Below are 57671 nucleotides of genomic sequence, written 5' to 3'. Positions count from 1 at the left end.
GCTTGAGCCGCTGCGTCTCCGCGGCTACTTCTGCACGCATCGCGTTCTTGCGGTAATCCGATGACGTGTCTTTTTTGGGGTTGGGCCGAACCGCCATAGCTGCCTCCCACTAGATGTTGTTGTAGTACCTAGACTACCGACTTTCCGCGGGCCTTGAGGCATCGATGCAGATGGGAGCGCCTTCGTGACATGATCGACTGTTGTGGATACCCCTTTGCAGAAGGCCGGAACCGAGCTCCCGCGCGCCCGCACCCGCGGCCGCCGGAGGGCCGCAGCGCGGCGGGTTGTGTTGTTCCTCGCACTGGGTTCGGTGGTGCTCAGCTTCGGCCTGATAGCCGGGAAAGGCGACGCCGCCGATCACACCCGGTCCTTCTCGCAGATTGCCTCCGCCCAGGCCCGCAGCGAAGCACGCGCCCTCGCGGCCGAGGCACAGGCCTTGGCCGGCGGGGCGCCGGACGGTACCGCTGCCGAATTCCAGCTCCACGCCGAGGGACTGCGCACGCAGGCCGCGTTGCTGGCGGGCACGGGACGGGAACCGGCAGCGGCGCCCACGCGGCACAGTTACGTGGAAACCCTCTCCACGTCCCGGCCGGAAGCCGGGCCGGGCGGGGAACCCGGGTCGGACACCGAACGGCAGCAGCGGAACACTGAACGCTATCTTCAGGCGCTGTGGGATTCAGCCGAGGCGAACCTGCATGCGGCTTGGCGGGCCGATGCAGGCACTGCCCGCCTCCTGGCCGCCACCGGCAGCGCGCAGCAGATCTGGGCCCTGCGGCTCGCTGACCTGTCCGGCGTCGAACTGCCCGCCGGGCCCGATGCAGCAGGCACGGACGCCGCCGGCACCGGCGGCTCCGCCCACTGCCCCGGCGGCAAGACCGGGGACCGCCCCGAAACGGCAGCGGCGACAGCCGCGCCCGGGGACCGCCCCGATGCGGCCGCTGCCCTCAAGACAGTCATTGATGCCGAACTGGGCACGGCCTATGCCTATGAGGTGGCCCTGGCCCAAGCCGAGCCGTCGCCGGAAATGGCCGGGGCGTGGCGCAAGCAGGTGACCGGCCACAAGGCAACCGGCACGGACGCGGTGGCGCATCTGTCCGACCTCTGCCTCCCGGCCGTGGCACCGGTGGCGGCATACCGGCTGGATCCGGATTTCCTCCGGGACCCCGCGGCGTCGCTGCCCGCTATGGAAGAGCAGTTCCCCGCCGTCTACGCTGACCTGGTGGCGCTGTCCGACGGCAACCTGCGCGGCTGGGCCATCGAGCGCCTGACCGCCGTCTCCACGGAGCGCTACCGCACGGCGGACACTGTCCCGGCGGCTCCGGGGCTGGACGCCGTTCCGGACGACCTCCCGTGGAACTGAGTCCCCCTGTCCCCCACTGCATCGGAGGTCCCCATGGCACCCGCCGTCGTTGTTCCTGACGGGCTGCGCCGCCGCTACCTCGGCAGCCGGGACGGGCGCAGCTGGCTGGAAGGCCTGCCGGCCCTGGCAGAGCGCAGCATGGCCGGTTTCGGCGCAACAGCGCATTTAAGCGCCGCGGGCCAGCCGTGGCACGGCCACGGCGCCATGGTCCTCCCCGTACGCCTGGCGGACGGGACGCCGGCCGTGCTGAAGTTCCCTTTTCCGCATCCGGAAGCCGCCGCTGAGGCCGCTGCCCTGGAACTGTGGGACGGGCAGGGTGCGGTACGCCTGCTAAACCGTGACGCTGCCGGAACATGCCTCGTCCTTGAACGCCTGGATCCGGACAATTCCCTGCTGGACGTGCAGATGGCCGACGCCGTGCGGATCTGGGGCTCGCTGGTCCGCCGGCTGTCCCGGCCCGCGTCTGATGCTCCTCAGTGGGCGGCCGTCCCCGCCCTTGCCGAGCATGCCGAACAGCTGTCCGATGAGCTCCCCGCGGAGTGGGAGGCGCTGGGCCGGCCGTTTGAACGCTGGCTGCTCGAGGCCGCCCTGCAGGTATGCCAGACCCGTGGCGCTGTGGGCAGGCGTTCCTCCCGCGACGTTCTGGTGCACGGGGACCTGCACTACGCCAACGTGCTGGCCCGCCCGGGAAAGCCGGGCGAATACGCCGCCATTGATCCGCAGGCTGTTTTCGGCGAGCCGGAGTATGCCGTGGCGCCCATGCTGTGGAACAGGCTGCAGGACCTGGACGCGCAGGCGCCAGAAACGGCGCTGCTGGCCCGTCTGGACGCGCTCTGCAGTGCCGCCGGGCTGGACCGCAGTGCCGCCCTGGACTGGAGTGTCCTGCGCGAGGTCGCCAATGCCGTGGACTATGTGCGGCTGGGCCGGCACGGGGATGCACAGCGTTCCATGTGGGTGGCCTCCGCCCTGACCGGCCGGCGCCATCCGGGGGTCCCGCCCGTGAGCGAGCTGCCGGCAGCCTAGGCCCGCCCTAGCCGCGGATGTTCTCCACCCAGACGTCGTGGCCGAGTTTGACGATCAGTGCAGCCACCACCACCAGGAACACAATCCGGATGAACTTGCTGCCCTGCTTTACCGCCATGCGCGCGCCCAGGTATCCGCCCACCATGTTGGCGAAACCGAGCACCAGGCCCAGCCCCCAGAGCAGGGACCCGTGCGGCAGGAAGAAGGCCAGGGCGCCGAGGTTGGTGGCCATGTTCACGATCTTGGCCTTGGCGCTGGCGGCGAGGAAGTTGTAGCCGAGCATGGTCACCATGGCGATGATCAGGAACGAGCCGGTACCCGGACCGATCAGTCCGTCATAGAAGCCAATGACCAGGCCAATGCCTACGGCGGTGCCGTAATGCCGGCGTCCGGTGTGGCGGAGTTTCGTCAGCTCCCCCACCGTTGGCTTCGTCGCCGTGAAGACGGCTACGGCGACCAGCGCCGCCACAATCACGGGTTTGAAGACCGAGGACGGGAGCGACGCCGCCAGCACGGCCCCGCCGAAACTTCCGGCCAGCGCCACGCCGGCCATGGGCAGGGCTGTCCGCAGGTCCGGATGGGCCCGCCGGTAATACGTGATGGCACTGGTGGTGGTGCCGAAGATCGACCCCAACTTGTTGGTTGCCAGGGCCTGAACCGGTGAAATACCGGGCACGAGGAGCATCGCAGGAAGCTGGATCAGTCCACCGCCGCCCACAACGGCATCAACCCAGCCAGCGGCCAGGCCCGCCACCACCACTAGGGCGATGGTGGCAAACGTGACCTCCTCGAGACCGGAGACCACGCCGGCTAGAGGGCGGCTGCGCGGCGCACGTACTCCACCGCTTCGGCTACCGGAACGTTTTCTGCCGTACCGGTGGCGCGGTCCTTGATTTCCACTACGCCGTCGGCCAGGCCGCGGCCTACCACCAGGATGGTGGGAACACCGATCAGTTCGGCGTCACCGAACTTCACGCCCGGGGACACCTTGGGCCGGTCGTCGTAGATGACTTCCAGACCGGCTGCTTCGAGTTCTTCGGAGAGCTTCGCAGCGGCGTCGAAGATTTCCTCGCCGCGGCCGGTGGCCACCACATGCACGTCGGCCGGGGCCACGGCCCGGGGCCAGATGATTCCCTTGTCGTCGTGGTGGGATTCAGCGAGGGCGGCGACCGCGCGGGTCACGCCTACTCCGTAGGAGCCCATGGTCACGGTGGCCAGCTTGCCGTTGCGGTCCAGGACCTTCAGGCCCAGGGCATCGGCGTATTTGCGGCCGAGCTGGAAGATGTGGCCCATTTCGATGCCGCGTGCGGCCTCCAGGGGGCCGGAACCGTCCGGCGCTTCGTCACCTTCGCGGACCTCGACGGCTTCGATGGTGCCGTCCCAGGTGAAGTCACGGCCGGCAATGAGGCCGAGGACGTGTTTGCCGGGCTCGTTGGCTCCGGTGATCCAGCTGGTGCCAGTGACCACGCGGGGATCCACGAGGTAGAGCAGGCCGGTGGCGGATTCCTCACCCAGCACGGGTTCTTCCACGGACAGTCCCGGGCCGATGTAGCCCTTGACCAGGCCGGGGTGCTTCTTGAGGTCCTCGTCCGTAGCGGCGTCGACGGCAAGTTCGCCGCCCATTCCCACGTGGGAGCTGATGTTGGCTTCGATGCGCTTGAGGTCGACGGCGCGGTCTCCCGGCACGCCGACGACGACGATGCGGCGTTCGCCGGTGGGCAGGGTGACGGCCAGGACCACGTTCTTCAGGGTGTCCGCAGCAGTCCATTCGCCCGTTTCACGCGGGAAGCGGGCGTTGACGTCAGTCACCAGGGTGTCGATGGTGGGCGTGTCGGGGGTGTCCACCACGCGGGCTGCGGGAGCTCCGGTGTAGTCGATCTCTGCCGGGACAACGGTGGTGACGGCTTCGACGTTGGCCGCGTAGCCGCCGGCGGAACGCACGTAGGTGTCTTCACCGACCGCCATCGGGTGCAGGAATTCTTCGCTCTTGGACCCACCCATGGCGCCGGATACAGCCGAAACGACGACGATTTCCAGGCCCAGGCGCTCGAAGATGCGCAGGTACGCCTCACGGTGCGCCTGGTAGCTGGCGTCCAGTCCTTCGTCGTCCATGTCGAAGGAGTAGGAGTCCTTCATGATGAATTCGCGGCCGCGGAGCAGGCCGGCGCGCGGCCGTGCCTCGTCGCGGTACTTGGTCTGGATCTGGAACAGGGACACGGGGAGGTCCTTGTAGGAGTTGTACAGATCCTTGACCAGGAGGGTGAACATTTCCTCGTGGGTGGGGGCCAGCAGGTAATCCGCCCCCTTGCGGTCCTGCAGCCGGAACAGGTTCTCGCCGTATTCGGTCCAGCGGTTGGAGGTCTCGTACGGCTCACGCGGCAGCAGCGCCGGGAAGTGGACTTCCTGGGCGCCGATGGCAGCCATTTCCTCGCGGATGATGGTCTCGACCTTGCCCAGCACCCGCAGTCCAAGCGGCAGCCAGGAGTAGATGCCCGGAGCGGCGCGGCGGATGTAGCCCGCGCGGACCAGGAGCCGGTGGCTGGCGACGTCGGCGTCGGCCGGGTCTTCGCGCAGGGTGCGCAGGAAAAGGGTGGAGAGTCGAAGGACCACGCTGGGAATCCGTTTCTGCAGCCGCAGGGCTGCATTCAAGCTGGGACAAAGGGAGTAATGCTCCCCTCTAATCTAGCGCGTACCGCCGGTTCGGCCCGACAAGCGCTGCGACGACGGCGGGGCCGGCCCTGACCTGCAGGACCGGCCCCGCCGGGGCGTACAGCTGGGGCTTACTGCTTTTCCAGCTCGGCGAGTACCGCGTTGATGAGTTCCTCGGCCTCGGCCACGGCTGCCTCGGGATCTTCCGGAGCCTGCACGCTCATGTTGACGCGGGTGGTTCCGGAGATGCCGGATACCTGAAGGGTGGTATCCATGGTGCCGGTGCTGGTCACCGTGGTGACGAAGGCCTGTGTTACATCGGCATCCGTAGACGCGTCAAGACCCACATTGGTGGCCGTAGCCACGGCGCCAGCTGCGTCCATCTGGAACGTTGCGCACTCGTCCAGCAGTTTGCTGTCATTCTCCACCTGGGTTTCCAGCACCGCCGCATCGGGGTGGCTGACCACGGTGAGGGCCGACGTGGGGGAAAGCATCATCATGGCAATTTTTGCGTTGTCCAGCAGCTCGCCGATATCGGTCGAGGCGAAGGCGGCGCACTGCTCGGGGGTGATAACCACGCCCGCCAGCGCATCGCCGGCTCCGGTCATCTCCGGACGCAGCTGCTCGTCATTGATGACCTTGGCGCCGAGTGCCTGGTCCGAGTTCACGGCGAGCAGCGCGTCTTCGAGCTGATCCTCCATGTACTGCTCCTCGCCCACCGGACGGGTGGTGGGGGTGGCCGATTCCGACGGCGACGAGGAGGCCGACGGGGCGGAGTCCTTGCCTTCGGCGGAGCTTCCGCAGCCGGTCAGGGCTAGGACACCGGCTACTAGCAGCGCACCGGCGGTTGTGGTCTTCTTCATGGTTCCCCCAATTTTGTCCCGCTTGCGGATTGCGCAGCGGCAGTGTGATGGTTGCAGCTTTCCGTAAATGGAAAGTTCACTGAGCATCCTAACCGCGTGATCCACCTCACCCAAAAATCCCCGATTATGGCCGGTGCCGCGCTCCGGGCCTAGCCTTCCAACCGGTTCAGCACTTCCTCGAGGACCGGAGCTGTGTAGCGGATGGCTTCCCGCGGATCGCCTGCTTCATTGAGGGTGATCTGGACCGAGTTGGTACCGGACCAGGCGGTCAGGATCAGCGTGGTTTCCGTGACTCCGTTGGCCGTGGACCGGGTCTGGTAAGCCTGCGATGCCTCCCCAACCGGTGGCATGTCAGCCTCTTCGGTAACCGAGGAAATGGTCTGGCCGTTAACCGTCAGCGTGAACTGCGGGCAGGCAGAGAGCTGGCGTTTGCTGGTTTCGATTTCTGCGTCCACCGGTTCTTCCCCGGGCCAACTGATGACCGAGATGGAGTCGGGTTTCCCCGGGGCATTTCCGTCAATGGCCAGGGCCGCCATGCTGGCTTCCTCGCTGGCCTTTGCCAGGTCCGTATCCTCGGTCGGGTTGCAGGGGGAATACTCGGCGCCGCGCATGGCTTCGACGGCCTGCATATTGGCCCGCTTGAGATCGGATTCCTCCACCACGGTGCCGCCAATGTCCAGGTCCGTGTTCATCTCATCCAGAAGTGCGGCCAGGTTCGCCCCGCTGATACTGCCGCCGGTGCCGGGCCCTGCAGCGGATCTCGAAGGCTGGGAGGACTGGGCGGGCTTGGCGGACTTCTCCGACGCGGATGCTGCAGGCTTGGACCGTTCTTCCGCGTCGTCCCCGTCGCCGCATCCGGTCAGCGCGAAGGCAAGCGTTACCCCCAGTCCTGCGGCGGCGGCACGGAAAGTTCCGGCACGGAAAGCTCCGACACGGAACCCTCCGGCACGGAACCCTCCGGCACGCGTGAAACCGGCATAACGGGTCCTTGTCTTATCCATCTGGTTCCCCCATTTGTCGTAGGTGACGGGCAGCCAGGGCAGCCCGTGCGTGTGCCAGAGCCTACGGCGCAGCCGGAATCAGGCCGTGAAAACGGGGGGCTAAAACAGGACGGTGGCGAAGGTGCCCACCTGCTCAAAGCCGACGGCCTCGTACGTGGCGCGGGCGGGCGCGTTGTAGGAGTTCACGTACAGGCTGGTGATGGGGGCAATGTCCAGCGCGGCGGCGACGACGGCGGACATGTAGGAGCGGCTCAGGCCCCGTCCGCGGTACGCCGGGTTCATCCAGACCCCCTGGACCTGCACGGCCTGGCTGGACACTGTGCCCAGTTCCGCCTTGAAGACCACTTGCCCGGCGGCGTCGAGATCCATCAGGGAATGCCTGCGGTCAATGAGGTTCTTCACCCGCTGCCGGTAATGCCGGTCTCCGTTGGAGACGGGCGAATACCCCACCTCTTCCTCGAACATGGCCGTACACGCCGGCAGCAGCACATCCAGGTCACCGGGACGTGCGGCGCGCAGCCCGGGTGCCGGGGCGACGCCGGATTCCGCCGTCATCTGCAGCAGAGGCTGATCGGGGCGGACATCAAAAGGCTCCGGGGAGGACTGCCGCAGCTGGGACCAGATGGAGAGCACGGCCTCCGACGGGCCGAAGACGGAGGAGAAGCGGTTCCGGGACCGGGCAAGGTAGCTGCCAACCTCCGGCCCGGTATCGGCGTCCAGGCCCACGGGGACCACGTTGACGCCCGCCCAGCAGGCACCGATGAGGGTGCCGCCGTCGAACACCCCCACAATGCGGCCCCCTGCCGAGGTGGGCGCGGCGGTACGGGTGGTCTCCAAGTGCGAGAGCATAAAAATATTGGCCACCGGATCGGCGGCGGCCAAGTCCCACAGCGCTACGGTGTCTTCGTCGCGCAGGATCCGCAGCGCCGCACTCGTGGCGGCGCTGCGGACCGTGTTCGCCGGCTTAGCTGACGGTAACCATGGGGCCACCCGTCCCAGCATCCTCACCCTCGGGTTCCCCCATCTCTTCCGCGATCCTCATCGCTTCTTCGATAAGGGTTTCCACAATCTGGTCCTCGGGGACGGTCTTGATGACTTCGCCCTTGACAAAAATCTGTCCCTTGCCGTTACCGGAGGCTACACCCAGATCAGCCTCGCGTGCTTCACCGGGACCGTTTACTACGCAGCCCATTACGGCTACGCGCAGCGGAATGGTCATGCCTTCCAGTCCGGCGGTGACCTGCTCGGCCAGGGTGTAGACATCCACCTGGGCGCGGCCGCAGGACGGGCAGGACACGATTTCGAGCTTGCGCGGGCGCAGGTTCAGCGACTGCAGGATCTGGTTGCCCACCTTGACTTCCTCCACCGGCGGAGCGGAGAGGGAGACGCGGATGGTGTCACCGATGCCCTTGGACAGCAGCGCACCGAACGCGGTGGCGGACTTGATGGTGCCCTGGAACGCGGGGCCGGCTTCGGTCACGCCCAGGTGCAGGGGCCAGTCGCCGCGTTCGGCCAGCAGTTCGTAGGCCCGCACCATGACCACAGGGTCATTGTGCTTCACGGAGATCTTGAAGTCGTGGAAGTCGTGTTCCTCGAACAGGGACGCTTCCCACACGGCGGATTCCACCAGGGCCTCCGGCGTGGCCTTGCCGTACTTGGCCAGCAGCCGGGGATCCAGCGAACCGGCGTTGACACCGATGCGGATGGAGACGCCGGCGTCCTTGGCGGCATTGGCGATCTGCTTGACCTGGTCGTCAAACTTGCGGATGTTGCCGGGGTTCACGCGAACCGCTGCACAGCCGGCGTCGATGGCCGCAAAGACGTACTTCGGCTGGAAGTGGATGTCCGCGATCACGGGAATCTGTGACTTCTTCGCGATGATCGGCAGGGCGGCTGCGTCGTCGGCGCTGGGGCAGGCGACGCGGACAATGTCGCAGCCCGACGCCGTCAGCTCGGCGATCTGCTGCAGCGTGCCGTTGATGTCCGTGGTGGGGGTGGTGGTCATGGACTGGACGCTGATGGGCGAGTCCGAGCCGACTCCGACGGAGCCCACTTTGATCTGACGGGTTTTGCGTCGCGGCGCAAGCGTGGGCGGCGGTGCAGCTGGCATTCCAAGGTTGACCGAGGTCAAAACGTCCTCCATGTGCCGAAACGGCAGGTATTAGGCTGTGAAACGCGCGTATGACAACGCGCCCTTCCTATTATCACCCCGGCCCGGACCTGTTCGGTGGCACCGGGGCGGATATCACTCAGGGCTTAGAGCGCCCGGATCAGGAAAGGTCCGTGAAAGCGCCGATGGCGGGCTTCCACGCGGTGGTCTTCATCCCCGAGATGGCGCCCGCAACGGCGAACGGATCCTGTTTCAGGAGGTTGAGCAGATCACTTTCCTCTTCGGCCACCATCAGCAGCAGGGCTCCGGCGCCGTCGGCAAACGCTCCGGCGGACAGTACCCTGCCCTCGTCCGCCAGCTGCTGCAGCCACCCGCGGTGCGCGGGGCGGTGCTCGTTGCGGAGTTCATCCGAACCGGCTTCGTAGACATACTCAACTGCAAAAATACTCATGGGCTCAAGCCTACGGGATGCCCCGATACCGAACCGCAGGAGTGACGCAGGCTACAGCAGGAACAACCGGATCGGCATGGCCACGGCTGCGGCCCAGAGCATGGAAGTCAGCGTCCCGATGATGAAGCGTTCGGCGGCTGCCGGGGTTTCCTTAAGTTCGGCGTAGCGGCCCAGGCCCTTGACCGCCACCACATAGGCAATCGCCACGGGTTCGTCCGCGAGGACGGCGGCGGCCACGGCCAGGCGTTCCAGCATTCCGATGGCCAGTCCGCCGCGAAGGACCGCAGGCGGCGGGGGCGGCGGGTTGCCGACGTCACGGGCAAGCCGGAGCACGCCGGCGGTCACCGGCCAGCCGAGCAGTGCTGCAGCCAGCAGTCCAAGCGCAACCCACAGGACAGCCACTACCGGTCCCCCTTCATATCTGTTCCATCCCTGCCGGATCTGTTCCGTCCCTGCCGGCCCCGCCCGCACCCGGAGGTACGGCGAGGTCATCCGCGCGCCGCAGCAGCACGGCGGCCGCCGGCCGGGCAGCCCATTCCTCCTGCCACCCCGCCCTCGCTACGGCCTTACTCACTGCCTGGGAGCTGATGCCGAGCATACGGGCGGCACCTGTCTGGGCTCCCCATTTGCCGGGTTCGACGTGTTGCAGGATCCGCCATTCCGACTCTGTCCGCTCGGCGATCAAGCGGCCCAGCAGTACGAGTACTGCCTCCGCCTCGGCGGCGCCGGGCGATCCTTCGACCGCCACCGCGGGCCGGTCGCCGGTTTTCTTGGCCCGGTCGACGGCTCGGCGGGCGGCAACGAAGGCCGGCCCGCCGGCCTCCCGCGGGCTGCGCGGCAAGGGTTCATGGACCGGTCCGACGCCGATTCCCACGTACCAGTTCCCGTTCCTGAGGACCTGGAGAGCGGCGTCGACGGCGGTCTCGGCACTTGCGCAGACCCCTTGTACCTCATCCCCAACGGAGCGTTCGAAGGGCAGCACCATGGGCAGCTCAGCGAGGGCAGCCAGGAGCCCCGGAACACGGTCTCCGCTCCCCTGGCTGTTCCTTTGGTCAATGGTCAGGACGAACATTCTGCAACCGTAAACGTATGCAAATCAAATTGCAACCAATAAAGGGTTCATTTCCGATTGCAACCACCAGTGAGGCCAGGCCGGAGACCCTTGTGCGGGGACACTGTTTCTGTGCTTAGCGCCCACGCCTGGCGGATTGTCCCTGCTCGTCCGAAGGGGTAGCGGCGCCTCCGTTTCGGGAAAGGTCGACCGGTTTGGGAAATCCCTCGCGGCGAAACCCTGCGGTTTGTGGCATTCCCCGCGCTGCGCAGCGCGGGGAATGCCACAAACCGCGGGGATCCGGACAAACCGAAGCGAAGTGCCGGGATCGGACGGCGACGCGCGCAGGCACCCGAGCACACCGCTAGTTGAACAGGCTGACCGGCTTCACAATGTCGGCGTAGATCAGCAGCGCGCCCATACCCATCAGCAGCACCGCCACCGCATACGTCAAGGGCAGCATCTTGGCCATGTCGAAGGGCCCCGGATCCGGCCGGCGGAACAGCTTGGCCACACGGCGGCGCAGCCCCTCCCACAGGGCGCCGGCCACGTGCCCGCCGTCCAGCGGCAGCAGCGGAATCAGGTTGAACACAAACAGGGCCAGGTTGACGCTGGCGACCAGCCCGATGAGCGTGGCTACCCGGCTTTGGAGCGGGATGGCGTCCTGGGAAGAAATTTCCCCGGCGATCCTGCCTACGCCCACCACGCTCATGGGTCCGTTCGGGTCACGCGGCTCGGAGGAGAAGGCGGCCTGCGCCACGTCCACTACGCGCTGGGGCAGGTTCACCACCACGCTGGCAATGTTGGCCAGGTTCTCCCCCACCGTGGGCAGCACCGCCCCGGCAGACTGCCGGACGAGGGCCTGCTCGGCACCGACGCCGATGAAGCCCACTTCCTGTGTGACGTAGTTGCCCTGGTCATCGGTCTCTGCGGCACCGTCGTCGCCCACCACCGGACGTTCGGTGAGCAGCGGGGTGATGGTGGTCTGCTGCTCGACGCCGTCGCGCTCGTAGGTCAGCGGAACACTGCGGCCCGCGGTCTCGCGGATCCAGCCGGAGAGCTCCTCCCAGGAGGACACCTGCTTGCCGTCAAAGACCGTGATGGTGTCCCCCGGAAGCAGTCCGGCCTCATACGCCGGCGCCGCGGGGTCCTCGGCGGTGCAGTCGGTCTGGCCGGTGGCCGCCTGCTGCTCGGCGCTGATAACGCACTTGTTGACCTCCGCCAGCGTGGTGGTGGTCTGCGCGGTGCCGAAGCCCATCAGCAGTACGGCGTAGAGCACCACGCCGATCAGCAGGTTCATCAACGGCCCGCCGAGCATAATGATGATCCGCTTGTAGATGGGCAGCTTGTAGAAGACCCGGTTTTCGTCGCCCTCCACCAGGCGGTCGGTCTCGGCCTGCCGTGCTTCGGTAGCCAACTGCTGGAACATTCCGGTGCTGGAGCGGCGGACCTCGCCGTCGTGCTCCTTGTTGGGCGGGAACATGCCCACCATGGACACGTAGCCGCCCAGGGGCAGCGCCTTGAACCCGTACTCCGTTTCACCCTTGGTGCGGGAGAAAACCGTGGGCCCGAACCCGATCATGTACTGGGTCACCCGGACCTTGAACGCCTTGGCGGGCAGCAAGTGCCCCACCTCATGCAGCGCAATGGACGCCGCGATGCCCAGCGCCACAAAAAGCACGCCCAGGATGAAAAGCAGAATGGTCAACGGGCTTCCTTCATTTCAACGTCACAACTGATCATCTTCCACAACGCTTCCGCGCCGCTTCGCGTGCCCACCGCTCCGCTGCAAGCAGCGAGTCCAGGGTGAGCGGGCCGTCGTCGGGAGCTTCCCCAAGTACGGCGGCGATCGTATCAACGATGTCTGTGAAACCAATCAACCCGTCATGGAAGGCATCCACGGCTTCCTCGTTGGCGGCGTTGTAGACGGCCATTTTCGTGCCGCCGGCGGCTGCGGCGCGCTTGGCCAGGGCGACGGCGGGGAACGCTTCCTCATCCAGCGGTTCGAAGGTCCACTCGGTGGCCCGGGTCCAGTCGCACGGCCTGGCGGCACCGGGTACGCGGTGCGGCCAGCCCATCCCCAGGGCAATGGGCAGGCGCATGTCCGGCGGGGAGGCCTGGGCAATGGTGGACCCGTCCACAAACTGCACCATGGAATGCACCACCGACTGCGGGTGGACCACTACGTCGATCCGTTCCAGCGGGATGTCGAAGAGCAGGTGCGCCTCGATGACTTCCAGGGCCTTGTTCACCATGGTGGCGGAATTGGTGGTGACCATGCGGCCCATTTTCCAGGTGGGGTGCGCCAACGCCTGTTCGGGAGTCACATCGGCCAGATCTGCCCGCTTGAGCCCGCGGAACGGCCCGCCCGACGCCGTGACCACCAGACGGTCCACTTCCTCGTGGGTGCCGGAACGGAGGGCCTGGGCCAGGGCGGAGTGCTCGGAGTCCACGGGAACCAGCTGTCCCGGTGCGGCGGCCCGCTTCACCAGCTCGCCGCCCACAATCAGGGACTCCTTGTTGGCCAGCGCCAGCATGTGTCCGGCCGCCAGCGCAGCCAGCGTGGGTTCCAGGCCAATGGACCCGGTGATGCCGTTCAGCACGACGTCGGCTTCCGGCCAGGCGGCGACGGCGGTGGCCGCGGTGGGGCCTGCAAACAGTTCCGGATCGTAGCCGGTGACGCCGGCGGAGGCTGCGGCCGCATCGATATGCCGGCGCAGCGTTGCCACGTCCACGGCAGCACATCCCACTGCTTCGGCCCGGGTGTGCACGGCCTGCTGCGCGAGCAGGTCCAGGTTCGAGCCGCCGGCCGCCAGCGCCACAATGCGGAACCGCTCCGGGGCGCCGTCGGCCACGTCGATGGCCTGCGTACCGATGGATCCCGTGGATCCCAGCAGGACCACGCGGCGGGGCAAGTGGTTCGAACCGGGCCGGCGGGAACGGACGTAGTCGTGGTCGGAGGACATCGATTCGGAAGGCTGCATGCCTCCAGTATCCCGCACCCTACCGTCCGGGCTGCAGTGCCTGCACAGCATCGGCGATGGGCGTGGTGCCGGTGATCAGCCCCAGCGCCTGGTGGACGCCGTCGCCGGTCTTCAGCAATTCGGCCAGGACGGCGGCGACGTCGGAGCGCGGGATGGTGTCCCGGGGTACGTCCGGGGCCAGCTCCACGACTCCCAGAGGTGCGTCGTTGGTGAGGATGCCCGGGCGCAGGATGGTCCAGTCCAGCTGGCTGCGCGCCATGAGGTCCTCTTCGGCGGCGAGCTTGGCCACGAGGTAGGCGTACATCACCTCATCCAGGCCCTGCGGGCGGTTACCATCCCGGACTGCGTCCAGCCCGCCGGAGGAGACCTGGAGGAAACGCCCGGCCCCGGCCTGCTCGGCGGCTTCGGCCAGCAGCACCGCGGCGGCGCGGTCCACCGTGTCCTTGCGGGCGGCTCCGCTTCCCGGCCCGGCACCGGCGGCGAACACCGCGGCGTCGGCGCCGGTGAGCACCTGCACCACGTCTTCGAGGGTGCTGTTCTCCAGGTCCAGGACCACCGGAGCCACGCCGTCGCCTTCCAGGTCCGCTGCCTGCTCCGGGTTGCGGATCAACCCGGCGACGTCGTGGCCGTCCGCGGCCAGCAGGCGACCGAGTTCGCGGGCAATTCTTCCGTGGGCTCCAGCTATCACTATGCGCATGACAGCTAAACGGCTCCCGTCCGCGGATGATTCCCACCCGGCAACAGCTTTACGTCCGATTCAGTGCCGGAGGCGTGCCCGCCCTGCCGGTCCCAGCTCCGGCATTGCGGAGCAGATAAACCGCTGCCGCGGCACAGATGAGGAAAACCATCCCGCCCGCGGCTACCGGGAGGGCAACGTTTACCACGGCGAGGGCTCCGCCGGCTGCGGAACCCAGGGCCAGGCCCAGCAGCCCCAGCACGCGGGATGCGGCATTGACACGCCCGCGGAGTCCGTCCGGAACCAGGCGCTGCCTCAGCGATGTTGCGCAGATCCCCCACACAACAGCGTGGAAGATGTACGCCGCCAGAAGCAGTGCCGCCGCTGAGGCGTTGTGTGTGACGGCGAGGACGAGGAGGGAGCCGGCGCCGATGGCGAGGGCGGCGGAAATGGTCCAGCGGTAGCCGAACCATGCACTCATACGGGGCGTTGCATACGAGGCGATCAGGCCGCCGGCGGCTGACACGGCGAGGATGATGCCGTACCCGGCGCCGTCGACGCCCAGTTGCTGCTGCGCGAACAGCACCAGAATCGAGAAGGCCAGCATGTAGCCCGTGCTGGCGAGGGCGCCAATAAGCGCAAGCCCGCCGACCAGCCGGTGCCGCACCAGCCAGTGCGCACCGGCCATGGCATCCCGCCATACCGTGCTGCCGGGTACGGCGATACGGTCCGGGGCGGCAGTGCGGTCCGGTCCGGCGGTACTGTCCGGGGCGGCGCGCGGCGGCAAGGCCAAGGCCAGCACCCCTGCCACGGCCCACAACCCGCCCATCGCAAAGAGGGGTGCCGATGCAGCCAGGGCGAAGAGAAGCCCACCCAACGGCGGCCCTGCGAATTCATCCGCGACAAGCTGCGACGCCGAGATCCGGCTGTTCGCCCGGTCCAGGTCCCCAGGGCCTACGAGGCCCGGGACGAGGGAAACCGCGGCATTGTCGGCAGCGCTTTCAAGCGTTCCGACGACCGCGAACGCGGCATACACCAGAAGCAGTCCACCGATTCCGAAGTGGACACACAGCGCTAGGGTGGCCACCGCTGTGCCCCGCAGCAGATTAGCTGACACGAGCACGAGCCGGCGGTCGGCCCGATCCACCCACACCCCGACGGGCAGGGCTGCGAGCAGGCGTACAAGTGCATAAACCGTAGCGAGCCCGGCAACCCACCGCGGGTCGTCCGTCAGGGATGCGGCCAGCAGCGGCATCGACACGAAAGCCAGCCCGTCCGCGAGGTTCGACGCGGAATTCGCACCCCACAGGGCATTGAACGCACAGCCAAGGGACATGGCGATGAGCCTACCCTCCGGCCCCTGCGGGGCTACGCTCCGGCGCGGCGCAGGGTCTGCTCGGCCTGCAGCAGCAGCGGCCCGTCAATCATCTGGCCGCGGAAGCTGAACACTCCCCCGTGGTTCTTCGCCTCGGCGAGGACCTGCTCGGCGTAGGTGACATCCGCGGGGTTCGGTGCGTAGGCTGCGCGCACTGCCGCGACCTGGTCGGGATGGATGCAGGCCTTGGCAGCAAAACCGGAGGCAACTGCATCGCGGGCTTCCTGCTCCAGCCCGGCGATGTCCGGGATGTTGCCGTAAATGGAGTCAATGGCGCCCTTGCCAAACGCTCCGGCAGCCAGCAGCACGGTGCACCGGGCCTGGACGGCCACGCTGCGGTAGGAACCGTCGTCGCGGCGGCTGGACTCCCCGCCGAGGGAGGCGAGCAGGTCCTCGGCACCCCACATGAGGGCTGCCACGGTGGGCACCGCGGCAATCTCGGCGGCACGCACCACGCCCAGGGCGGTTTCCAGCAGGGCAACGACCGTGAAGCCTGCGAGCGCCTGCCCGATAGCGGCCGGGTCTTCGGCCTTGGCCAGCATCACCGTGCGGTAAGGGGTGTCCCACAGGGCGGCAAGGTCACGCTCAAACTCGTCGCTGCCCAGCGGATTGACCCGCACAATGGTGGACGCCGGATCCAGTTCCGCGGACCGGAGGTTCTTCCGGGCAGCGTCCTTGTCCCTGGGTGCCACGGCATCTTCCAGGTCCAGGATGACGGCGTCCGCCCGTTCGGCTGCCTTGCCGAAACGGTCGGGCCGGTCTCCCGGGCAGAAAAGCAGGGCGGGTCCCATGGGGAAGGTGGTCATGCGCTGGACTCCTCGGTCTTTACGGTGATGCTTATCGCTCCAACCTATCGCGTGGCCGCAGCCTGTTCCTGCGCTGCGTATCCGTCCGCTGTCCACATCAGGGCCGTCCGGGTACACCGGCCGACGACGTCGCCGTTCTGGTTCCGGCCGGTGTGGGCCAGCGTGACAATCCCCTGGCCCGGCCGGGAGGAGGACAGCCGCATATCCAGCACTTCGGTTTCGGTATAGAGGGTGTCGCCTTGGAACAGCGGGTGCGGGAAGCTGATCTCCCCCAGCCCCAGCTGCGCCACCAGGGTGCCCTGCGTCAGCTGCGCGACCGACTGTCCCACCATCGTGGCCAGGGTGAACATGGAGTTCACCAGCCGCTGCCCGAACGGCTGCCCCTGGCTGTAGGCGGCGTCCAGGTGCAGGCCCTGGGTGTTCATGGTCAGGGTGGTGAACAGGACATTGTCCGCTTCGGTGACCGTGCGGCCGGGCCGGTGCCGGTACACCGTTCCCGGCTCGAATTCCCCGTACCAGAGGCCGCGCTGCTCAACCACCCGGGGCGCCATGGCCGTCTTCTCGGTGCCGGCGTCCGGCTCCTCATACGTCAAGGGACACCTCCAGCGGAGCACCTGTTCCGGCCAGGACCTCTTCCACGGTGACACCGGGCGCCGTTTCGCGCAGCACCAGCCCCTCCGGTCCCACCTCGATGACGGCCAGGTCCGTGACGATCAGGTCCACGCATCCCTTTCCGGTCAGCGGCAGGGAGCACTCGGCCACGATCTTGGGCCGGCCGGCCCGGTCCAGGTGCTCCATCATCACAATGACGCGTTTCGCGCCGAAGACCAGGTCCATGGCCCCGCCCATGCCCTTGACCATCTTTCCCGGCACCATCCAGTTGGCCAGGTCGCCGTTGGCCGCCACTTCCATGGCGCCCAGCACGGCCACGTCCACGTGCCCGCCGCGCACCATGCCGAAGGACGCCCCGGAATCGAAGAAGGAGGCCCCGCTGTTCACGGTAACCGTTTCCTTCCCGGCGTTGATCAGGTCCGGGTCCAGCCGGTCCTCGGCGGGATAGGGTCCGACGCCGAGGATTCCGTTCTCGGAGTGCAGCACCACTTCCACGCCCTCCGGGATGTAGTTCGGGATCAGGGTGGGCATACCGATGCCCAGGTTCACGTATTCGCCGTCGTGCAGCTCCCGGGCCACCCGGGCGGCCAGCTCATGCCGGGTCAGTGCCATCTCAGGCCTCCTTCATTTCGGCAGCGGCTTCGGCAGCCGACGGCGCGGCGCTGACGGTGCGTTTTTCAATCCGTTTTTCCACGTCCGGTGCCAGCACCACCCGCTGCACGAAGATACCGGGCACGTGCACCTGGCCCGGATCCAGCTCACCCGGTTCCACCAGTTCCTCCACCTCGGCAATGGTGATCCGGCCGGCGGCGGCGCAAAGCGGGTTGAAGTTCATGGCTGTGGCGTGGAAGACCAGGTTGCCGTGCCGGTCTCCCTTGGCGGCATGGACCAGGGCGAAGTCCGGGGTCAGGGACTCCTCCAGCACATAGTCGGCGCCGTTGAAGCTGCGGACTTCCTTGGGTTCGGAGGCTACGGCCACCAACCCCTCGGCGTCGTACTTCTGCGGCAGCCCGCCCTCGGAGACCTGCGTTCCCACCCCTGCCGGAGTGTAGAAGGCCGGGATGCCGGCGCCGCCGGCACGCAGCTTCTCCGCCAAGGTGCCCTGCGGGGTCAGGACCACTTCCAGTTCCCCGGAGAGGAACTGGCGGGCAAATTCCTTGTTCTCGCCCACATAGGAGCTGATGGTGCGGCGGATCCGGTGGTCCGCCAGCAGCCGGCCCAGCCCCCAGTCATCCACGCCGCAGTTGTTGCTCACCGTCTCCAGGTCCGTGGTGCCCTGGGCATGCAGGGCATCGATCAAGGCCACAGGGATGCCGCAGAGGCCGAAGCCGCCCACAGCCAGGGAAGCCCCGTCCGGGATGTCGGCGACGGCTTCCGCCGCGCCGGGATACACCTTGTTGATCATCGCTTTATCCGTTTCTGCTCGGTTCGCACGCCGCCGGTTCCGGTTACAGGCCCATACTGCGGGCAATAAGCATCAACTGCACCTCAGTAGTCCCCTCGCCGATTTCCAGGATCTTGGAATCCCGGTAGTGCCGGGCCACGGGGAATTCGTTGATGAAGCCGTAGCCGCCGAAGATTTGCGTGGCGTCCCGGGCATTGTCCATGGCCGCTTCCCCGGCAATCATCTTCGCCATTGCGGCTTGGGTCTTGAACGGACGTCCGGCGAGCATCCGGGCCGCCGCGTCGTAATAGGCCAGCCGGGCGGTGTGGGCGCGGGCCTCCATGCGGGCGATTTTGAAGGAAATGGACTGGTAGGTGCCGATGGCTGCTCCGAACGCGGAGCGTTCCTTGGCGTACTTCAGGGATTCATCCACGCAGCCCTGGGCCGCGCCGGTGGCCAGCGCGGCAATGGCAATGCGGCCCTCGTCCAGGATCTGCAGGAAGTTCGCGAAACCGCGGCCGCGGGTGCCCAGCAGGTTCGCTTCGGGCACCCGCACGTCGGTGAGGGTCAGCGGGTGGGTGTCGGAGGCGTTCCAGCCCACCTTGTTGTAGGGCTTTTCCGCCGTGAAGCCGGGGGTGCCGGTGGGCACGAGGATGGTGGAGATTTTCTTCCGGAAGGTGCCGTCCGGCTCGGTGACCGTGTCCGTGACGGCGGTGACCGTGACCAGGCGGGTGATATCGGTGCCGGAGTTGGTGATGAATTCCTTGCTGCCGTTGATCACCCACTGCCCGTCCTCGAGCACCGCGGTGGTCTTGGTTCCCCCGGCGTCGGAACCGGCCTCGCGTTCGGTGAGCCCGAAGCCGGCGAGCGCTTCACCGCTGGCCAGCAGGGGCAGCCACTGCTGCTTCTGTTCCTCGTTGCCGAACCGGTAAATGGGCATGGCGCCGAGGGAGACGCCCGCTTCCAGGGTGATGGCCACGGACTGGTCCACCCGGGCAATCTGTTCCAGGGCCAGCGCCAGGGCAAAGTAGTCCCCGCCCATGCCGCCGTACTCCTCGGGGAAGGGCAGCCCGAACAGGCCCATCTCCCCCATCTGCGCCACTACCTTGTACGGGAAGCTGTGCTCGGCGTCGTGCTGGGCGGAGACCGGGGCAATGACCTCGTCGGCGAAGTCGCGCACCGTGTCGGAGAGGTCCTGGTATTCCTCGCTGAGTTCAAAGTCGGGCATGGTCTGCTCCTTCAGTGGAATCGGGTTCGGTGCTTTCGGGTACTGCGGGATCAGGGCTTGCAGGGGCGGGGCCGGCAAGGTCTGGCGTCACGGTGGCCAGGACCTGGTCGGCCTTGACGAGGTCCCCGGGACGGAGGCTGAGGCTGACTCTTCCCGCCACCGGCGCGCGCAGCTGGTGCTCCATCTTCATGGCTTCCACGCTCAGGAGCGGATCTCCGGCAGCCACCCGGGCGCCGTCGGGCACGGCCACGGCCACCACGGTGCCGGGCATCGGCGAGCGCACCACGGGGTCGGCGTCGCCCGCTTCCCGTCCTGCAGCCGCCAGCTGCCGCTCCAGCTGTTCGGTGCGGCTCCGGATGCGCAGGCGTGCGGTGAACGGTCCGTCGGCACTGTTGCCGGCCAGCCACAGGGCCCCGGTGCCCGGCTCGACTGCCGTGGTGAACGTGTGCAGGATTCCGTCCAGGGTCAGCCGGACGGGACGGCCGGCCGCGGCCGGGCCCTCGGTCACCAGGGCCGCGGCGTACTCCGGACCGTCCTCGCCGATCCGCACCGTGGCCTTCTGCGCGCTGCCGGCGACGGTGACGTTAGTGTCGGCTCCTCCCGGTGCCGGGGCGGCGAAGACCAGGTGCAGCGGCGCAGCGGCCCCGGTGTTCCCGGTCCCCACTCGCCAGCCGTCCGCCCGCCGCCAGGGCGAGCCCGACGCCGGTCCGGTCAGCCCCTGCAGATACAGCAGGGCCGCGGCGGCCAGTTCGGGATCCCCCGGGGTGCGGAACCGCATCCCCGGCAGCCGCCGCTCAATCAGGGTGGTGTCCAGCCGGCCGGCCCGCACATCGGGGTCGGCCAGAAGCAGCCGCAGGTACTCCACGTTGGTGCCGATGCCCAGCACTGTGGTTCCGGCAAGCGCGCGGTCCAGCCGGGCCAGCGCCGTGCCCCGGTCCGGGCCCCAGGCGATGACCTTGGCCAGCATGGGGTCATAGCTGGAGGACACTGCGAGTCCCGGGAGCAGGGAGGAGTCGATCCGGGTACCTTCTCCGGCCGGTTCCTGCAGCCACTGCACCGAGCCCGAGGTGGGCAGGAAATCCCGTTCCGGGTCCTCCGCGTAGATCCGGGCTTCCACGGCATGCCCGGTGAGCACCACATCCTCCTGCTTGAAGGACAGCGGGTGCCCGGCGGCGATCCGGACCTGCTCCGCTACCAGGTCCACTCCGGTGACCATTTCGGTGACCGGGTGCTCCACCTGCAGGCGGGTGTTCATTTCCATGAAGAAGAACTCATCCGGGGCGGCGTCGGAGACCAGGAACTCCACGGTGCCGGCCCCCGTGTAGTCCACGGACCGCGCCGCGTTGCAGGCCGCTTCGCCGATCCGTTCCCGGGTGGCCGGATCCAGCAGCACCGAGGGGGCTTCTTCGATGACTTTCTGGTGCCGGCGCTGCAGGGAGCATTCCCGCTCCCCCAGGTGGACCACGTTCCCGTGCGTGTCCGCGAGGACCTGCACCTCGATGTGCCGGGGTGAGGACACCAGGCGCTCAAGGAACAGGGTGTCGTCTCCGAACGCCGAGGCGGCCACGCGCCGGGCGGTCTGCAGTGCCGCAGCGAGGTCTTCTGGCCGTTCGACGGCGTGCATGCCCTTTCCGCCGCCGCCGGCGGAAGGCTTGATCAGGATGGGATAACCGATCCCCTCCGCGGCTGCCTGCAGCCGGGCATCGTCCAGGCCCGGTTCGGCAATGCCCGGCACCACGGGCACCCCGTGGGCCTGGACGTGGTTCTTGGCCCGGATCTTGTCCCCCATCAGGTCCAGGGAGGTTACCCCCGGGCCAATGAAGGTGATGCCGGCGTTGGCCAGAGCACGGGCGAAATCGGCGTTCTCGCTGAGGAAACCGTACCCGGGGTGCACTGCCTGCGCGCCGGTGCTGCGGCACGCGGCCAGGACGGCGTCCACGGACAGGTAGCTCTGCCTCGCCGGTGCCGGGCCCAGCCGGACGGCGGTGTCGGCTTCGCGCACGTGCCGCGCCCCGGCGTCGTCGTCGCTGTAGACCGCCACCGAGCGGATCCCCAGCTCGCGGAGGGTGCGGATGACCCGGCAGGCGATTTCACCGCGGTTGGCCACCAGCACGGTGTGGAACAGCGGAGCGTCAAAGGGTGTCATTGGGGGCTCACATCCGGAACAGGCCGAAGGAGGTCTCCGGCAGGGGTGCGTTGGCGCAGACGTCCAGGGCCAGGCCCAGGACGGTGCGGGTGTCGAGGGGGTCGATGATGCCGTCATCCCACAGCCGGGCGGTGGAATAGTAGGGGCTGCCCTGGGCTTCGTAGGTCTCGCGGATGGGCGCCTTGAAGGCTTCTTCCGCCTCCGCCGGCCACTGCTCGCCGCGGGCCTCCAACTGGTCGCGTTTGACGGTGGCCAGCACCGAGGACGCCTGCGCGCCGCCCATCACGGAGATCCGGGCCGCCGGCCACATCCACAGGAAGCGCGGTGAATAGGCCCGGCCGCACATGGAATAGTTGCCGGCCCCGAAGGAGCCGCCCACCACCACGGTTAGTTTGGGTACCCGGGCGGTGGCGACGGCGGTGACCATCTTCGCGCCGTTCTTGGCGATTCCGCCGGCCTCGTAGTCCCGGCCGACCATAAAGCCGGAGATGTTCTGCAGGAAGACCAGGGGGATGCCTCGCTGGTCGCACAGTTCAATGAAGTGCGCACCCTTGAGCGCCGATTCGCTGAAGAGCACCCCGTTGTTGGCCACAATGCCGATCCGGTGGCCGTGCAGCCGGGCGAACCCGGTGACCAGGGTGGTGCCGTAGTCCTTTTTGAATTCGTGGAATTCGCTGGCATCGATCAGGCGGGCAATGAGTTCGCGGACGTCGTAGGGGGTCTGCAGGTCCGTCGGCACCACGCCGTAGATTTCCGCCGGATCTTCGGCGGGCGGGCGGGTTTCCACCAGGTCAGCCGCGGGCTGCTGCTGCGGAAAGGTCTCCACGATGCTGCGCACTATTTCCAGCGCATGCGCATCATTCTCGGCGAGGTGGTCCGTCACGCCGCTGGTGCGCGAGTGCACCTCGCCGCCACCCAGCTCCTCGGCGGTCACAATTTCGCCGATGGCAGCTTTGACCAGCGGCGGTCCGCCCAGGAAGATCGTGCCCTGGTTGCGGACAATCACGGTCTCGTCGCTCATGGCCGGCACATAGGCGCCGCCGGCGGTGCAGGAGCCCAGGACCGCGGCGACCTGCGGAATTTTGCGGGCGGACATCTGCGCCTGGTTGAAGAAGATCCGGCCAAAGTGCTCACGGTCCGGGAACACTTCGTCCTGGCGTGGCAGGAACGCGCCGCCGGAGTCCACCAGATAAATGCACGGCAACCGGTTCTCGAGCGCGATTTCCTGGGCGCGCAGGTGCTTCTTGACGGTCATCGGATAGTAGGTCCCGCCCTTGACCGTCGCATCGTTGGACAGGACCATCACCTGCCGGCCCTGAACCAGGCCGATGCCGGCGATCAGGCCGGCGCCGGGGCACTCGCCGTCGTACATGTCCTCGGCAGCCAGCGGAGCGATCTCCAGGAAGGGACTGCCAACATCGAGCAGGCGGCTCACCCGGTCCCGGGGCAGCAGCTTGCCCCGCGCGGTGTGCCGCTCGCGGGAGCGCTGCGGCCCGCCCTCGGCGGCTGCAGCCAGCCGGTTGCGCAGTTCATCGGCCAGGGCCTGCTGGGCTGCAGTATTGAGCGCAAACGCGTCCGCCGCGGTGTCGAGCCCGGATTTCAGTGTCTCCATGACGTCCTCCTGCCGAGGGGCTAACCGGCCCAAACCCGAGTTAATGACCCCTAACCCAAGTCAGGTTATTGGTTATTAACTGACCTGTCCACCACAATGGGAGAAATGCTCTGTCCGATCAGAAGGGGTGGGTATGGACGCAGCTAAAGACGATGCAACCAACGAGAAGGTCCGGATGACGGGGCGCAGCCTCGCCAAAGCGTCGCGCCGGGCCGCGATGCTCGACGCCGCCGCGGCCCTGTTTGCCGAGCGCGGCTACAACGGGGTCTCCATTGAAGAACTCGGTGCGGCCGCCGGCGTCAGCGGCCCCGCGGTATACCGGCACTTCAGCGGCAAACCGGCCGTGCTCTCCGCCCTGCTGGTGGGAGTCAGCCAGGACCTGCTGGAGGGCGGCAAAGCAGTGGTGGCCGAATCAGCCACGCCCGAAATTGCCCTGCGCGGCCTGGTGGAATTCCAGGTGGACTTCGCCCTGCGGCAGGCAGACGTGATCCGGGTCCAGGACCGGGATCTGGGCAGCCTTCCCGAAGACGACGAACGCCGGGTCCGGTCCCTGCAGCGCCAGTACGTGGGGGTATGGGTGGACGCACTGTCCGCCCTGCATCCCGGCTCCGACCTGCCGCTGCTGCGGCACCGGGCGCAGGGCGTTTTCGGCCTGATCAACTCAACGTCGCACTCGATGCACGGGCGCACCAGCGCCCGGGAGACCGCACGGCTGCGCTCCCTGCTCGATAGAATGGCGTGGGCGGCCCTGAACGCCGAGTAGCTGCCGGACTTTTTTCCTTCCCTCCGAACACTCCCCAAACCCCGAGCAGAAAGACCTGCTGTGATTGAGCTTCGTGCCGTAGTTCCCGCCGATCTGGAGGAATTCTTCTCCCATCAGCTGGATCCCAGCGCCAACCATATGGCGGCCTTCACCGCCAAGAACCCGTCGGACCGCGGCGTCTTTGACCATCACTGGCAGAGCATCCTCAACGATGAATCCATTACGGTGCGCACCATCGTGTCCGACGGCGAGGTAGTCGGCAGCATCCTGGCCTACCGCGACGGCGACGTCCCCGAAATCAGCTACTGGATCGACAAGGCACGCTGGGGCCGCGGCATCACCACCGCCGCCGTCGGCCTGTTCCTGGAAGAGTTCAGCGACCGTCCCGTCCGCGCCCGGGCGGTTGCGGACAATGTGAGTTCCATCCGCATCCTGGAGAAGTACGGCTTCAAGGTAATCGGTGAAACCCAGGGCTTCGCCAACGCGCGCGGCGCCGTGGTCAAGGAACTCGAGCTCGAACTGAACTAGGCAATAGTTACAGGCAGCGAAAAGCGGACTGTAACAAGGCAGGACCCGTACCGGAGATGATCCGGTACGGGTCCTGCCCGCGTTGAAGGCGGGTCAGGCCATCGCCAAGGCGAGCACCGGCTCGGCCAGCACGTCGCCCACCGCGCGGAGGAACCCGGCTCCCTGTTCTCCGTCCACCAGCCGGTGGTCGAAGGACAGGCTCAGGGTCATCATCGAACGCAGCGCAATATCGCCGTTGTACTCCCAGGGCTGGCGGCGGACCGCACCCAGGGCAAGGATGGCCGCCTCCCCCGGGTTCAGGATGGGTGTGCCCGCATCCACGCCGAACACACCCACGTTGGAGATGGAAATAGTGCCTCCGGCGAGGTCCGCTGGTGCGGTTTTCCCGTCCCGTGCCGTTTGTGCCAGCGCGGTGACGGCGGCCGCGAGGCCGTGCAGGCTCAGCTTCTGGGCGTCCTTGATGTTCGGAACGGTCAGTCCGCGGGGCGTGGCTGCCGCGATGCCGAGGTTCACGTAGTTATAGCGGATGATCTCCCCGGCGTCCGCGTCCCAGCGGGAATTCACTGCCGGGAAACGCCGAAGGCCCAGGCACACTGCCTTCGCCGCCAGGGTCAGCGGTGAAAGCTTCACACCGTCAAAGTCCGGCTGAGCCCGGAGCCGGGCCAGCAGGTCCATGGTGGCTGTGACGTCCACGGTCAGGAACACGGTGGCATGCGGTGCGGTAAAGGCACTGGCCACCATGGCCGCGGCGGTGTGCTTCCGGACCCCAGAAATCCGGATGCGCTCTTCCCGTCCCGGCTGCAGCTCGGATTCCGCGGCCGTCCCGGTGGCCGGCGCTGCCGCCGGGGAGGCGGCGCGTACGACGTCGGCCCGCACCACGAGCCCCTCGGGTCCGGTACCCCGGACCTGGGCCAGGTCGATTCCCATGTCCCGGGCCAGTTTGCGGACCGGAGGCGTGGACCGGGGGCGTTCGGACACGGGCGCTTCGGACACGGGCGCTTCGGACACGGGCGCTTCGGACACGGGTGCCGGTTGGGGCGCCGGACGGGGTGCCGGTTCTGCCGCTGCCGACGCCGCTGCCCGGCGTCGTCGGGCGGGCCGGCCGGTGGAATCCGGCACCGCCCCATAGCCCACCAGGTTCGGTTCGCGCCGGGCCGGGGCGTCAGGTGCCTGCTCCGGCTGGGCACCGGCGGCCGCAGCAACCTCGAAGGATACAATCGGCGAGCCGACCTCCACCACGGTTCCGGGCTGCTCGTGCAGGCATGCCACCACGCCTTCGTACGGGGAGGGCAGTTCCACCACTGCCTTGGCGGTTTCCACCTCGGCAATCACCTGGTTCAGCGTTACGGTATCCCCCACGGCAATGTGCCAGTTGACGATCTCGGATTCAGTGAGGCCTTCACCCAGATCCGGAAGCCGGAATTCCCGCAGCATCAGCCCACCGCCGAGACGGTGCGGCCGGGAGCCGGGGCAAGGGAACTGGGGCGGCGCAGGACGCAGTCGACCCCGTCCAGGATCCGGTCCAGGTCCGGAAGGTGGTGGGACTCCAGCCGGGCCGGCGGATACGGAATGTCGAAACCGGTCACCCGGACGGGTGCGTGCTCCAGGTAGTCGAAGCAGCGTTCGGTGATGCTCGCGGCGATTTCCGCACCGAGTCCGCCGAACTGTGCCGCCTCATGGGTAATCACCAGCCGGCCGGTCTTGCGCACCGAAGCCTCCACCGTGGCGAAGTCCACCGGCGCCAGCGAACGCAGGTCAATGACCTCCACGGACACTCCCTCGTCCGAGGCCGCCACGGCCGCGTCGCGGGCGGTGGGAACCAGCGGACCGTAAGCCACCAGGGTGACGTCGCTGCCCGGGGTGACCACGCGGGCCGCTCCCATGGGCAGCTGCGCTTCAGCCGCCTCTTCCACCTCGCCCTTGACGTGGTAGCGGCGCTTCGGCTCGAAGTACAGGACCGGATCGTCGGAAGCGATCGCCTGCTGGATCATGGTGTAGGCGTCCTGGGGGTTGGACACGCTGATCACGCGCAGCCCGGAGGTGTGCGTGAAGTAGGCCTCCGGCGACTCGGAGTGGTGCTCCGGGGAGCCGATCCCGCCGCCGAAAGGCACCCGGATAGTCAGTGGCAGCTTGACCGCTCCCCGGGTCCGGTAATGCATCTTCGCCACCTGGGACACAATCTGGTCGAAAGCCGGATAGATGAACCCGTCAAACTGGATTTCCACCACCGGCCGGTAGCCGCGGAAGGCGAGGCCCACGGCGGTGCCCATAATGCCGGATTCAGCCAGCGGGGTGTCCACCACCCGGTCCGCACCGAAATCCTTCTGGAGTCCGTCCGTGATCCGGAAGACGCCGCCGAGCTTGCCCACGTCTTCCCCCATGATCAGGACCTTGGGGTCGTTTTCCATTGCCCGGCGCAGCCCGGCGGTAATGGCCTTGCCGAAAGTCATGGTGGTCATGAGCGGGTCGCTTCGCCGGCGAAACCGCTGAGGTAACGCGAGTACTGTTCCTGCTGGCGGTCCAGCCAGGAATGCGGCTCCGCGTAGACATGCGCGAAAACGTCGGCGGGCTGCGGGTCCGGCATGCCCAGGCAGGCGGCACGCAGTTCCGCCGCTGCTGCGTCGGTGCGGGCATCGACGTCGGCGGCAAAGGCGGCGTCGAAAAGCCCCATGGTTTCCAGCAGCGCCTGGACCCGGGCCAGCGGATCCTTGCCGCGCCACTGCTCCAGTTCGGCTGCGTCCCGGTACCGGGTGGGATCATCGGCCGTTGTGTGCGGGCCCATCCGATAGGTCACGGCCTCAACGAAGGTGGGGCCGTTGCCGGTGCGGGCACGGTCCAGTGCCTCCCGGGTGGCGGCCATTACCGCCAGTACGTCGTTGCCGTCCACGCGGATAGAGGGGATGCCGAAGCCCGGGGCGCGGTTGGCAATGGGCACCTGGGCCTGCAGGGTGACCGGTTCGGAGATGGCCCACTGGTTGTTGGTGCAGAAAAAGACCACCGGCGCCTGGTAACTGGCAGCGAAAACCATGGCTTCGTTGACGTCGCCCTGGCTGGTGGCGCCGTCACCGAAGTAGCTGATGGCGGCATCGTCGGACCCGTCATAGCTGATGCCCATGGCGTACCCGGCCGCGTGCAGGGCCTGGGCGCCGATGATGACCTGGGTCGGGGCCATGTTGACGCTGTAGGGGTCCCAGCCGGCCGCGGCGTTGCCGCGCCAAACCCGCATCAGGTCTTCCATGCCCACGCCGCGGCAGTAGGCCACGCCGTTTTCGCGGTAGCTGGTGAACGCAAAGTCGGAGCTGCGCAGCGACCGGCCGGAGCCGATCTGGGCGGCTTCCTGGCCCAGCAGCGGGGGCCACAGCCCCAGCTCGCCCTGGCGCTGCAGTGCGGTGGCTTCGGTATCGATCCGGCGGATGACTGCCATGTCCAGGAAGAGTTCCCGGAGCCGGGCGCCGTCGACGTCTTTCACCCAGCGGTCATACAGGGGGTCCGGGACGCGTACGCCCTCCGGTGTGATCAGCTGGACGTAGGGATCGGTGGGTGAGCTGCCGGAGTTTTCCGGGTGCCGCACCGGGGTATGCAGGGACACTGGGATACGCATCCTTCCGTGGTTGGGCCCCAGGGGTGGCGGGGCCTACGCCGGGCTCCATTGCCCGCGTAAATGTGACCCTACTCACACCCGGCATCCAGCACAACCATTAGCGAAAAGACCGAGCATCCTGCCCTATAAGCGGCCGATGGGCCGTGCTAGCGTTGCGCACTATGCAGCCCCTCGACGCCACCGACCGCCGGCTCCTGCTTGCCCTGGCGGAGGATTCCACCCGCACCGCCGTGGCGCTGGCCGCCGTGCTCGGGCTTTCACGGAATACTGTCCAGGCCCGGCTGGCCGGTTTGGAGCGCAAGGGTGCGTTCCTGCCGTTCGAACGCCGGATCAACACGGCCGCACTGGGCTATCCGCTGATGGCCTTCGTCCACGTCCACGTGCATCAGCCGGAACTGTCCCGGATCACCGCCGATCTGGCGGAGCTGCCTGAAGTCATCGAGGCGCACGGGCTCACCGGAGACGCGGATCTGCTGCTGCGCGTGGTGGCCGCGGACGCGGAGGACCTGTTCCGGATCAACAAGCTGATCCTGGCCATCGACGGCGTGCAGCGGTGCGACACCAACCTCGCCATGGGCGAACTAATCCCCCTGCGCGCCACTCCCCTGCTGCGCACAGGGCCGGGGCACGGGGTTTCCTAGCTGCAACGCCGCAGGCAGGCCCCGCCGGAGCGGGACCTGCCTGGGTTACCTGCTTGCGTTATGCGGAAGGACAGTCCTAGTGGTCGACGGCCTTTTCGGCGCCGACGCCGGTCAGGGACCGGACTTCCATTTCCGCCTGCTTGACTGCGGATTCAGTGTTCTTATCCAGCACCGTGCCCAGCCAGCCCAGGAAGAAGGCCAGCGGGATGGACACCAGTCCCGGGTTGCTCAGCGGGAACCAGGAGAAGTCTGCACCCTTGATCATGGATGTTTCCGTTCCGGAAACCACCGGAGAGAAAGCAATCAGCAGGATGGCCGACCCGAGGCCGCCGTACATGCTCCAGATTGCGCCCTGGGTGGAGAACTTCCGCCAGTACAGCGAGTAGATGATGGTGGGCAGGTTGGCGCTGGCAGCCACCGCGAAGGCGAGGGCCACCAGGAAGGCCACGTTCTGGCCCTGGGCCCCGATGCCGCCCAGGATCGAGATGATGCCGATGACCACCACCGTGGTGCGGGCTACCTTGACTTCGCCGTCTGCATCCACCTGGCCCTTGCGGATGACGTTGGCGTAAATGTCATGGGCAAAGGAAGCAGCCGCCGTGATGGTCAGCCCGGCCACCACCGCCAGGATGGTGGCGAACGCGACGGCGGAGATCAGTCCCAGCAGGACCGGCCCGCCGAGGGCGAAGGCCAGCAGCGGTGCTGCCGAGTTCACGCCGCCTGGAGCGCTCTTGATCGCCTCGGAACCGATCATTGCCGCGGCGCCGTAGCCCAGGACCAGGGTGAACAGGTAGAAGATACCGATCAGCCAGATGGCCCAGACCACGGACCGGCGGGCTTCCTTGGCGGTAGGCACCGTGTAGAAGCGCATCAGCACGTGCGGCAGGGCTGCGGTGCCAAGCACCAGGGCCAGGCCCAGCGAGATGAAGTCCAGTTTGGAGGTTTCGGTTTTGCCGTACTGCAGCCCCGGATCCAGGATGGCGGGGTTGCCCGTGGTTTCCACGGCGTGGCCGAGCAGTTCCGAGAGGTTGAAGCCGTGGTTCGCCAGGACCCACACGGTCATCACGGCGGCGCCGGCGATCAGGAGGCAGGCCTTGATGATCTGCACCCACGTGGTGCCTTTCATGCCGCCGATCAGTACGTAGATGATCATCAGGGCGCCCACCACGGTGATCACCAAGGACTGCCCGATCTTGCTGTCGATGCCCATCAGCAGGGACACCAGCCCGCCGGCGCCGGCCATCTGTGCCAGCAGGTAGAAGAAGCAGACTGCCAGGGTAGTGATGGCTGCCGCAATCCGCACCGGACGCTGCTTGAGGCGGAAGGACAGCACGTCGGCCATGGTGAACTTGCCGGTGTTGCGGAGCATTTCCGCCACCAGCAGCAGGGCTACCAGCCAGGCGACGAGGAAGCCGATGGAATACAGGAAGCCGTCATAGCCGTTTACGGCGATGGCGCCGACAATACCCAGGAAGGAGGCAGCGGAGAGGTAGTCGCCGGCAATGGCGGTACCGTTCTGGGGTCCGGTGAAGGATCGGCCGGCTGCGTAGTAGTCCGCGGCGGTCTTGTTGTTGCGGCTTGCGCGGAGCACCACTATCAGGGTGACGGCCACAAACAGGCCGAAGATGACCATGTTCAGCAGCCCGGTGTCCTTGATGGACTCGGCCGTTACCTCCGCGGCCGCGATGTGCACGTTGTTCACTTGGTCTCCTCCGGCCGGCTGACGCCCTTGGCCTCAAGTTCTCCGCGGATCTCCGAGGAAATGGGATCCATCCGGCGGTTGGCATAGCTGACGTACCACATGGTGATGCCGAAGGTGCTGACGAACTGCAGCAGCCCCAGGATCAGGCCCATGTTGATGTTGCCGATTACCGGGGTGGACATAAACCCGTGCGCGTAATCGGCCAGCAGCACATACGCGAAGTACCAGACCAGGAAGGCCACGGCCATCGGGAAAATGAAGCTGCGCTGGCGCTGGCGCAGTTCCCGGAACTCGGGTGAGCTCTGGACTTCCCGGAAGTCCACCTGCTCCGGGTGCGCAGCGTGTGAAACCGGCTGCTCTTCAGCCATTGTTCCTCCTCTGTTGGGGCACGCTCCACGCGTTGACCCGCCAAGAGGCCGGGACACGACGCCGTGCAAGCTGTGACGCTCATCACTTTCCTACAGGCCGGTCCGGATCGTCTGCACGACGCCGCCGGGCGTCGGTGAACGGTGCGTTCCGTGCGGTGAACGGCAGCGTTCGGCGCCGGGTAAGCCGGGTGCGGGGGGCCGGGGGGGCGGGCGGGGGCGCGCGGGCGGCTGGCCGGCTGGCCGGCCGGGTTGACGCCGGGGGCCGCTAGGGTGGGTCCATGCTTAGCCCCGCCGTCGACATTGCCCTGGTCTGCGCCGTCGCCGTCCTGACGGTTGCAGTGGTGGCCGTGCTCGGTTTCCGCCTCAGCCGCTCGGCACGGGACCTGGGTTCGGACGCGGAGCGTGCCACCTACGCCACCCTGCACACGGCGTCGCTCGCCTCTGCACACCTGCGCTCGGGCCTGACTCCGGCCGGTGCCCGCAAGGCGAGCCGGCACCTGCGGGACCTTTTGGACTGCGACACGCTGGTCATTACCGACGCGGTGGCCGTACTGGCCTGGGACGGCGCAGTTGCGGATACTCCGGCCCGCCGCGAACGGCTGCTGTCCGCCGCGCGGCTGGTGCTGGAATCGGGCCGGACCCGGGTGTTCCGCGGGGCGGCGCTGCGCGCGCTGGGCCTGCAGGACTGCGGGCGGGAACTGCTTGTCTCCCCGCTGCCGGTCAACGGAAAGACCGTGGGAACGGTCGCGGTGTTTGCCCCCTCGGTCCGGGCCGGACTGGTCCGGGCGGCCAACGAGGTGGCCGCGTGGCTGGCCACCCAGGTGGAGCTGGCCGAGCTGGACACGTCCCGGGCGCAGCTAATGGAAGCAGAAGTGCGGGCCCTGCGGGCCCAGATCAGCCCCCACTTCATCTATAACTCGCTCAACGCCATCGCCTCCTATATCAACACCGACCCGGCGCGCGCCCGGGAGCTGGTGGTCGAGTTCGCCGACTTCACCCGCTATTCCTTCCGCCGGCACGGGAACTTCACCACCATTGCCGAGGAACTGGAATCCGTGGACCGGTACCTGCTCCTGGAGCGGGCCCGGTTCGGGGAGCGCCTGAAGGTCAGCCTGCAGATTGCCCCGGAGGTATTGGGCACCGTCATTCCGTTCCTGTCCCTGCAGCCGCTGGTGGAAAACTCGGTCCGCCACGGGCTGGAGGCCAAGGACGGGCAGGGCCGCATCACCATTGCCGCCGTCGACGCCGGTGCGGACGCGGTGATCACCATTGAGGACAACGGGGTGGGGATGGACCCGGTCCATCTGCGCTCCGTCCTGGCCGGGCATGCCGACGGGGACCATGTAGGCCTGCGCAACGTTGATGTGCGGCTGCGGCAGGTCTACGGCGGGCAGCACGGCCTGGTCATCGACACGGCGCCCGGCGCCGGCACCCTGATCACCATGCGTGTGCCGAAGTCGCAGCCGGAGAACCGGCCCACCAACGCGTAATCTGTATCGCATGCGCAAACCTCCCCGCCCCCTCAGCGTTGTGGTGGCAGACGACGAAGCCCCCGCCGTCGAGGAGCTCGCCTACCTGCTCGGCCTGGACTCCCGGGTGGGCACGGTCTACCGGGCCGCCAGCGGCGCGGCAGCCCTTCACGAGATCTCCACCCGCGACGTCGACGCCGTGTTCCTCGACATCCATATGCCCGCCCTGTCCGGCCTGGACATTGCCAAAGCGCTGGGCCAGCGGGAACGGCCACCGGCGGTGGTGTTCGTGACGGCCGACGAAGACCAGGCACTGCGGGCCTTTGACCTGGCCGCCCTGGATTACCTGCTCAAGCCGGTGCGGCCGGAACGGCTTGCGGAATCCGTGCGCCGGATCTGCGAATCGGTCACTGAACCGGAGGCCGAGGCCGACATGGTGACCGTGGTCCAGGGCGCTACCACACGGATCATTGCCCGCGCCGACATCCGCTACGTCCAGGCGCAGGGCGATTACGCCCGCCTGCACACCACCGATGCCAGCTACCTGATCCGGGTCCCCCTGGCGGATTTGGAGGAACAGTGGTCGGGGGCGGGCTTCGTGCGGATCCACCGGTCCTATCTGGTGGCCCGGAACCACATCCGCCAGGTGCGGCTGGCCGGCGGCCGGGCCAGTGTGCAGCTGGGCGAGGTGGACCTGCCGGTCAGCCGGCGGCATCTGCCTGCCGTGCGGAACACACTCGACGCCGGCCGGGTCAGGCCCGCCCAGTGACCGCCGGAGCCGCCCCGGACCGGGCTGTGCCTGATGGGTCGGCGCCTGACCGGGCTGCGCCTGACGGCTCGGCACCTGAGCACGCCGACCCTGCCCCGCCGCGGATCCGTGTCACTGCCGCCGGCGCCTCCCCCGGGGCTGCGCCTTTCCCCGTGTCCCGGGAACTGGATGAACAGTCCGAAGTGGGTGAACTGATTATCGGCTCGCTGATCCGCAGCCAGCTGCGGCTGGCCCTGGTGGTGGGCGGAGGGTTCCTGCTGATCCTGCTGGGCGTTCCCGTGCTCCTTGCTTTCCTTCCGGTGAGTGCCGACCTGCATATCGGCGGCATCCCGGCCCCATGGATCCTGCTGGGCGTGGGGGTGTACCCGCTGGTGATCGGCTGCGGGCTGCTCTACATGCTCAGTGCCCAGCGCAACGAAAACCGCTACCGCGATCTGGTGGAGGGCCGGTGAGCTGGGACATCGCCCCGGGCATGAGTCCGGGCATCGGCTACACGGCGCTGGCCGCGGTGGCCGCGGCGACCCTGCTGATCGGGTTCTACGGGCTGCGGATTTCCCGGACCACCAGCGACTTCTACGTTGCCTCCCGCACCGTCAAGCCCTGGTGGAACGCCTCGGCCATTGGCGGCGAGTACCTCTCCGCTGCCAGCTTCCTGGGCGTGGCCGGGCTGATAGTGGCCTCCGGCGTCGACGCCCTGTGGTTTCCCATCGGCTACACCGGCGGATACCTGATGCTCCTGCTGTTTGTGGCCGCACCGCTGCGCCGGTCCGGGGCCTACACGGTCCCGGACTTTGCCTCCGCCCGGCTGGAGTCCCTGCCTGTGCGGCGCCTGACCAGCCTGCTGGTGATCGCCATCGGCTGGCTGTACATCGTCCCGCAGCTGCACGGCGCGGCGCTGACCATCCGGATCACCACCGGACTGCCGGCGGAGATCGGCTGCCTGGCCGTGACCGGCGTCGTCTGCCTGAGCGTGGTGACCGGCGGGATGCGCTCCATCACCTTCGTCCAGGCGTTCCAGTACTGGCTGAAACTGGTGGCGATCGCCGTTCCGGTGCTGTTCATCCTCTTCCGGCTCGCCGGCGACGGGCCGCCCGGCCCGGACGGCGCAGCGGTGCTGGCTGAAGCACTGGACCCGCAGACCCACGCCCCGCTCTACCGGAACATTTCCTTGAGCATCGCCCTGCTGTGCGGCACGCTCGGACTGCCTCATGTGCTGGTGCGCTTCTACACCAACCCCGACGGCGCGTCCGCCCGCCGCACCACCATGATCGTGCTGGGGCTGCTGTCCCTGTTCTACCTTTTTCCCATCACCTTCGGCGTACTGGGGCGGATCTACGCACCGGATCTCGCCGACGCCGGCGCCACGGACGCAGCCGTGCTGCTGCTGCCCGGACGTGTTTTCGACGGAGCCACCGGGGATCTGCTGGCAGCGCTGGTCACGGCCGGTGCGTTTGCCGCGTTCCTGTCCACCAGCAGCGGGCTCACCGTATCCCTCGCCGGGGTGATCAGCCAGGAGTTTTTCCGCGGCAGTGTCCGCGGGTTCCGGCTCTCCGCTGTCCTGGCCGCCGTCGTACCGCTGGCCATTGCCCTGCTCACCGAGTCCTCGGCCCTCGCGGGCAGCATCGGCATGGTGTTCGCCTTCACCGCCTCCACGCTTTGCCCGCTGCTGGTACTGGGGATCTGGTGGCGCCGGCTCACTGCGCCCGGTGCCGGGGCCGGCATGCTGACCGGAGCGCTGCTGTGCGGCGGGTCCATGGCGGCTGCCGCCGTCCTGCCGAGGCTCGAACTGCAGATTCCGGCCTGGATTGAACAACCGGCGGCGTGGACGGTACCCGCGGCCTTCGCGGTCACCGTGGTCGTGTCCCGGATAACGGCCGGCTCAACGCCGGGAGGCGCCGCGAAGTTCTTGGCGCGGCTGCACACCCCCGAGCCGCTGGAGCGTCCCCGCCCGGGCAGTGCGCCTCGAAGCTGAAGGCTCCGCTGCTGAAAGTCCGTTGCTGAAGGATGTCCGCTTTAGAGCCGGGAGGGCTGGTTAGTCGATGGAGGCCATCAGTTCGACAACGCGGTCCAGGAACGCATCCACCTGCGTTTCTTCATATCCCTGGTCGCCTTTGGTTTCGCGGAACACCGCACGGCGGACAACGTCAACGCTCAGCGGACGGTCGTGTTCAAAGTAGCCCAGCAATTCGTTGCACAGGGCATCCACGTCTTTGACGTTGTAGCTGGCCACACGCTTGCGGGCGGGACGGCGGAACCGCTCCCCCGGTTTGCGGTGCAGCCGTGCACGCAGGACGGCGGAGATGCGCCCGATCTGCAGCAGCCAGGCTTCTTCGCCGCGGTCTTCAATCAGCTGGTCCCGCTCACGCTGTGCAAAAACGTCTTCGAGGCGGTCCAGTGCCGCGTCTACGGCCTGCGGCTCGTAACCGCCCTTGGCCGGGTCGAAGGCCATGGAACGCACGTCGGCGCTGGTGACCGGGTTGGATGCCTTCGAATCGGAGTTGTAGTAGTTACGGGCCTTGGTCAGGAACTCATCGACCTGGCGGATGTTGTAGCCGAAGTCCCGCCGTCCCACGCGTTCGAAAGGAGCACTGGCCTGCCGCGCATCGTCCATGAATTTACTGTTCCTCTGTGGTTATTGCCTTACGGAGTTACTGCGCCAGGGCTGGATATCCAGGATCCGGCGCATGGGCAATGTATGAAAAACTCTGAAACATCTTACGACGCCGCCACCCGCGTATGTGTGCAGGCACACCGGACGTTGCCGGACCGTTACGGTATTACGGTCCCGCCGCGGTGATCCGGCTGGTAGGCAGCCGGTCCACCGGCAGGCACTGCCGGAAGGCGGCTAGGACACGCCGGAGAGCAGCACGGAAAGCAGGAAGACCACCGGAGAAGCGAACACCACGGAGTCCAGCCGGTCCATCACACCGCCGTGGCCGGGCAGGAGGTTGGACATGTCCTTCACGCCCAGCTCTCGTTTGACCATGGATTCGGAGAAGTCGCCCGCGGTGGCTGCCGCTACCGTTGCCACGGCCAGCACCACGCCGAACCACCAGGGCTGGTCCAGGAAGAACACGGCCGCTGCAACACCCACGATCGTGGCGCCGCCGGCGGATCCGGCGAAGCCTTCCCAGGACTTCTTGGGGCTGATCTTGGGGGCCATGGGGTGCTTGCCGAAGAAAGCGCCCACCAGATATCCGAAGGTGTCATTGGAGACCACCAGCAGGAGCAGCACGGCGACGCGGATCTGGCCGTCCGGCTCACGCAGGAGCAGCAACGCGAAGCTGAGCAGGAACGGCACCCAGAGCACCACGAAGATTCCCGCGAGAATGCTCTGGATGGCTTCTTCGGCGGTATCGATGCTCCGCCACAGCAGGATCGCGACGGCGGTGGCCACCATTGCGAAGGCCAGGGCTTCAGTGCCGCCGAAGAACGCGGCAAACGGCAGTCCTACGGATCCCACCAGCACCGGCACCAGCGGCACCTTCATGCCGCGCACTTCCAGCGCGCGGCTAACTTCCCATACCCCTACCGCAGCGAAGGCCACGGCAATGACCACAATGGCGAAGGGGAAGAACAGCAGGCCGATCAGCAGGGCACCCAGGAGGATGACCCCGACGGCGATGGCCGCCGGAAGGTTGCGTCCGGCGCGTGAGGCCTTGGCGGGCTTGGCGTCGGCTTTGCGGTTCCGGGTCCGACGGCTCGGCACCCGGCCGGAATCGGCTGCGCTCATATCCGTGGCCTTTGCTGCCGGAACTGTCTCGACGGACGGTGCACCGCCAGCCTGGTTGGAAGGCTGGGCGTCACTCATCAGACCTCGAGAAGCTCGGCTTCCTTGCGCTTGAGAAGATCGTCAATGGAATCGGTGTGCGCCTTGGTCAGGGCGTCAAGGTCCTTTTCCGCGCGGGCGCCGTCATCCTCGCCCACCTCGCTGTCCTTTACCAGGCGGTCGATGCCGTCCTTAGCCTTGCGGCGGATGTTCCGGACTGACACTTTGGCGTCTTCTGCCTTGCCGCGGACAATCTTGACGTATTCCTTGCGGCGGTCCTGGGTCAGTTCGGGCATGATGACCCGGATGACCTTGCCGTCGTTCGACGGGTTGGCGCCCACTTCGGAGTCGCTCAGGGCCCGCTCGATGGCGCGCAGGGCCGTCACGTCGTACGGGGTGATCAGCAGGGTGCGCGCATCAGGGGTAGCGAAGGACGCCAGCTGCTGCAGCTGCGTGGGAGAACCGTAGTAGTCCACCAGCACGCGCGAGAACAGTGCCGGGTTGGCGCGGCCCGTGCGCACGGAGGAGAAGTCCTCCTTGGCAACCTCCACCGCCTTGTCCATCTTGTCGGCGGCCTCTTTCAAGGTGTCTTCGATCACGGTATCTCCTCTAAAAACAGTGTCCACCAAGCACTCTCGCTCAGTGGCCGGACTCTAATATCATCCTAAGCCAAAAGGGTGCGGGTTCCCTGCATCGAGCGAAGCGAGGTGGAGGGGAACCCTTTCGGCGCAAAAGGGTGCGGGTTCCCTGCACCGAGCGAAGCGAGGTGGAGGGGAACCCTTTCGGCGCAAAAGGGTGCGGGTTCCCTGCACCGAGCGAAGCGAGGTGGAGGGAACCCTTTCGGCGCAAAAGGGTGCGGGTTCCCTGCACCGAGCGAAGCGAGGTGGAGGGGAACCCTTTCGGCGCAAAAGGGTGCGGGTTCCCTGCACCGAGCGAAGCCCCACTCTGCGGGCCGCAACGCAAACCGTGACCACCCAGGAAAAGTCACTGGCTGCCGTCCCCCACTGGGAGGACGTGCCGGTCCCGCAGGGACCTGGAGGAAGGCGGCTTTAAATCCCGGAGGCCGCCTGCGGCCGAGGGGATTTCGTTGCCGCCGTTCCAGGTCCCTGCGGGACCCGAGAGCCGCACCCGCTAGTTGGAAACGATGGTGCCGATCTTCTCGCCGCGGATGGCACGGGTTACGTTGCCTTCACCCTCCATGCCGAAGACCACCATGTCCAGGTCATTGTCCTTGCACATGGTCATGGCCGTCTGGTCCATAACGCGGATGTCCTGGCGCAGGGCGTCGTCGTACGTCAGGGTCTCCAGCCGAACAGCCGAAGCATCCTTGTTCGGATCGGCGGTGTAGACGCCGTCCACGCCGCTCTTGGCCATAAGGACCTCATCCGCATGGACCTCGAGGGCACGCTGGGCGGCGACGGTATCCGTGGAGAAGTAAGGCAGCCCGGCACCGGCGCCGAAGATGACCACGCGGCCCTTTTCCAGGTGGCGGATGGCACGCCGCGGGATGTACGCCTCGGCAACCTGGCCCATGGTGATGGCACTCTGCACGCGGGTTTCAACGCCGGCCTGCTCCAGGAAGTCCTGCAGGGCCAGGCAGTTCATGACGGTGCCGAGCATCCCCATGTAATCCGCGCGCGAGCGGTCCATGCCGCTGACGGACAGCTCGGCGCCGCGGAAGAAGTTACCGCCGCCGACGACGATCGCCACTTCCACTTCGCCGACAGTTGCAGCGATCTGCTTGGCCACTGCCCGCACGGTGTCGGGGTCCACGCCGAGCTTGCCGCCGCCGAACACCTCACCCGAGAGTTTGAGCAGGACGCGGCGTCGCGGGGAATCGGATTCTTTGAGTACGTGGGCCATTGTGCCTCCCGGGCATAGGTACTGCTGCTTCTAAAGACTAGTGAGGTGTTCTGGACAGGCAAAAGGGGTGGTCACCCGCGGTGACCACCCCCTCTGTCATGATGACGTATTCGTCGAAACCGTTTGGTCCTAAGTTATTAGGCGCCTACGCGGAAGCGGGCGAAGCCGACCGGTGTGACACCGGCTTCTTCGAGAACCTTACCGACGGTCTTCTTGGCGTCCTTGGCGAACGGCTGGTCCAGCAGGACGATTTCCTTGAAGAAACCGGTCAGGCGGCCTTCGACGATCTTAGTCAGCGCGGCTTCGGGCTTGCCCTCGGCGCGTGCCGTCTCATCTGCGATCCGGCGTTCGTTCTCGACGGTCTCTGCCGGAACTTCCTCGCGGGTCAGGTAGGTCGGAGCGTATGCAGCGGTGTGCACGGCAACGTCGTGTGCGGCGGTGGCAGCTTCTGCGCCTTCGCCGTCGACGGCGAACAGCACGCCAACCTGTGCCGGAAGATCCTTGGAGGTCTTGTGCAGGTAGGCGTCAACGGTCTTGCCCTCGACGCGTGCAACGCGGCGGACAACAACCTTTTCGCCCAGGATGGCGCCTTCTTCGACAACAATCTCGGACAGGGGCTTGCCGTCCACGTTGTAGGCGAGGAGGGTCTCGGCGTCAGCAGCAGCGGACTCAACAGCAGCGGCCAGGACCTTGTCGGCCAGCTCGATGAACTTGGCGGACTTGGCAACAAAGTCGGTCTCGCAGTTGAGTTCGATCATGACGCCGACGGTGCCGTCGATGACCTTGGCAGCAACCAGGCCCTCAGCGGTGGAACGGCCTTCACGCTTGGTAGCGCCCTTCAGGCCCTTGATGCGGATGAGCTCCATGGCCTTGTCGGCATCGCCGTTGGCCTCGTCCAGAGCTTTCTTTACATCCATCATGCCGGCGCCGGTGCGCTCGCGCAGTGCCTTGATGTCAGCAGCGGTGTAGTTCGCCATTTGGACTCCAGTCCTCCCGTAATAAGTATTGGTGCGGTTCCGCGAGTGCGGCTGGCCGGATTACCGGCCAGCCGCACTCGCAGGTACCTGGTCCGGGCGGTGGACCGCCCGGACTAAGGAATTCGTTATTTACTTCTCGGTTACTTCAGCGGCCGGAGCATCCACAACGGCGTCGACGCCGGTTGCTTCGGCAGCGGGAGCTTCTGCAGCAGCGTCGGCTGCCGGGGTCTCTGCAGCACCCTCGAGCAGTTCGCGCTCCCACTCAGCCAGCGGCTCAGCCGGTGCTTCGGTGTTGCCTGCGGCCTTGTTGTTGCGGGCGATGAGGCCTTCGGCAACGGCGTCGGCAATGACGCGGGTCAGCAGGTTCACGGAGCGGATGGCGTCGTCGTTGCCCGGGATCGGGAAGTCGACATCGTCCGGATCGCAGTTGCTGTCCAGGATGGCAACAACGGGGATGTTCAGCTTCTTGGCCTCGTCAATGGCGAGGTGTTCCTTCGGGGTGTCAACAACCCAGAGCACGGACGGTGCCTTGGTCAGGTTGCGGATACCGCCGAGGTTGTTCTGCAGCTTGGTCAGTTCACGCTTGAGGAGCAGGAGCTCCTTCTTGGTGTGGCCGGAGGAAGCGACGTCCTCGAAGTTGATCTCTTCGAGTTCCTTCATGCGCTGGATACGCTTGGCAACAGTCTGGAAGTTGGTGAGCATGCCACCGAGCCAGCGCTGGTTGACGTACGGCTGGCCAACACGGGTGGCCTGCTCGGCGATGGCTTCCTGAGCCTGCTTCTTGGTACCGACGAACAGTACGGTACCGCCGTGGGCCACAGTGGCCTTGACGAACTCGTAGGCACGGTCGATGTAGGACAGCGACTGCTGCAGGTCAATGATGTAGATGCCGTTGCGCTCGGTGAAGATGAAGCGCTTCATCTTCGGGTTCCAACGGCGGGTCTGGTGACCAAAGTGAACGCCGCTGTCGAGCAGCTGGCGCATGGTAACGACGGGCATGTCGTCACTCCTTCCGGCAGCAGCCGTGCGCACGGCGCACTGGTCCTACTGCCAATTGACGGTTTTAGCTGTACGCCCGGTCGGGCGGAGCTCCTGGTGTCCATCAGCCGCTACCCTTTCAGGCATCGACGCGCTCCCCCTGCCGGCGTTGCCGGACCGTTGGAGAAGCACCCCCTTTGACGGGGATAATTGGGACACGCGTAGTCAGATTCCAGTGCCAGTGAATGGGATGCGGGCCGATATGGTCCGACTCCCAGGCGCGGGACCGGCGGTGGATAAAACACGTCCGGGCAGGTCCCATGGCACAGCAAGCTGCTCCGACAAGTGTACTACAGCCCAGGACTGCCGGCGTCCGCCCGCACCATCCGGGCCCACCCTTCCTCCCCTGCCGGATTCGGGCCCGGATCCATCCACCCGGGGGCCCGCACCGGTCTCTCCGCGCCGGGGAAAGCCCAGGCTGTGCCCCATGCCAAATGGACGCTTCCGCCGTGCTGCCGCGGCACTGTTGGCCACGGGCCTGGCGGTGCCGGTCCTTGCGCTGCCCGCCCCGCCGTCAGCATCGGCTTTGCGTACCCCGCCCGCCGCATACTCCCCGCCGTGGAGCTGGCCGCTGGATCCGGTCCCGGCGCCGGAGCAGATCCGCGGCTTCGATCCCCCGTCCCGGCGCTGGCAGGCCGGGCACCGCGGGGTGGACCTTCCCGCTGTTCCGGGCGTGCTCGTCCTGGCGCCGGCGGATGGCCGCGTGGCCTTCGCCGGTGTGGTGGTCAACCGTCCCCTGATCACGATCGACCACGGCGGTGGCCTCAAGAGCAGCTTCGAATCCGTGGAACCGCTGGTGCCGGCCGGCAGCGCCGTGTCCCGCGGCTCCCCCGTCGGGATGGTGGCATCCGCGTCCGGCGGGGCTGGAGGGGTGCACTGCAGCGGGCAGTGCCTGCACTGGGGCGTCCGGCTGCACGGGGCGTACGTGAATCCACTCAACTACGTTGGCGACCGCCGCCCCTCGGTGCTGCTGCCGGTGCCGGATTCCGGCTATTAAACGGAACCGGCCGGAACCCTTGCGGGACTCCGGCCGGTATTCATGTGCCGGCTTTCATCAACCGGACACGGCGTTCCTAGACGAACGCGGTCACGCCGGTGATTGCCCGGGCGGTGACCAGTGTGTTGATTTCGTAGGTGCCTTCGTACGAGTAGATGGCCTCGGCGTCAGCGAAGACCTTGGCCATGCCGTAGTCGGTGACAATGCCGTTGCCGCCCAGGATGCTCCTGCCCATGGCGACGGATTCACGCATCCGTGCAGTGGTGAAGGCCTTGGCCAGCGCTGACTGTTCGTCCTTCGCCTGGCCCAGGTCCTCGAGCTGCGCCAGGCGCACCATCATGCCGAGGGAGCTGACGGTGTTGCCCAGGATCTTCACGAGCTGTTCCTGCACCAGCTGGAACGAGGCCAGCGGCTTGCCGAACTGGTGCCGTTCCACCGCGTACTTGCGGGCAATGTCGAAGGCGGCCATCTGCTGGCCTACGGCCTGCCAGGCGACGGCAAGGCGGGTGACCTTCAGGACCTTGTTGGTGTCGCGGAAGCTGTTGGCGCCCTTGAGGTGGAAGTCGTCGCTGACCACCACGTTGTCCAGCACAATGTCAGCGTTCTGGACGGTGCGCAGGGCGATCTTGTTCTCGATCTTGGTGGCACTGTAGCCGGGGGTCTTGGTGTCCACCATGAAGCCCTTGACCTGATTGTCCTCAACGTCGCGGGCGTAAATGACTACCCAGTCGGAGAACGTCGCATTGCCGATCCAGCGCTTTTCGCCATTCAGGATCCAGTTGTCGCCGTCGCGGCGGGCGGTGGTGCGCGTGCCGCCGGCCACGTCGGACCCGCCGAGCGGCTCGGTCAGGCCGAAGGCGCCGATCTTCTTCATGGCGTAGATGTCCGGCAGCCAGGCAGCCTTCTGCTCCTCGGAGGCCAGCGCCTCGATGGAGCCGGTGAAGAGTCCGTCGTGGACACCCAGGAAGGTGGCGAAGGAGGTGTCGGCGCGGGTGACCTCTGCGTGGCACAGGCCGGCGAACAGGTTGGAGTAGCCCTGGCGGTACACCGGGCTCATGACGTCCAGTTCGGCAATCTTGGGGATCATGTGGTGCGGGAATTCACCGGCGTTCCACCAATCAGCGGCGTGCGGCTTGACCTCTTTGGCGAGCCAGGCACGGATCTCGTGCAGGCGGTCGCGCTCCTTGTCCGTGAGGAGGTCCTCGAATGCGTAGAAGTCGCCGTCCGCGTACGGAAGGTTGTCGACGTCGATAGTTGCCATGGAAATATCCTTCGCTGCTGATCATCGGTGATCACCGGCACCCTTCGGGGACCGGCAGAACCTATGTTACCCACCAGTAACAACGATCACAATGTTCAGCCCAAAAGAAAACACCCCGGTCCGAAGACCGGGGTGTTGGCGATGCCAAGCCGGAACGCTTGTCCGGCCCTTCACACGGGTAGGGCTGGTGGGGCTTGAACCCACGACCCACGGATTATGAGTCCGCTGCTCTGACCAGCTGAGCTACAGCCCCGTAGCTGCCCGCAGGCAATGAAGCCATCCTAGTGCGTGCGGGCGCCGCAGAACCAATTGCCGTCTGCGCCCGCTAGGGCCGTACAGCCTCGGGTTCTGCCTGGCGGTAGAGCTTCTCGAACGTGGCCAGCGTGGCATCAAGGCTGTGCCTGTCCACCATGTCGCGGCTCGCCTCACCCATCTTCTGCCGGTCCTCGGGCGAGAGTTCCAGGATTTCCGTGAGGCGGCCCGCCAGCTCGTCGCTGTTGCCCGGGGTGAAGAGGTAGCCGTTGCGCCCCTTGTCCACCAGGTGCGGCAGCGCCATGGCGTCCGCCAGCAGGACCGGCTTGGACGCGGACATGGCTTCCAGGGTTACCAGGGACTGCAGTTCGGCAGTGCCGGGCATACAGAAAATATCCGCCCGGAGGTAGGCCTCCCGCAACTCTTCATCACTGACCAGCCCGCGGAACACCACTCGGTCCCCCAGACCAAGCCGCTGAGCCTGGGCCTGCAGCGCCGGCTTCACTTCTCCGCCGCCCACAATTTCGGCACGTACGCCCAGCTCCGCCGGGGTCTTGGCCACGGCGTCGATCAGGACGTCCACGTGTTTCTCTTCGGCGAGCCGGCCGACAAACAGCACGGTGGGGCCCGGGTGCGGAGCTATTTCCTCACCGGGATGCAGCTCGTAGACGGAGGCGTCGATACCGTTGGACAGCGGCATCACCTCGTGCAGGAACGCGTGGCGGTGCATGGCTTCCGCCGCCAGCGGAGTGGGCGTGGTGACGACGGCGGCCTGCCCCATCACCTTGCCCATGTCCTTCCAGGAGTTCTTGGCGACAATCCGCTTGACCCACTTAGGGAACGGCAGGAACGGGTCCAGGTTCTCCGGCATGAAGTGGTTGGTGGCAATAACGCGGATGCCGCGTTTGCGGGCTTCCTGGAGGGTGTAGTCGCCCACCATGTAATGGCACTGGATATGTACGACGTCGGGCTGCACCCGGTCGAACAGCAGGGTGATTTCCTTCTTGATCTCCCACGGCAGGCAGATCCGCCAGTACTCGTGGGTGGGCACTCCGTGCGAGCGGAGGCGGTGGACCGGCCACTGCCCTTCAAGGTCGGAACGGCTGCCGCCGTCGACGTCGTTCGGGGCCAGGACGTGGACATTGTGTCCGCGCCCATGCATCCCGCGCGCCAGCCGGTAGCCGAACTGGGCGGCACCGTTCAGGTGGGGAGGATAGGTGTCACAGGCAATAAGGATCGTCAGCGGTTTGTCTACCGGTGAATCGGTCACGTGAGTGGTCCTGCTTTCGGGGTCTTGGAGGCCAGCTTCTGCCGCCTCCGTTCTTCATTCCGCCTCTGAATGACATCAGGGTGGTACCGCGAGAGGGCAACGACCCCAACAATAGCAATCAGACCTGCCACGGCCATGGCTACGGCAGTCACTGCGGGCACATCGGGACGCAATTCATTCAGCACCCCGATTCCGATCGCGATCCCGACCATTGGATCGATCACCGTCAGTCCGGCGATCACCAGGTCCGGTGGACCGCTGGAGTACGCGTTCTGCACAAACCATGAACCCAAGGCTCCGGCCACCGCAATTCCCAGCAGCGTGTACCAGGGCACGTTCCAAAGGAAGCGCCCGTTGGGGTTGAGCAGGTCCCCGATGATGACCTTGGTCAGCACCGCCACGAAGCCGAACAGGATACCCGCCCCCAGAATGTGCGCGATGGCTTTCAACCGCTTCCCGAAAAGCAGGTTCAAGCCGCCGAAGAACACCACCACAACCGCCAGGATGAGGACAATTGTCACTTCCTGCGCCGAATCCACCGGCTGGCCCGAGCGGGTGGCCGCGATGGCGAGGGACACAAAGAGCATGCTGCCTGCCACACATGCTGCGATAGCCGCCACTGTAATGCGGTTCAGCCGCAGCCCCTGGTCCCGTGAGTTCACCACCGTGGTGATTACCAGGGCAAGGGACCCGATCGGCTGGACGACGGTCAGCGGGGCCATGGAGAGCGCGGCCACGTTCAGGCCCATGCCGATGCCCAGCAGCAGCAGGCCGAACAGCCACCGGGGGTTGCGCAGCAGTCGGGTGAAACCCGACGAGTTCAGGGCCAGCCCGCCGGTGTCGGCGCTCACCGCGCTGCCTTGGCGCTGGGCCCCGAATGCCAGGAAAAAGGCACTGGCAAGGGCACAGGCGACGGCTATTCCTACCATCGGCACTGTCCAAGCCGGGCGCGGGCCGGCGCTGCGGTCCTAGGGTGCATGGCCGGTTCCGGTTCCGGCAGGCACATCCCGGCCGCGCAGGAGGCGGTACTTATCCCATGCCGCCGCCAGGTATCCGGCCGCTGCAGCCACATGTCCGATGCAGCCCATGGCCAGCACCGTGGTGCCGGCGGCAGCCAGCCACTGGAAGTCATAACCCTGCACACGGTCCAGCAACAGCAGGGGCGCCCCCAGGAGCAGCAGCGCTGTCCGGATTTTGCCGAGCACGCTCACCGGCAGGTCGGGGCTGCCGCGGAAAAGGAGCAGGGAGTTGATGGTCAGCACGGCGTCGGGAACGGCGATGCTGAGGATGAGCCACACCGGGGCAATCCCATCCACCACGAAGGTTGCGGCCACAATGATCAGCGCGAGGCGGTCCGCCACCGGGTCCAGCCATTGCCCGGTCCGGGACACCTGGTTCAGCCGGCGGGCCAGGTAACCGTCAATCCAGTCCGTGCAGCCCACCGCCACCAGCGTGATGAAGGCGCTTCCGTACCGGTCCTGGGCCACGAGGCAGACGAAAAGCGGGATCCCGAGAAAGCGAAGGACCGTGACCAGATTCGGTACGGTCCAGAACCCGTCCGTCACGGTTGTTTCCGTGTCAGGACGTGTTCCGGCACCGATGAGTCTGATCACGGTCCGTTCCCCTCGTCAAAGATGTACGAGTACAGCTTACTTTCGAGCCAGCCGGCGGAACATGATGAGCATGGCCAGCAGCGAGGCGCCCATAACCGCAAGCGGCTGCCAGCGTTCCTTGATCATGGCCAGCACGTCATCTGCCGGGGAAGCAGCGGAGCTGCCGTTGCCCCGGGACGCGGCTGCGCGGCGGGACTTCAGCTCCTGGATGCGTGCCTTGACGTCCACCTTTTCGCCAAGTCCGTCACGGACGGCGGCAAGGTGCTCGCGGCGCTGGCGGGCGCGGGTCCGCAGTTCCTCGGGGCTGGGCTGCTTGGGGCCTTCGGGCTTGTCGGCCTTCTCTGCCTTCTTGTCCTTCTTTTCCTTGGGCTCCTTGGGCTTATCCAGCGTGGCCGGATCAAAGCGGCGGCCTTCCTTCAGCACGCCGACATCGTAGCGCAGCCCGCGGATGGCCTCCTCGGGAAGCAGCGGCAGGGTCTTCTTGAACCGGCTGAAGCCAACCAGCCCGGCAACTGCCGCGATCACGAGGAACAATGCCGCCACCAGCAAGGCGGCCAGCCAGGCCGGCATCACCAAGGACAGTGCCATGATGGCCGCAACGATCAGCGCGATGGCCAGCGCGGCTACAAACAGCAGGGCAACAACCATGAAGGCGGCGGCGATGCCGGCCTTGATGCCCTTTTGCTTCATTTCGGCCGTGGCGAGGGCGAACTCGTCATTCAGCTGGCGCGGAGTCAGCCGGGCCATCACCTTCGCCAGCCCCACCAGCGAAGAGCTTCCCGCCGTCCGCTGTGTCCGAGTGCTAGCAGAGCGATTCATGCGCCCAGCCTCCGTCCCCTGTTCACTATTCACCGTAGCCATAACCCCAAATTACCATTCCCCTCATAGTTAACACCTTGCCCATTCGCATCACGTACCGGTCAGGCGGTTTCCAGCCCCTCGCGGTCCTCGAGTTCGCGCCCGGAGAGTTCGGGCAGCTTGGACTTGACGAACCAGAAGGACAGCACGGCGAAGGCGGTGAAGATGGCGTACATAATCCAGACCCCGAAGTTGTCACTGACCCACGGGAAGGCCAGAGTCACGATGAAGTTGAAGATCCAGTTGACCATCGCGCCCAGCCCCAGGGCCAGGGAACGGATGTTGTTCGGGAACACCTCGCCCAGGGTGACCCACATGACCGGGCCCCAGGTGGCGGCAAAGAAGACCACGAACAGGTTCGCTCCTACCAGGGCCACCGGACCCCAGATGTCGGGCAGGGACACTTCGCCGTTGACCGTCTCAGCCTGCAGGAAGGAGATGGTGGCGGCCAGCAGGCCGACGAACATACCCGCGGAACCGATCATCAGCAGCTTGCGCCGGCCGATGCGGTCCACGAAGGCAATGGCGACCAGGGTCATGACCACGTTGACCACGGAGGTGATCACCGACGTCGTGAATGAATCACTTTCACTGAAGCCCACGGACTTCCACAGGGTGGTGGAGTAGTAGAAGATCGCGTTGATGCCCACCAGCTGCTGGAAAGCTGCAATGGCCATGCCCACCCAGAGGATCGGCTGCAGGCCGAACTTGGGGCCGCGCAGGTCGCGGAACGTCGGCTTCGGGCTCTTGAAGCTGTCCCGGATATCGGCGATCTTCCGGTCCGTGTCCGTCACGCCGGAAATGGAGCTGAGCACCTTCGCGGCTTCTTCGTCGCGGTTGCGGCGAACCAGGAACTGCGGCGATTCCGGAATGGTCAGGGCGAGCACGCCGTAAACCACGGCCGGAACAACGCCCACCAGGAGCATCCAGCGCCAGGCGGCGATGCCTCCCCAGAGTTCCCCCAGCGCACTTCCCGCCGAGTTGGCCAGGAAGGCATCGGAGAGCAGAGCAGCAAAGATACCCAGCGTGATGGCCAGTTGCTGGACTGAGCCCAGCGCACCCCGCCATTTTGCCGGCGCCACTTCGGCAATGTAGCCCGGGGCAATAACGGAGGCAGTACCGATGGCCAGGCCGCCGATCAGGCGCCAGAGCATCAGGTCCCACTCGCTGAAGGCGAAGGCCGAACCCACCGAGTTCGCGGCAAACAGCACCGCCGCACCCACCATGACCGTTTTGCGTCCCAACCGGTCTGCGAGCTGGCCGGCAAACCAGGCACCCACGGCGCAGCCGAGCAGCGTAATGGCCACGGTGAAGCCCAGGATGCCCGGGCTCAGGGTGAATTCTTCACCGATGGCGTCCACCGCGCCGTTAATGACGGCGGTGTCAAAGCCGAAGAGCAACCCGCCCACGGCAGCAGCGACGGTGACGCCAATCACCCTTCCGGGGTGGGCAATCCGTTCGGATCCGCCCTTATTTGGTCCTGGCTGAGTCGCGCCCATCGACCGTTCCTCGTTTTCTGTTGGATTACTGAATACATAAGACTGCTGTCAAAACACTTAAGCCTACGCATAACCCTAGGAGTGCTTGTCCGGGCAGGGTAGCCGCAATGGCCAACCGGGGACAGATGGTCACTGAACGATGCGTCCCGATTCCAGGTCCCGGCCCTTGAACTCGGGCAGCGCCAGCTTTACGAACCAGAACGAGGCGAAGGCGAAAAAAGTGAAGGCAGAATAGGCAAATGCCGGGCCCAGCGAGGTGTTAACCCAGGGAAAGGCGAGGGTGATGATGAAGTTGAAAACCCAGTTGACCATGGCGCCGATGCCCAGTCCCAGGGAACGGATCCGGTTGGGAAAGATCTCCCCAAGTGTCACCCACATCACAGGTCCCCAGGACGCACCGTAGAAGACCACAAACAGGTTTGCGCCGATCAGGGCCACAGGTCCCCACCCGCCGGGCAGCGAAACGCCGCCGCCGGTGTCCACGGATTGGGAGAAGGCTATGGCAGTGGCGAGCAAGCCCAGGGTCATTCCAACGGACCCGGCCAGGAGCAGCTTCCGCCGGCCCACTCTGTCCACGAATCCAATGGCCACCAGGGTGGTCAGCACGTTGACCACCGCGGTGATCACCGACGTCGTAAAGGAGTCCTCTGTGCTGAATCCCACTGACTGCCACAGTGTGGTGGAGTAGTAGAAGATCACGTTGATCCCCACGAGCTGCTGCAGGGCGGCCACCGTCATCCCGATCCATAGAATGGGCTGCAGTCCGAAGGCCGGGCCGCGCAGGTCCCGGTAGCGGGCACGGGAAGCGGAGGAGAAGCTCTCCCGGATCTCGGATACCTTGGCGTCTGTGTCATCAACGCCGCTGATGTCCGCCAGGACGTGTTTGGCCTGTTTGTCCCGGTGTTTTCGGATCAGATAGTGCGGGGATTCGGGAATCAGCAGGGCCACTATCCCGTAGAAAACGGCCGGCACCACACCAACCAGCAGCATCCAGCGCCAGGCTTCAAGCCCCCACCACAACTGCTGCAGGGCGCCGCCGCCGGAGGCCAGCAGGGCATCCGAAAGCAGTGCCCCGAAGATGCCCAGCGTGATGGCCAGCTGCTGCACGGAGCCCAGGGCGCCGCGCCATTTAACCGGGGCAATCTCCCCTATGTAGTCCGGCGCAATCACCGACGCCGTGCCGATGGCCAGCCCGCCGATGAACCGCCAGATCATCAGCTCCACGTCGCTGCCGGCCAGTGCGGAACCGATCGAGTTCGCGGTGAACACGATGCCGGAGACCACCATCACGGCCCGCCGGCCCCACAGATCGGCCAGCTGCCCGGCAAACCAGGCGCCAACGGCGCAGCCCAGCAGTGCGATGGCCACCGCGAAGCCCAGGGCACCGCTGCTGAGGCGGAACTCCACGCCGATGGCATCCACTGCGCCGTTGATCGCCGAACTGTCAAAGCCGAAAAGGATCCCGCCCACCGCCGCACCGGCGCAGACTAGGATGGCCTTCACTGGGTGCTTGACCTGGTCCCGGTCCTCCGGGGCTGGGGGTACGGCCTCTGATGACATGCCTGCTCCTCGAGGTCAGCTGTGCCGGTCCCCCACGGCGCCGTCGGGGAGTGTCCCGAGGCCCCTCCACGCGAATTAAAAGCCTACGTCCATGGCGTTCGCCGGGAACCCCTCCCACCGCAAATCGTGCGGGTTCTGTACCGCATTGGCAGCTAGGCCGGGGCCGCGGCAGCGACCGCAGCGGCCACGGCTGGCGCCACGCGCGGATCCAGCGGGCTCGGCACAATGTAGTCCGTCCGCAGCTCCTCCCCCACCAGATTGGCAATCGCTGCTGCAGCGGCGACCTTCATGGCCGGCGTGATCCGGCGGGCACCGCTGTCCAGCGCTCCGCGGAACACCCCGGGGAAGGCCAGGACGTTGTTTATCTGGTTTGGAAAATCGCTGCGGCCGGTGGCGACGACGGCGGCGTACCGGCGGGCGGTGTCCGGGTGCACCTCCGGGTCCGGGTTGGAGAGGGCGAAAATGATCGCATCGGGCGCCATTCCGGCCAGCAGCTCCTCTCCGACGGTTCCGGAAGATACCCCAATGAACGCGTCGGCCCCCTGCAGCGCTTCGGCTGGCCCGCCGTCGACGCCGCGGGGGTTGGTCCTGGCGGCGAGGTCCTCCTTCACGCTGGTCAGGTCTGTGCGTCCGGGGCCGATCACTCCCCGGGAGTCCAGGACTACGACGTCGGTCATGCCGGCTTCCAGCAGGATGTTGGCACAGGCGACTCCGGCGGCACCGGCACCGGAGATCACCACCCGCAGTCCGGCGAGCTCCCGGTCCGTGACCCGGGCGGCGTTCTCCAGAGCGGCAAGGACCACAATGGCGGTACCGTGCTGGTCATCATGCATGACCGGGCAATCCAAGGCCTCGATCAGCCGCTGTTCCAGTTCGAAGCAGCGCGGGGCGGAAATGTCCTCCAGGTTCACAGCGCCGTAGCTGGGACGCAGCCGGACCAGTGTTTCGATGATCTCGTCCACGTTGGTGGTGTCCAGCACCAGCGGAATGGAATTCAGTCCGCCGAAGGTACGGAAGAGGGCCGATTTGCCTTCCATCACCGGCAAAGATGCTGCCGGACCGATGTTTCCCAGCCCCAGCACGGCGGTGCCGTCACTGACCACCACCACCAACCGCGAGGCCCACGTGGTGGTTGCCGCCAGTGCCGGATCGGCCGCGATGGCACGGCTGACCTGGGCCACCCCGGGAGTGTAGGCAATGGACAGTGCCCGCTTGGAGTCCAAGGACAGCTTCGTTTCCACGGAAAGCTTGCCGCCCTCGTGCGCCGCGAAGATTTCTTCGACGCTGATGGGCTGGGTGATGTTTTCAGAGGCAGTGGCAGACATAGCGGTTCTCCAACTGTTGGGTCCAGGGAAGGTCCGCCCTGCCGGTCCGGGATGAACGGACATGCAGAGCGGATACCGGAAGCCGTGGGGCTCCGGGCCAGGGGCAACAGGATGGGATGCCTTTACTGCCCGCGGGCGGGGCCCGGTGATGCCGGGCCGAGCCGTGACGGGCGCGATTACGGCCAGTGTAGGCGCATAGCTGTGCCTGCGGGCAAGTATGCTCTTTCGGCGTGCCGGGATGCCGGGCGGCAAGGCCGGAAAACGGGACACGGTAGAGGCAAAACGGGGGGATACAAAAAGGGTCTGCACCCGGATGACTCCGGCTACAGACCCTTGCTGGCTCCCCCGACTGGACTCGAACCAGTAACCCTTCGATTAACAGTCGAATGCTCTGCCAATTGAGCTACGGGGGAAAGCGGCGTCCTCAACTATACAGGAACTTTCGGGTGCCCACGAACCGCGGGGGTTCAGTGGTCTGTGCTGCCCGCCCGGCTTACGAAGCAGGCAAGAAAAAGCCCCCGGCCCATGTAAACACGGGCCGGGGGCTTCATTGGCTCCCCCGACTGGACTCGAACCAGTAACCCTTCGATTAACAGTCGAATGCTCTGCCAATTGAGCTACGGGGGAAAGCGCAGGTTTTACTTTACAGAGGTTTTCCCCGGAAACGAAATCGGCTTCCGGCCCGCAGAATCCGGGCCGTTACTGGTCCCCGCGCAGGGCCCGCCGCTGCATCTCCAGGTCCATCAGCTCGCGGTTGAGCTGGTGGAACAGCTCCGGGTCGGCATTGGGATCCAACCGCTGCAGCTGGCCCAGTTTTTCCGCCTTCAAATGCGTCACCTGCAGCTCAAACAACCGGTTCAGGATGTCCCGGCAGTACAGCGCCAGGGCATCGGCGTCGCGGGCCGGCAGCGGGGTAACGGCCAGTTCACTGACGAAACCGCGCAGCGCGTCCGGCAGTTCCTCCCGCACCCGCTCCACCCAGGCAGCCGGAACCGTTCCGGCGTCGCCGGCGGCACGGATCGCATCATGGACTGCCACGTAGGCCGGCACCGTGAACCGTGCCGCCTTGAACCGCTCCCACTGGCCGGCGTCGAGCAGGCCCGGCTGCTGCAGCGCAACTTCCAGGGCCTGGCGCTCCATCCGGGCGGCGGGATCATTCGGGTCGGGGCGGTTGAAGGCCGGGGCTGCCTCCGGCTCCGGCTGCTGCTGCTGGCCCTGCGGGTTCCGGTTCTGGCCGTACTGCTGCCGACCCTGCTGGCCGTAGTCCTGCCTGCCCTGCTGCTGGCCGCGGGAGTTCGACGCCGGCGTGTCCGTGTTCTCCGCACCGGAACCTGCCGTGCGGCGCTTGGCGGCCGCGTTCACGGCCCGGGTGACGTCGTCGACGTCGGTGCCCAGCCACCCGGCGAGCTCGCGTGAGTAGGCGGGCCGCATGGCCGGGTCCCGGATGTCCGCCACTACCGGTGCGGCGGCCCGCAGGGCGGAGACCCGGCCCTCCACAGTGTTCAGATCGAACTTGCGCAGGGTTGAACGGATTGCGAACTCAAAGAGCGGGCGCCGTGAGGAGATCAGCTCCACCACTGCTGAATCACCATGCGTCTGCCGGATGTCGCAGGGGTCCATCCCGTTGGGATCGACCGCTACATAGGTCTGCGCGGTGAACCGCTGGTCCTCTTCGAACGCGCGAAGTGCCGCCTTCTGCCCGGCGGCGTCGCCGTCGAACGTGAAGATGACCTCTCCCCCGGTTCCGTCGTCGGAGAGCAGCCGGCGGGCAATCTTGATGTGGTCGGTACCAAAGGCGGTGCCGCAGGTAGCCACCGCGGTGGTGATGCCGGCCAGGTGGCAGGCCATCACGTCCGTGTAGCCTTCCACGACCACGATCTGGCGGGTCTTGGCGATGTCCCGCTTGGCGAGGTCGATGCCGTAAAGCACCTGGGATTTCTTGTACAGCGGGGTTTCCGGGGTGTTCAGGTACTTCGGCCCCTGGTCATCTTCGTAGAGCTTGCGGGCACCGAAGCCGATCACAGAGCCGGTGAGATCGCGGATGGGCCAGATCAGCCGCCCGCGGAACCGGTCGTAAAACCTTGACGCGTCCGAGCCGGTGGAGAACATACCGGTTTCGGCCAGTTCGGGACGGGTGAAGCCCTTGGCGGTGAGGTGCTTGAGCAGCGAGTCCCAGCCCTGCGGGGCGTAGCCGACGCCAAAGTGCTCGGCGGCGGCCGGGTCGAAGCCGCGTTCCTGCAGGAAGTTCCGTGCGGCTGCAGCTCCGGGGGTGCCCAGCTGGCTCCGGAAGAACTCGGCAGCCACCTTGTGCGCGTCCAGCAGGCGTTGGCGCTTGCCCACGTCTTCCTTGCGCGGGCCGGTGCCGTCTTCGTAGTGCAGTTCGTAGCCGAGCCGGGCGGCAAGCTTTTCCACCGTCTCGGAGAAGGTGCCGTGGTCCATCTTCTGCACAAAGGAGATGACGTCGCCGCTCTCCCCGCAGCCGAAACAGTGGTAGGTGCCCACCTGGGGACGGACATGAAAGGACGGCGAGCGCTCGTCGTGGAAGGGGCACAGCCCCTTGAAGGAGCCGATGCCTGCGGATTTGAGAGTCACATATCCGTCAATCACGGCCTTGATGTCGGTGCGCAGGCGCACCTCATCGATGTCTTCACGCTTGATCAATCCGGCCATGACTTCAACTTTACTTCCCAAACGCCTGCACAATTCCCGATATAACTTCCCGATCAGGAAGTCCGGGGACCGCACCAAGCGGTGCGCTTGCCCAAGGAGGCCCGGACTCCCCCAGGCGTCCGGGCCTCCCCTCAGGCTTCGCGAGCACCCTTACTCTTCGCGGCGCTCCTCTTCCCGACGCCGGGTCAGGTATATCCCCAGTCCGCCGAGCAGGCAGAGTCCGGCGCCCAGTGCCAGATAGACCCCTGCGGGTATCTCCAGCCCGGTGCTCGGGAGGTTGGGCCGGACCGGGTTAAAGGGCTCCGGCCGCGGCTCGGGTCCGGGGGCTACGGAACTGTAGGTGTTGGTGATAACAGCCGTAACGGTTTCGCTGGCCGGCACCGTAACCGGACCGGGCAGCTCGGACTCCACGGTGACGGAGGCAGTGGCCCCGGTGCTGGTCTCCGTGACGGTGCATTCGGCGCCGGCGGTCAAACCTGCAAATTCCGTAGATACGTCCCCCGTGGCGCCAGCGGGAATGCTCACGGTTTCATCCAACGCGGACCCATCGGTGCCGCACCGGACTTCCAGGACAATGTCGCCCTGTGTGCCTGCGGCAGCTCCGGCGATGACCTTGGTGACCACCAGCACGCCGGGATTAAAGCCGTAGGTGTTGGTCACCGTCAGCTCCGCACCGCCCGCCGCGGGGATAGTGACCGGATCAGTGATCACCGTGTCCACCGAGACCGTCGTTGTTGCCCCGCTTTCAGTCTCCGTGACAGTGCATTCCGTGCCCGCGGGCAGCTCCTCGAAATTCCTGGTCACCGTTTCGGCGGTCCCGGCGGGAATGGTCACGGTTTCATCCAGGACCGAACCGTCCGGCCCACAGGTCACCTGCAGCACTACTTCGCCCTGCGCTCCTGCCGCGTCACCGGCAAACTCCTTGGTGACGGCCAAGGTTCCGGGGGTAAAGGTGTATGTGTTGGTTACCGTCGCACTGTCCCTGCCGCCAGGCGCTATGGTGACCGGTGTCGGGAGCTCGGAGCTGACCTGGACAAACTCAGTGGCTCCGGTGACCGGTTCCGTGATGGCACAGGAGGCACCTGCCGGAATGTTCAGGAACTGTGCACCTACCTCTCCGGTCTCTCCGGCAGGGATCTCCGAGGATTCCTCGAAGACCGTTTCCCCGGCCAGAGTGCAAAGCACGGCTACCTCCACCGCGTCCTGGTTTCCGGCCGCCTCACCGGTAATGAGCTTGGTGACGATCAGGGTGCCGGGATTCTCGCTATAGGTGTCCGTCACAGTAGCCGTGGCGGTGGCACCTGCGGCGATGGTCACGGAATCAGGCAGGTCCACCACCACGCCTATTTCAGTACTCTCCCCCGTGACGGGTTCGGTGAAGGCGCAGCTCGCGCCTTCCGGGATGCCGGTCAGGGTGCCCGCCGCAACGGTTCCGGTGGCACCGGTTGCGACGGTGAAGGTCCCCTCTGCCACCACCGCGCTCTCCAGGGTGCAGGTCACCTCCAGGGTGACCTCGCCCTGCTCGCCCGCCGACGGGCCGGCAATGGTCTTGTTCACCAGTACTGCCCCAGGATTTACTGTGTACGTGTCCGTGACCGTAACCTCCACGCCGTCGCCGGCCGGGATGGTTACTGCTCCGCCGGCCGGATCGATCACGGTGCTGACGCTGACCTCTGTGGTCGCACCGTCCGCTGTCTCCGTGACGGTGCAGGTGGTCCCGGCGGGAAGCCCCGTGATTTCCTCCGTTATGGGTTCGGTGGTGCCGGCCGGAATGGTGATGGTTCGGCCTGCACCGGAACTGCAGGTGACCTGCAGTGTCACAACGCCCTGCCGGCCCGCCCCGGACCCGGTGATGTCCTTGCGCACCGCAAGCGTCCCGGGATTGAACGTGTAGGTGTTGGTCAGTGCGGCAGTAACGCTCCCTGTCGGCGGAACGACCACAGTCCCCTCGCCTTCGACAGTGACCGCCACGGCAGTGGTCTCCCCCCTTCCGGTTTCCGTCACCGTGCAGCTGGAGCCTACGGCGATGTTGGGGAATTCTGCTGCCTGCGGCGTAAGCGTCCCTTCAGGGATAGTCACCGTTTCATTCAGTACCGTGGCCCCGTCCAGGGTGCAGACCACGGAGATCGTCACCTCGCCCTGCGCGCCGGCTGCCTCCCCCGTATTGGTTTTGGTAACCACCAGTGTCCCGGAGGTGAAGGTGTAGGTGTCCGTGACCGTCGCCGTCGCCGCGGTACCCGAGGGGATCGTCACTGCAGTCGGCACAATGCTTGTGCTCACCGCGACACTTGCATTGGCACCGTTGGTGGGCTCGGTAATGGTACAGACGGAACCTGCCGGGATGTCGGTGAAGGTCTCCGACGGCGCCCCGGTGGATTCGGCGGCGATATTGAACGTGAACTGATATCCGGGTCCGCAGTCGATGCTGATCACCACCGCGTCCTGGCTGCCGGCGGCGGGGCCTTCAATGGACTTGGTGACGGCCAGGGAGCCCACCTCGAAGAACTCCGCCGTGGCACTGGCAGCGGAACTCAGCTCCCGGGTGGCGGCCAGGATCAGCTTCTGCGCGGCATTCACCCCGGGGGTCGCGCCGTCGTAGAGATAGACGTTACCCGTGGGGACGGTAACCGTGGCGCGCGCCGTCACGGTGGCCGGCCCGGTGCCGCCGTCCTCGCTCCGCACCCACACCTGGGTGCCGCTGGCTACGGGATTGGTTAGCGGCACGGTCCCTGCCGCATCTGCGAAGAGCCCAAACCCCTCATCAGCCGTGACGGTGATTTCCGCTGCCTCCGAAGTGACGGTGTAGGGTCCCGCAACCCCTGTGACCGCTGCTTCGGCCGTGGCCGGCGTGATGGAGATGTCCGGGGCGTCCGGCTCGGTAAGCGGTCCCGCAGCAATGGTGGCGTTCACAATCGAGGCAACCGCGGAATACAGGTTGTTCGTGGGATTGACCACGTAACCGTCCGTGAAGAACCAGATGGCGGCCTGCACGGCGGCGGCTTTCCGGTTATCGGTAAGTCCGGCGGGCTGATTGGTATTCGGATAATAGGTGTTCAGGATCCGGTTAACGTATCCGATGTTGGGAACGTTGGACTCATCCCATGACCCGTTTTCATACCCGTAGCCGATGCCGGTAGGTGTACGGATATCAATGCAGTACATCTGTGCCGTGGTGGTCCCGTCGACTTCCTGGGTGTTGATGATGCCGGCGAAGCCTACGGTCTCCCTCTCGTATCCGGAGGGAATGCTGGTGGGGTAGGCCGTTATCGGCCAGCTGGTTCCCACCGGTGGCAGTGCTCCCGGCACATTGCTGACACCGGCCCCCGTGGAGGTGATGACAATATCGGTGTTGGCGTCCGCGATCGGCGCCTGATTCGGCGGCGGTCCCGGATCGATGACAGCCTGCGCAGGCACCGCGAGCGGAACGACCATCAGCAGCAGGCCCGTCAGGAACACCAGGACGCTGCGGAACCGGGATTGCCGGGTCCATCCAAAGACGTGGCGGCGGGGGCGGGGTACACGGGATTGCTGGGGGCTCATCAGGACC

At 66.5% G+C, this 57671-nt stretch carries 52 protein-coding genes and 3 tRNA genes (1 of these 55 running past the window's edge); 10 read left to right on the top strand and 45 right to left on the bottom strand.

The window, feature by feature from the left end; translation table 11 throughout:
- Positions 1-97, bottom strand: partial view of a ribosome maturation factor RimP gene (rimP, locus tag QNO06_RS06295; RefSeq protein ID WP_227913980.1) — the beginning only. It extends 530 nt beyond the left edge of the window; the window shows 97 of its 627 coding nt (coding positions 1-97); the start codon lies at positions 95-97; its stop codon lies off the left edge, out of view.
- 105 nt (positions 98-202) lie between these two features.
- Between rimP and QNO06_RS06290 the strand changes: the two genes are divergently transcribed.
- The gene (locus QNO06_RS06290) at positions 203-1360 is read left to right on the top strand and encodes a DUF4439 domain-containing protein (RefSeq protein WP_227913979.1); all 1158 of its coding nucleotides are present in this window, start codon (positions 203-205) and stop codon (positions 1358-1360) included.
- A 33-nt stretch (positions 1361-1393) separates the two neighbouring features.
- Positions 1394-2383: an aminoglycoside phosphotransferase family protein gene (locus QNO06_RS06285; RefSeq protein ID WP_227913978.1), complete on the top strand. Its 990-nt coding sequence runs from the start codon at positions 1394-1396 to the stop codon at positions 2381-2383.
- A 7-nt stretch (positions 2384-2390) separates the two neighbouring features.
- Here the strand turns inward: QNO06_RS06285 and QNO06_RS06280 are convergent, their stop codons facing one another.
- The 20 genes from QNO06_RS06280 to QNO06_RS06185 form a co-directional block, all read right to left on the bottom strand.
- Positions 2391-3188, bottom strand: coding sequence for a sulfite exporter TauE/SafE family protein (locus QNO06_RS06280; RefSeq protein WP_227913977.1), 798 nt, complete (start codon positions 3186-3188; stop codon positions 2391-2393).
- Positions 3189-3193: 5 nt separating this feature from the next.
- Positions 3194-4993: a proline--tRNA ligase gene (locus QNO06_RS06275; protein WP_227913976.1), complete on the bottom strand. Its 1800-nt coding sequence runs from the start codon at positions 4991-4993 to the stop codon at positions 3194-3196.
- A 170-nt stretch (positions 4994-5163) separates the two neighbouring features.
- Positions 5164-5895 (bottom strand): hypothetical protein, encoded by a 732-nt coding sequence (locus tag QNO06_RS06270; protein ID WP_227913975.1) that lies wholly within the window; start codon positions 5893-5895, stop codon positions 5164-5166.
- A 149-nt stretch (positions 5896-6044) separates the two neighbouring features.
- Complete coding sequence (locus tag QNO06_RS06265; RefSeq protein ID WP_227913974.1) at positions 6045-6896, bottom strand: hypothetical protein; 852 nt, start codon at positions 6894-6896, stop codon at positions 6045-6047.
- Positions 6897-6995: 99 nt separating this feature from the next.
- Positions 6996-7886 carry a GNAT family N-acetyltransferase gene (locus tag QNO06_RS06260; RefSeq protein ID WP_331461480.1) on the bottom strand — a complete coding sequence of 297 codons (891 nt, stop codon included), beginning with the start codon at positions 7884-7886 and terminating at the stop codon, positions 6996-6998.
- A complete protein-coding gene (gene ispG, locus QNO06_RS06255) occupies positions 7861-9027 on the bottom strand; it encodes a flavodoxin-dependent (E)-4-hydroxy-3-methylbut-2-enyl-diphosphate synthase (RefSeq protein WP_227914062.1) in 1167 nt (388 codons plus the stop codon). The genes QNO06_RS06260 and ispG overlap by 26 nt, the downstream gene beginning before the upstream one ends.
- A gap of 139 nt (positions 9028-9166) precedes the next feature.
- Positions 9167-9457 (bottom strand): YciI family protein, encoded by a 291-nt coding sequence (locus QNO06_RS06250; RefSeq protein WP_227913973.1) that lies wholly within the window; start codon positions 9455-9457, stop codon positions 9167-9169.
- Between the two features lie 51 nt (positions 9458-9508).
- A complete protein-coding gene (locus QNO06_RS06245; protein ID WP_227913972.1) occupies positions 9509-9859 on the bottom strand; it encodes a hypothetical protein in 351 nt (116 codons plus the stop codon).
- 13 nt (positions 9860-9872) lie between these two features.
- Positions 9873-10529, bottom strand: coding sequence for a MarR family transcriptional regulator (locus QNO06_RS06240; RefSeq protein ID WP_227913971.1), 657 nt, complete (start codon positions 10527-10529; stop codon positions 9873-9875).
- Positions 10530-10872: 343 nt separating this feature from the next.
- Positions 10873-12216, bottom strand: coding sequence for a M50 family metallopeptidase (locus QNO06_RS06235; RefSeq protein ID WP_227913970.1), 1344 nt, complete (start codon positions 12214-12216; stop codon positions 10873-10875).
- A 31-nt stretch (positions 12217-12247) separates the two neighbouring features.
- Positions 12248-13474: a 1-deoxy-D-xylulose-5-phosphate reductoisomerase gene (dxr, locus tag QNO06_RS06230; protein WP_227914061.1), complete on the bottom strand. Its 1227-nt coding sequence runs from the start codon at positions 13472-13474 to the stop codon at positions 12248-12250.
- A 37-nt stretch (positions 13475-13511) separates the two neighbouring features.
- Entirely contained in the window at positions 13512-14189 is a 678-nt protein-coding gene (locus tag QNO06_RS06225) for an SDR family oxidoreductase (protein ID WP_227913969.1), read from the bottom strand.
- A gap of 49 nt (positions 14190-14238) precedes the next feature.
- Positions 14239-15504: an MFS transporter gene (locus QNO06_RS06220; RefSeq protein ID WP_227913968.1), complete on the bottom strand. Its 1266-nt coding sequence runs from the start codon at positions 15502-15504 to the stop codon at positions 14239-14241.
- A gap of 32 nt (positions 15505-15536) precedes the next feature.
- Positions 15537-16349, bottom strand: coding sequence for an HpcH/HpaI aldolase/citrate lyase family protein (locus tag QNO06_RS06215; RefSeq protein WP_227913967.1), 813 nt, complete (start codon positions 16347-16349; stop codon positions 15537-15539).
- A 44-nt stretch (positions 16350-16393) separates the two neighbouring features.
- Positions 16394-16900 carry a MaoC family dehydratase gene (locus QNO06_RS06210; protein WP_227914060.1) on the bottom strand — a complete coding sequence of 169 codons (507 nt, stop codon included), beginning with the start codon at positions 16898-16900 and terminating at the stop codon, positions 16394-16396.
- A gap of 31 nt (positions 16901-16931) precedes the next feature.
- Positions 16932-17573, bottom strand: a complete 642-nt coding sequence (locus tag QNO06_RS06205; RefSeq protein WP_227913966.1) for a CoA transferase subunit B — start codon at positions 17571-17573, stop codon at positions 16932-16934.
- A 1-nt stretch (position 17574) separates the two neighbouring features.
- Positions 17575-18366 carry a CoA transferase subunit A gene (locus QNO06_RS06200; protein WP_227913965.1) on the bottom strand — a complete coding sequence of 264 codons (792 nt, stop codon included), beginning with the start codon at positions 18364-18366 and terminating at the stop codon, positions 17575-17577.
- A gap of 43 nt (positions 18367-18409) precedes the next feature.
- Positions 18410-19573 (bottom strand): acyl-CoA dehydrogenase family protein, encoded by a 1164-nt coding sequence (locus QNO06_RS06195; protein WP_227913964.1) that lies wholly within the window; start codon positions 19571-19573, stop codon positions 18410-18412.
- A complete protein-coding gene (locus QNO06_RS06190) occupies positions 19560-21719 on the bottom strand; it encodes an ATP-binding protein (RefSeq protein ID WP_227913963.1) in 2160 nt (719 codons plus the stop codon). Before QNO06_RS06190 ends, QNO06_RS06195 begins: the two co-directional genes overlap by 14 nt.
- 7 nt (positions 21720-21726) lie before the next feature.
- Positions 21727-23331 carry a carboxyl transferase domain-containing protein gene (locus QNO06_RS06185; protein WP_227913962.1) on the bottom strand — a complete coding sequence of 535 codons (1605 nt, stop codon included), beginning with the start codon at positions 23329-23331 and terminating at the stop codon, positions 21727-21729.
- Between the two features lie 133 nt (positions 23332-23464).
- Here QNO06_RS06185 and QNO06_RS06180 point away from each other — a divergent pair, with 133 nt between their 5' ends.
- Complete coding sequence (locus tag QNO06_RS06180; RefSeq protein ID WP_227913961.1) at positions 23465-24094, top strand: TetR/AcrR family transcriptional regulator; 630 nt, start codon at positions 23465-23467, stop codon at positions 24092-24094.
- Positions 24095-24154: 60 nt separating this feature from the next.
- Positions 24155-24622, top strand: a complete 468-nt coding sequence (locus QNO06_RS06175) for a GNAT family N-acetyltransferase (protein WP_227913960.1) — start codon at positions 24155-24157, stop codon at positions 24620-24622.
- A gap of 93 nt (positions 24623-24715) precedes the next feature.
- Here QNO06_RS06175 and QNO06_RS06170 read toward each other — a convergent pair whose 3' ends face one another.
- Genes QNO06_RS06170 through pdhA form a run of 3 tightly spaced genes read right to left on the bottom strand, consistent with a single transcriptional unit; the run spans position 24716 to position 28223 of the window.
- On the bottom strand, positions 24716-26056 hold the full coding sequence (locus QNO06_RS06170; RefSeq protein ID WP_227913959.1) for a dihydrolipoamide acetyltransferase family protein: 1341 nt from the start codon (positions 26054-26056) through the stop codon (positions 24716-24718).
- The gene (locus QNO06_RS06165; RefSeq protein WP_227913958.1) at positions 26056-27081 is read right to left on the bottom strand and encodes an alpha-ketoacid dehydrogenase subunit beta; all 1026 of its coding nucleotides are present in this window, start codon (positions 27079-27081) and stop codon (positions 26056-26058) included. The genes QNO06_RS06170 and QNO06_RS06165 overlap by 1 nt, the downstream gene beginning before the upstream one ends.
- On the bottom strand, positions 27078-28223 hold the full coding sequence (pdhA, locus tag QNO06_RS06160) for a pyruvate dehydrogenase (acetyl-transferring) E1 component subunit alpha (protein ID WP_442860190.1): 1146 nt from the start codon (positions 28221-28223) through the stop codon (positions 27078-27080). The genes QNO06_RS06165 and pdhA overlap by 4 nt, the downstream gene beginning before the upstream one ends.
- A 161-nt stretch (positions 28224-28384) precedes the next feature.
- On the opposite strand from pdhA, the gene QNO06_RS06155 reads away from it, so the two are divergent.
- A complete protein-coding gene (locus QNO06_RS06155; protein ID WP_227913957.1) occupies positions 28385-28864 on the top strand; it encodes an Lrp/AsnC family transcriptional regulator in 480 nt (159 codons plus the stop codon).
- Between the two features lie 76 nt (positions 28865-28940).
- Here the strand turns inward: QNO06_RS06155 and QNO06_RS06150 are convergent, their stop codons facing one another.
- Complete coding sequence (locus tag QNO06_RS06150; protein ID WP_227914058.1) at positions 28941-30497, bottom strand: monocarboxylic acid transporter; 1557 nt, start codon at positions 30495-30497, stop codon at positions 28941-28943.
- A 65-nt stretch (positions 30498-30562) separates the two neighbouring features.
- A complete protein-coding gene (locus QNO06_RS06145) occupies positions 30563-30934 on the bottom strand; it encodes a DUF485 domain-containing protein (protein ID WP_227913956.1) in 372 nt (123 codons plus the stop codon).
- 278 nt (positions 30935-31212) lie between these two features.
- Here QNO06_RS06145 and QNO06_RS06140 point away from each other — a divergent pair, with 278 nt between their 5' ends.
- From QNO06_RS06140 to QNO06_RS06125, 4 genes are read left to right on the top strand one after another with little or no spacing between them, the layout of a single operon-like run.
- Positions 31213-32424 carry a sensor histidine kinase gene (locus QNO06_RS06140; RefSeq protein WP_227913955.1) on the top strand — a complete coding sequence of 404 codons (1212 nt, stop codon included), beginning with the start codon at positions 31213-31215 and terminating at the stop codon, positions 32422-32424.
- Positions 32425-32434: 10 nt separating this feature from the next.
- Positions 32435-33172, top strand: coding sequence for a LytR/AlgR family response regulator transcription factor (locus QNO06_RS06135; protein WP_227913954.1), 738 nt, complete (start codon positions 32435-32437; stop codon positions 33170-33172).
- Positions 33173-33198: 26 nt separating this feature from the next.
- Positions 33199-33624, top strand: a complete 426-nt coding sequence (locus QNO06_RS06130; protein ID WP_227913953.1) for a hypothetical protein — start codon at positions 33199-33201, stop codon at positions 33622-33624.
- 20 nt (positions 33625-33644) lie between these two features.
- Positions 33645-35144, top strand: coding sequence for a sodium/solute symporter (locus QNO06_RS06125; RefSeq protein ID WP_227914057.1), 1500 nt, complete (start codon positions 33645-33647; stop codon positions 35142-35144).
- Positions 35145-35204: 60 nt separating this feature from the next.
- Here QNO06_RS06125 and QNO06_RS06120 read toward each other — a convergent pair whose 3' ends face one another.
- The 6 genes from QNO06_RS06120 to rpsB all read right to left on the bottom strand — a co-directional run bounded on the left by QNO06_RS06120 (position 35205) and on the right by rpsB (position 40780).
- Positions 35205-35783 carry a DivIVA domain-containing protein gene (locus QNO06_RS06120; protein WP_227913952.1) on the bottom strand — a complete coding sequence of 193 codons (579 nt, stop codon included), beginning with the start codon at positions 35781-35783 and terminating at the stop codon, positions 35205-35207.
- 234 nt (positions 35784-36017) lie between these two features.
- Positions 36018-36905 carry a phosphatidate cytidylyltransferase gene (locus QNO06_RS06115; RefSeq protein WP_227913951.1) on the bottom strand — a complete coding sequence of 296 codons (888 nt, stop codon included), beginning with the start codon at positions 36903-36905 and terminating at the stop codon, positions 36018-36020.
- Between the two features lie 77 nt (positions 36906-36982).
- Positions 36983-37540 carry a ribosome recycling factor gene (frr, locus tag QNO06_RS06110; RefSeq protein WP_227913950.1) on the bottom strand — a complete coding sequence of 186 codons (558 nt, stop codon included), beginning with the start codon at positions 37538-37540 and terminating at the stop codon, positions 36983-36985.
- A gap of 532 nt (positions 37541-38072) precedes the next feature.
- Entirely contained in the window at positions 38073-38804 is a 732-nt protein-coding gene (gene pyrH, locus QNO06_RS06105) for a UMP kinase (protein ID WP_227913949.1), read from the bottom strand.
- A 137-nt stretch (positions 38805-38941) separates the two neighbouring features.
- Positions 38942-39781: a translation elongation factor Ts gene (gene tsf / locus QNO06_RS06100; RefSeq protein WP_227913948.1), complete on the bottom strand. Its 840-nt coding sequence runs from the start codon at positions 39779-39781 to the stop codon at positions 38942-38944.
- A 129-nt stretch (positions 39782-39910) separates the two neighbouring features.
- Positions 39911-40780 carry a 30S ribosomal protein S2 gene (rpsB, locus tag QNO06_RS06095; protein WP_227913945.1) on the bottom strand — a complete coding sequence of 290 codons (870 nt, stop codon included), beginning with the start codon at positions 40778-40780 and terminating at the stop codon, positions 39911-39913.
- Between the two features lie 466 nt (positions 40781-41246).
- Here rpsB and QNO06_RS06090 point away from each other — a divergent pair, with 466 nt between their 5' ends.
- Positions 41247-41816 carry a murein hydrolase activator EnvC family protein gene (locus QNO06_RS06090; RefSeq protein WP_227913944.1) on the top strand — a complete coding sequence of 190 codons (570 nt, stop codon included), beginning with the start codon at positions 41247-41249 and terminating at the stop codon, positions 41814-41816.
- Between the two features lie 76 nt (positions 41817-41892).
- Here QNO06_RS06090 and QNO06_RS06085 read toward each other — a convergent pair whose 3' ends face one another.
- From QNO06_RS06085 to QNO06_RS06025, 13 genes are all read right to left on the bottom strand, one after another.
- Positions 41893-43077, bottom strand: a complete 1185-nt coding sequence (locus QNO06_RS06085) for an acyl-CoA dehydrogenase family protein (RefSeq protein WP_227913943.1) — start codon at positions 43075-43077, stop codon at positions 41893-41895.
- Positions 43078-43256: 179 nt separating this feature from the next.
- Positions 43257-43330: transfer RNA gene (locus tag QNO06_RS06080), tRNA-Ile, on the bottom strand.
- 72 nt (positions 43331-43402) lie between these two features.
- Positions 43403-44599 (bottom strand): glycosyltransferase, encoded by a 1197-nt coding sequence (locus QNO06_RS06075; RefSeq protein WP_227913942.1) that lies wholly within the window; start codon positions 44597-44599, stop codon positions 43403-43405.
- Positions 44596-45528 carry a DMT family transporter gene (locus QNO06_RS06070; protein ID WP_227913941.1) on the bottom strand — a complete coding sequence of 311 codons (933 nt, stop codon included), beginning with the start codon at positions 45526-45528 and terminating at the stop codon, positions 44596-44598. The genes QNO06_RS06075 and QNO06_RS06070 overlap by 4 nt, the downstream gene beginning before the upstream one ends.
- A gap of 39 nt (positions 45529-45567) precedes the next feature.
- Complete coding sequence (locus tag QNO06_RS06065; protein ID WP_227913940.1) at positions 45568-46212, bottom strand: CDP-alcohol phosphatidyltransferase family protein; 645 nt, start codon at positions 46210-46212, stop codon at positions 45568-45570.
- A 36-nt stretch (positions 46213-46248) separates the two neighbouring features.
- Entirely contained in the window at positions 46249-47031 is a 783-nt protein-coding gene (locus QNO06_RS06060; protein WP_227913939.1) for a phage holin family protein, read from the bottom strand.
- A gap of 101 nt (positions 47032-47132) precedes the next feature.
- Positions 47133-48569, bottom strand: coding sequence for a sugar porter family MFS transporter (locus QNO06_RS06055; protein ID WP_227913938.1), 1437 nt, complete (start codon positions 48567-48569; stop codon positions 47133-47135).
- 129 nt (positions 48570-48698) lie between these two features.
- Entirely contained in the window at positions 48699-50129 is a 1431-nt protein-coding gene (locus QNO06_RS06050) for a sugar porter family MFS transporter (RefSeq protein ID WP_227913937.1), read from the bottom strand.
- A gap of 152 nt (positions 50130-50281) precedes the next feature.
- Positions 50282-51454 (bottom strand): NAD(P)-dependent malic enzyme, encoded by a 1173-nt coding sequence (locus QNO06_RS06045; protein ID WP_227913936.1) that lies wholly within the window; start codon positions 51452-51454, stop codon positions 50282-50284.
- 337 nt (positions 51455-51791) lie between these two features.
- A tRNA-Asn gene (locus QNO06_RS06040) sits at positions 51792-51867 on the bottom strand.
- Positions 51868-52005: 138 nt separating this feature from the next.
- A tRNA-Asn gene (locus tag QNO06_RS06035) sits at positions 52006-52081 on the bottom strand.
- Between the two features lie 72 nt (positions 52082-52153).
- Positions 52154-54124 carry a DNA primase gene (dnaG, locus tag QNO06_RS06030; protein WP_227913935.1) on the bottom strand — a complete coding sequence of 657 codons (1971 nt, stop codon included), beginning with the start codon at positions 54122-54124 and terminating at the stop codon, positions 52154-52156.
- Between the two features lie 150 nt (positions 54125-54274).
- The gene (locus QNO06_RS06025; protein ID WP_227913934.1) at positions 54275-57664 is read right to left on the bottom strand and encodes a thioester domain-containing protein; all 3390 of its coding nucleotides are present in this window, start codon (positions 57662-57664) and stop codon (positions 54275-54277) included.
- Between the last annotated feature and the right edge of the window lie 7 nt (positions 57665-57671).

This window comes from Arthrobacter sp. zg-Y20 (assembly GCF_030142075.1).
Classification (GTDB): Bacteria; Actinomycetota; Actinomycetes; order Actinomycetales; family Micrococcaceae; genus Arthrobacter_B.
The sequence above is the reverse complement of the archived record's forward strand: the minus strand, read 5'-3'. Positions and strand labels throughout refer to the sequence as shown.

Coding starts and splice junctions, on each gene's coding strand:
- dnaG (WP_227913935.1), bottom strand. CDS start 54,124: ATGGCCGGATTGATCAAGCGTGAAGACATCGATGAGGTGCGCCTGCGC.
- QNO06_RS06215 (WP_227913967.1), bottom strand. CDS start 16,349: ATGACCACCTTCCCCATGGGACCCGCCCTGCTTTTCTGCCCGGGAGAC.
- QNO06_RS06165 (WP_227913958.1), bottom strand. CDS start 27,081: ATGACCACCATGACTTTCGGCAAGGCCATTACCGCCGGGCTGCGCCGG.
- dxr (WP_227914061.1), bottom strand. CDS start 13,474: ATGTCCTCCGACCACGACTACGTCCGTTCCCGCCGGCCCGGTTCGAAC.
- QNO06_RS06205 (WP_227913966.1), bottom strand. CDS start 17,573: ATGGCACTGACCCGGCATGAGCTGGCCGCCCGGGTGGCCCGGGAGCTG.
- QNO06_RS06155 (WP_227913957.1), top strand. CDS start 28,385: ATGCAGCCCCTCGACGCCACCGACCGCCGGCTCCTGCTTGCCCTGGCG.
- QNO06_RS06090 (WP_227913944.1), top strand. CDS start 41,247: ATGCCAAATGGACGCTTCCGCCGTGCTGCCGCGGCACTGTTGGCCACG.
- QNO06_RS06220 (WP_227913968.1), bottom strand. CDS start 15,504: ATGTCCCTTGGCTGTGCGTTCAATGCCCTGTGGGGTGCGAATTCCGCG.
- QNO06_RS06170 (WP_227913959.1), bottom strand. CDS start 26,056: ATGCTGCGGGAATTCCGGCTTCCGGATCTGGGTGAAGGCCTCACTGAA.
- QNO06_RS06225 (WP_227913969.1), bottom strand. CDS start 14,189: ATGCGCATAGTGATAGCTGGAGCCCACGGAAGAATTGCCCGCGAACTC.
- QNO06_RS06200 (WP_227913965.1), bottom strand. CDS start 18,366: ATGATCAACAAGGTGTATCCCGGCGCGGCGGAAGCCGTCGCCGACATC.
- QNO06_RS06060 (WP_227913939.1), bottom strand. CDS start 47,031: ATGAATCGCTCTGCTAGCACTCGGACACAGCGGACGGCGGGAAGCTCT.
- QNO06_RS06140 (WP_227913955.1), top strand. CDS start 31,213: ATGCTTAGCCCCGCCGTCGACATTGCCCTGGTCTGCGCCGTCGCCGTC.
- QNO06_RS06150 (WP_227914058.1), bottom strand. CDS start 30,497: ATGGTCATCTTCGGCCTGTTTGTGGCCGTCACCCTGATAGTGGTGCTC.
- QNO06_RS06055 (WP_227913938.1), bottom strand. CDS start 48,569: ATGGGCGCGACTCAGCCAGGACCAAATAAGGGCGGATCCGAACGGATT.
- QNO06_RS06085 (WP_227913943.1), bottom strand. CDS start 43,077: ATGGCAACTATCGACGTCGACAACCTTCCGTACGCGGACGGCGACTTC.
- QNO06_RS06120 (WP_227913952.1), bottom strand. CDS start 35,783: ATGGACGATGCGCGGCAGGCCAGTGCTCCTTTCGAACGCGTGGGACGG.
- pyrH (WP_227913949.1), bottom strand. CDS start 38,804: ATGGCCCACGTACTCAAAGAATCCGATTCCCCGCGACGCCGCGTCCTG.
- QNO06_RS06135 (WP_227913954.1), top strand. CDS start 32,435: ATGCGCAAACCTCCCCGCCCCCTCAGCGTTGTGGTGGCAGACGACGAA.
- QNO06_RS06025 (WP_227913934.1), bottom strand. CDS start 57,664: ATGAGCCCCCAGCAATCCCGTGTACCCCGCCCCCGCCGCCACGTCTTT.
- QNO06_RS06240 (WP_227913971.1), bottom strand. CDS start 10,529: ATGTTCGTCCTGACCATTGACCAAAGGAACAGCCAGGGGAGCGGAGAC.
- QNO06_RS06190 (WP_227913963.1), bottom strand. CDS start 21,719: ATGACACCCTTTGACGCTCCGCTGTTCCACACCGTGCTGGTGGCCAAC.
- pdhA (WP_442860190.1), bottom strand. CDS start 28,223: ATGCGTATCCCAGTGTCCCTGCATACCCCGGTGCGGCACCCGGAAAAC.
- QNO06_RS06115 (WP_227913951.1), bottom strand. CDS start 36,905: ATGAGCGCAGCCGATTCCGGCCGGGTGCCGAGCCGTCGGACCCGGAAC.
- QNO06_RS06265 (WP_227913974.1), bottom strand. CDS start 6,896: ATGGATAAGACAAGGACCCGTTATGCCGGTTTCACGCGTGCCGGAGGG.
- QNO06_RS06210 (WP_227914060.1), bottom strand. CDS start 16,900: ATGGCGCCCCGGGTGGTTGAGCAGCGCGGCCTCTGGTACGGGGAATTC.
- QNO06_RS06145 (WP_227913956.1), bottom strand. CDS start 30,934: ATGGCTGAAGAGCAGCCGGTTTCACACGCTGCGCACCCGGAGCAGGTG.
- QNO06_RS06185 (WP_227913962.1), bottom strand. CDS start 23,331: ATGGAGACACTGAAATCCGGGCTCGACACCGCGGCGGACGCGTTTGCG.
- QNO06_RS06285 (WP_227913978.1), top strand. CDS start 1,394: ATGGCACCCGCCGTCGTTGTTCCTGACGGGCTGCGCCGCCGCTACCTC.
- QNO06_RS06250 (WP_227913973.1), bottom strand. CDS start 9,457: ATGAGTATTTTTGCAGTTGAGTATGTCTACGAAGCCGGTTCGGATGAA.
- QNO06_RS06070 (WP_227913941.1), bottom strand. CDS start 45,528: ATGGTAGGAATAGCCGTCGCCTGTGCCCTTGCCAGTGCCTTTTTCCTG.
- QNO06_RS06180 (WP_227913961.1), top strand. CDS start 23,465: ATGGACGCAGCTAAAGACGATGCAACCAACGAGAAGGTCCGGATGACG.
- QNO06_RS06045 (WP_227913936.1), bottom strand. CDS start 51,454: ATGTCTGCCACTGCCTCTGAAAACATCACCCAGCCCATCAGCGTCGAA.
- QNO06_RS06195 (WP_227913964.1), bottom strand. CDS start 19,573: ATGCCCGACTTTGAACTCAGCGAGGAATACCAGGACCTCTCCGACACG.
- rpsB (WP_227913945.1), bottom strand. CDS start 40,780: ATGCCCGTCGTTACCATGCGCCAGCTGCTCGACAGCGGCGTTCACTTT.
- QNO06_RS06050 (WP_227913937.1), bottom strand. CDS start 50,129: ATGTCATCAGAGGCCGTACCCCCAGCCCCGGAGGACCGGGACCAGGTC.
- tsf (WP_227913948.1), bottom strand. CDS start 39,781: ATGGCGAACTACACCGCTGCTGACATCAAGGCACTGCGCGAGCGCACC.
- QNO06_RS06270 (WP_227913975.1), bottom strand. CDS start 5,895: ATGAAGAAGACCACAACCGCCGGTGCGCTGCTAGTAGCCGGTGTCCTA.
- QNO06_RS06125 (WP_227914057.1), top strand. CDS start 33,645: ATGAGTCCGGGCATCGGCTACACGGCGCTGGCCGCGGTGGCCGCGGCG.